46 protein-coding genes (2 of these 46 cut by a window edge) are annotated in these 57,671 nt (G+C 73.1%); 22 read left to right on the plus strand and 24 right to left on the minus strand.

Annotated features, from left to right (window positions below):
• Positions 1-1,461, minus strand: the 5' portion of a protein-coding gene (locus tag ACIP64_RS13395; RefSeq protein WP_401585102.1) for an esterase-like activity of phytase family protein. The gene continues 861 nt to the left of window position 1, outside the view; 1,461 of the gene's 2,322 nt are visible here — the first part of the coding sequence; its start codon is at positions 1,459-1,461; its stop codon lies off the left edge, out of view.
• Positions 1,462-1,755: 294 nt separating this feature from the next.
• Here ACIP64_RS13395 and ACIP64_RS13400 point away from each other — a divergent pair, with 294 nt between their 5' ends.
• From ACIP64_RS13400 to ACIP64_RS13420, 5 genes are all read left to right on the plus strand, one after another.
• On the plus strand, positions 1,756-2,376 hold the full coding sequence (locus ACIP64_RS13400) for an RNA polymerase sigma factor (protein WP_401585104.1): 621 nt from the start codon (positions 1,756-1,758) through the stop codon (positions 2,374-2,376).
• Positions 2,377-2,577: 201 nt separating this feature from the next.
• A complete protein-coding gene (locus ACIP64_RS13405) occupies positions 2,578-3,258 on the plus strand; it encodes a Crp/Fnr family transcriptional regulator (protein ID WP_401585107.1) in 681 nt (226 codons plus the stop codon).
• Positions 3,255-4,277: a hypothetical protein gene (locus ACIP64_RS13410; protein WP_401585110.1), complete on the plus strand. Its 1,023-nt coding sequence runs from the start codon at positions 3,255-3,257 to the stop codon at positions 4,275-4,277. Before ACIP64_RS13405 ends, ACIP64_RS13410 begins: the two co-directional genes overlap by 4 nt.
• Positions 4,278-4,359: 82 nt before the next feature.
• On the plus strand, positions 4,360-6,315 hold the full coding sequence (locus ACIP64_RS13415; RefSeq protein ID WP_401585113.1) for a dynamin family protein: 1,956 nt from the start codon (positions 4,360-4,362) through the stop codon (positions 6,313-6,315).
• Entirely contained in the window at positions 6,312-6,650 is a 339-nt protein-coding gene (locus ACIP64_RS13420) for a hypothetical protein (protein ID WP_401585116.1), read from the plus strand. The genes ACIP64_RS13415 and ACIP64_RS13420 overlap by 4 nt, the downstream gene beginning before the upstream one ends.
• Positions 6,651-6,683: 33 nt before the next feature.
• On the opposite strand, the gene ACIP64_RS13425 is transcribed toward ACIP64_RS13420, so the two are convergent.
• The 7 genes from ACIP64_RS13425 to ACIP64_RS13455 all read right to left on the minus strand — a co-directional run bounded on the left by ACIP64_RS13425 (position 6,684) and on the right by ACIP64_RS13455 (position 16,045).
• Positions 6,684-8,216: a dynamin family protein gene (locus ACIP64_RS13425; RefSeq protein ID WP_401585119.1), complete on the minus strand. Its 1,533-nt coding sequence runs from the start codon at positions 8,214-8,216 to the stop codon at positions 6,684-6,686.
• Positions 8,213-9,127, minus strand: a complete 915-nt coding sequence (locus ACIP64_RS13430; RefSeq protein ID WP_401585123.1) for a hypothetical protein — start codon at positions 9,125-9,127, stop codon at positions 8,213-8,215. The genes ACIP64_RS13425 and ACIP64_RS13430 overlap by 4 nt, the downstream gene beginning before the upstream one ends.
• Complete coding sequence (locus tag ACIP64_RS13435) at positions 9,124-11,082, minus strand: dynamin family protein (RefSeq protein ID WP_401585126.1); 1,959 nt, start codon at positions 11,080-11,082, stop codon at positions 9,124-9,126. Before ACIP64_RS13435 ends, ACIP64_RS13430 begins: the two co-directional genes overlap by 4 nt.
• A complete protein-coding gene (locus tag ACIP64_RS13440; protein ID WP_401585128.1) occupies positions 11,079-12,641 on the minus strand; it encodes a hypothetical protein in 1,563 nt (520 codons plus the stop codon). The genes ACIP64_RS13435 and ACIP64_RS13440 overlap by 4 nt, the downstream gene beginning before the upstream one ends.
• Positions 12,642-12,645: 4 nt before the next feature.
• Complete coding sequence (locus ACIP64_RS13445) at positions 12,646-13,701, minus strand: hypothetical protein (protein WP_401585131.1); 1,056 nt, start codon at positions 13,699-13,701, stop codon at positions 12,646-12,648.
• Positions 13,702-13,765: 64 nt separating this feature from the next.
• Positions 13,766-14,662: a hypothetical protein gene (locus ACIP64_RS13450; RefSeq protein ID WP_401585134.1), complete on the minus strand. Its 897-nt coding sequence runs from the start codon at positions 14,660-14,662 to the stop codon at positions 13,766-13,768.
• Between the two features lie 144 nt (positions 14,663-14,806).
• On the minus strand, positions 14,807-16,045 hold the full coding sequence (locus tag ACIP64_RS13455) for an Hsp70 family protein (protein ID WP_401585137.1): 1,239 nt from the start codon (positions 16,043-16,045) through the stop codon (positions 14,807-14,809).
• A gap of 284 nt (positions 16,046-16,329) precedes the next feature.
• On the opposite strand from ACIP64_RS13455, the gene ACIP64_RS13460 reads away from it, so the two are divergent.
• The 3 genes from ACIP64_RS13460 (at position 16,330) to ACIP64_RS13470 (ending at position 19,207) form a co-directional block, all read left to right on the plus strand.
• Positions 16,330-17,049 carry a Crp/Fnr family transcriptional regulator gene (locus ACIP64_RS13460; RefSeq protein ID WP_401585140.1) on the plus strand — a complete coding sequence of 240 codons (720 nt, stop codon included), beginning with the start codon at positions 16,330-16,332 and terminating at the stop codon, positions 17,047-17,049.
• A 194-nt stretch (positions 17,050-17,243) separates the two neighbouring features.
• The gene (locus tag ACIP64_RS13465; protein ID WP_401585143.1) at positions 17,244-18,389 is read left to right on the plus strand and encodes a hypothetical protein; all 1,146 of its coding nucleotides are present in this window, start codon (positions 17,244-17,246) and stop codon (positions 18,387-18,389) included.
• Positions 18,389-19,207 (plus strand): hypothetical protein, encoded by an 819-nt coding sequence (locus ACIP64_RS13470; protein WP_401585145.1) that lies wholly within the window; start codon positions 18,389-18,391, stop codon positions 19,205-19,207. The genes ACIP64_RS13465 and ACIP64_RS13470 overlap by 1 nt, the downstream gene beginning before the upstream one ends.
• Before the next feature lie 49 nt (positions 19,208-19,256).
• Here the strand turns inward: ACIP64_RS13470 and ACIP64_RS13475 are convergent, their stop codons facing one another.
• The 3 genes from ACIP64_RS13475 to ACIP64_RS13485 all read right to left on the minus strand — a co-directional run bounded on the left by ACIP64_RS13475 (position 19,257) and on the right by ACIP64_RS13485 (position 22,249).
• Positions 19,257-21,107, minus strand: coding sequence for an ABC transporter ATP-binding protein (locus ACIP64_RS13475; protein WP_401585147.1), 1,851 nt, complete (start codon positions 21,105-21,107; stop codon positions 19,257-19,259).
• Positions 21,108-21,272: 165 nt separating this feature from the next.
• Complete coding sequence (locus ACIP64_RS13480) at positions 21,273-21,692, minus strand: DUF2809 domain-containing protein (protein WP_401585626.1); 420 nt, start codon at positions 21,690-21,692, stop codon at positions 21,273-21,275.
• 20 nt (positions 21,693-21,712) lie between these two features.
• Positions 21,713-22,249 (minus strand): GNAT family N-acetyltransferase, encoded by a 537-nt coding sequence (locus tag ACIP64_RS13485; protein WP_401585150.1) that lies wholly within the window; start codon positions 22,247-22,249, stop codon positions 21,713-21,715.
• Positions 22,250-22,442: 193 nt separating this feature from the next.
• On the opposite strand from ACIP64_RS13485, the gene rox reads away from it, so the two are divergent.
• Together rox and ACIP64_RS13495 are read left to right on the plus strand one after the other, a co-directional pair.
• On the plus strand, positions 22,443-23,870 hold the full coding sequence (gene rox, locus ACIP64_RS13490; RefSeq protein ID WP_401585152.1) for a rifampin monooxygenase: 1,428 nt from the start codon (positions 22,443-22,445) through the stop codon (positions 23,868-23,870).
• Positions 23,871-24,073: 203 nt separating this feature from the next.
• Positions 24,074-25,321, plus strand: a complete 1,248-nt coding sequence (locus tag ACIP64_RS13495) for a phosphodiester glycosidase family protein (RefSeq protein WP_401585154.1) — start codon at positions 24,074-24,076, stop codon at positions 25,319-25,321.
• A 46-nt stretch (positions 25,322-25,367) separates the two neighbouring features.
• Here ACIP64_RS13495 and ACIP64_RS13500 read toward each other — a convergent pair whose 3' ends face one another.
• Positions 25,368-26,459: a MerR family transcriptional regulator gene (locus ACIP64_RS13500; RefSeq protein WP_401585157.1), complete on the minus strand. Its 1,092-nt coding sequence runs from the start codon at positions 26,457-26,459 to the stop codon at positions 25,368-25,370.
• Positions 26,460-26,740: 281 nt separating this feature from the next.
• Between ACIP64_RS13500 and ACIP64_RS13505 the strand changes: the two genes are divergently transcribed.
• Positions 26,741-27,520 carry a D-Ala-D-Ala carboxypeptidase family metallohydrolase gene (locus tag ACIP64_RS13505; protein WP_401585159.1) on the plus strand — a complete coding sequence of 260 codons (780 nt, stop codon included), beginning with the start codon at positions 26,741-26,743 and terminating at the stop codon, positions 27,518-27,520.
• A gap of 127 nt (positions 27,521-27,647) precedes the next feature.
• On the opposite strand, the gene ACIP64_RS13510 is transcribed toward ACIP64_RS13505, so the two are convergent.
• The gene (locus ACIP64_RS13510; protein WP_401585162.1) at positions 27,648-28,532 is read right to left on the minus strand and encodes a metallophosphoesterase family protein; all 885 of its coding nucleotides are present in this window, start codon (positions 28,530-28,532) and stop codon (positions 27,648-27,650) included.
• 210 nt (positions 28,533-28,742) lie between these two features.
• On the opposite strand from ACIP64_RS13510, the gene ACIP64_RS13515 reads away from it, so the two are divergent.
• The 3 genes from ACIP64_RS13515 (at position 28,743) to ACIP64_RS13525 (ending at position 31,260) form a co-directional block, all read left to right on the plus strand.
• Positions 28,743-29,165, plus strand: a complete 423-nt coding sequence (locus ACIP64_RS13515) for a MarR family winged helix-turn-helix transcriptional regulator (protein ID WP_401585165.1) — start codon at positions 28,743-28,745, stop codon at positions 29,163-29,165.
• A 148-nt stretch (positions 29,166-29,313) separates the two neighbouring features.
• Positions 29,314-29,760, plus strand: a complete 447-nt coding sequence (locus tag ACIP64_RS13520; RefSeq protein WP_401585629.1) for a VOC family protein — start codon at positions 29,314-29,316, stop codon at positions 29,758-29,760.
• Positions 29,761-29,799: 39 nt separating this feature from the next.
• Complete coding sequence (locus tag ACIP64_RS13525; RefSeq protein ID WP_401585167.1) at positions 29,800-31,260, plus strand: dihydrolipoyl dehydrogenase family protein; 1,461 nt, start codon at positions 29,800-29,802, stop codon at positions 31,258-31,260.
• Between the two features lie 368 nt (positions 31,261-31,628).
• On the opposite strand, the gene ACIP64_RS13530 is transcribed toward ACIP64_RS13525, so the two are convergent.
• Together ACIP64_RS13530 and ACIP64_RS13535 are read right to left on the minus strand one after the other, a co-directional pair.
• Positions 31,629-33,518, minus strand: coding sequence for an ABC transporter ATP-binding protein (locus ACIP64_RS13530; protein ID WP_401585170.1), 1,890 nt, complete (start codon positions 33,516-33,518; stop codon positions 31,629-31,631).
• A gap of 101 nt (positions 33,519-33,619) precedes the next feature.
• A complete protein-coding gene (locus ACIP64_RS13535; protein ID WP_401585173.1) occupies positions 33,620-34,516 on the minus strand; it encodes a helix-turn-helix domain-containing protein in 897 nt (298 codons plus the stop codon).
• Positions 34,517-34,706: 190 nt separating this feature from the next.
• Between ACIP64_RS13535 and ACIP64_RS13540 the strand changes: the two genes are divergently transcribed.
• Positions 34,707-35,750, plus strand: coding sequence for an NAD(P)-dependent alcohol dehydrogenase (locus ACIP64_RS13540; RefSeq protein ID WP_401585175.1), 1,044 nt, complete (start codon positions 34,707-34,709; stop codon positions 35,748-35,750).
• 46 nt (positions 35,751-35,796) lie between these two features.
• On the opposite strand, the gene ACIP64_RS13545 is transcribed toward ACIP64_RS13540, so the two are convergent.
• Positions 35,797-36,870 (minus strand): sensor histidine kinase, encoded by a 1,074-nt coding sequence (locus ACIP64_RS13545; RefSeq protein ID WP_401585178.1) that lies wholly within the window; start codon positions 36,868-36,870, stop codon positions 35,797-35,799.
• 2 nt (positions 36,871-36,872) lie between these two features.
• Complete coding sequence (locus ACIP64_RS13550) at positions 36,873-37,544, minus strand: response regulator (protein WP_401585181.1); 672 nt, start codon at positions 37,542-37,544, stop codon at positions 36,873-36,875.
• A gap of 201 nt (positions 37,545-37,745) precedes the next feature.
• On the opposite strand from ACIP64_RS13550, the gene ACIP64_RS13555 reads away from it, so the two are divergent.
• Positions 37,746-39,359, plus strand: coding sequence for a SpoIIE family protein phosphatase (locus tag ACIP64_RS13555; RefSeq protein ID WP_401585184.1), 1,614 nt, complete (start codon positions 37,746-37,748; stop codon positions 39,357-39,359).
• Between the two features lie 170 nt (positions 39,360-39,529).
• Here the strand turns inward: ACIP64_RS13555 and ACIP64_RS13560 are convergent, their stop codons facing one another.
• Positions 39,530-40,987: an MFS transporter gene (locus tag ACIP64_RS13560; RefSeq protein ID WP_401585187.1), complete on the minus strand. Its 1,458-nt coding sequence runs from the start codon at positions 40,985-40,987 to the stop codon at positions 39,530-39,532.
• 318 nt (positions 40,988-41,305) lie between these two features.
• Between ACIP64_RS13560 and ACIP64_RS13565 the strand changes: the two genes are divergently transcribed.
• From ACIP64_RS13565 to ACIP64_RS13590, 6 genes are all read left to right on the plus strand, one after another.
• A complete protein-coding gene (locus ACIP64_RS13565; protein WP_401585190.1) occupies positions 41,306-41,884 on the plus strand; it encodes a TetR/AcrR family transcriptional regulator in 579 nt (192 codons plus the stop codon).
• Positions 41,881-42,159 (plus strand): type II toxin-antitoxin system VapB family antitoxin, encoded by a 279-nt coding sequence (locus ACIP64_RS13570; RefSeq protein ID WP_401585631.1) that lies wholly within the window; start codon positions 41,881-41,883, stop codon positions 42,157-42,159. Before ACIP64_RS13565 ends, ACIP64_RS13570 begins: the two co-directional genes overlap by 4 nt.
• A gap of 427 nt (positions 42,160-42,586) precedes the next feature.
• Positions 42,587-44,098, plus strand: a complete 1,512-nt coding sequence (locus ACIP64_RS13575) for an NlpC/P60 family protein (protein WP_401585193.1) — start codon at positions 42,587-42,589, stop codon at positions 44,096-44,098.
• Between the two features lie 216 nt (positions 44,099-44,314).
• On the plus strand, positions 44,315-48,136 hold the full coding sequence (locus tag ACIP64_RS13580; RefSeq protein WP_401585196.1) for a helix-turn-helix domain-containing protein: 3,822 nt from the start codon (positions 44,315-44,317) through the stop codon (positions 48,134-48,136).
• A gap of 398 nt (positions 48,137-48,534) precedes the next feature.
• Complete coding sequence (gene fusA, locus ACIP64_RS13585) at positions 48,535-50,550, plus strand: elongation factor G (protein WP_401585199.1); 2,016 nt, start codon at positions 48,535-48,537, stop codon at positions 50,548-50,550.
• A 303-nt stretch (positions 50,551-50,853) separates the two neighbouring features.
• A complete protein-coding gene (locus ACIP64_RS13590) occupies positions 50,854-51,957 on the plus strand; it encodes a mechanosensitive ion channel family protein (protein ID WP_401585202.1) in 1,104 nt (367 codons plus the stop codon).
• Here the strand turns inward: ACIP64_RS13590 and ACIP64_RS13595 are convergent.
• From ACIP64_RS13595 to ACIP64_RS13620, 6 genes are all read right to left on the minus strand, one after another.
• Complete coding sequence (locus ACIP64_RS13595; protein WP_401585204.1) at positions 51,945-52,670, minus strand: TetR/AcrR family transcriptional regulator; 726 nt, start codon at positions 52,668-52,670, stop codon at positions 51,945-51,947. The two genes, ACIP64_RS13590 and ACIP64_RS13595, sit on opposite strands and share 13 nt — an antisense overlap.
• Before the next feature lie 70 nt (positions 52,671-52,740).
• Positions 52,741-54,063: an ABC transporter substrate-binding protein gene (locus ACIP64_RS13600; RefSeq protein ID WP_401585207.1), complete on the minus strand. Its 1,323-nt coding sequence runs from the start codon at positions 54,061-54,063 to the stop codon at positions 52,741-52,743.
• Between the two features lie 74 nt (positions 54,064-54,137).
• Entirely contained in the window at positions 54,138-55,250 is a 1,113-nt protein-coding gene (locus tag ACIP64_RS13605; protein ID WP_401585210.1) for a branched-chain amino acid ABC transporter permease, read from the minus strand.
• Between the two features lie 6 nt (positions 55,251-55,256).
• Positions 55,257-56,102, minus strand: a complete 846-nt coding sequence (locus ACIP64_RS13610) for a branched-chain amino acid ABC transporter permease (RefSeq protein WP_401585213.1) — start codon at positions 56,100-56,102, stop codon at positions 55,257-55,259.
• A 30-nt stretch (positions 56,103-56,132) separates the two neighbouring features.
• Entirely contained in the window at positions 56,133-56,849 is a 717-nt protein-coding gene (locus ACIP64_RS13615) for an ABC transporter ATP-binding protein (RefSeq protein WP_401585216.1), read from the minus strand.
• Positions 56,842-57,671: the 3' portion of an ABC transporter ATP-binding protein gene (locus ACIP64_RS13620; protein ID WP_401585219.1), read on the minus strand. The gene runs 4 nt beyond the window's last position; 830 of the gene's 834 nt are visible here — the last part of the coding sequence; its start codon lies beyond the right edge, outside the window — the gene reads right to left on this strand; it ends in the stop codon at positions 56,842-56,844. The genes ACIP64_RS13615 and ACIP64_RS13620 overlap by 8 nt, the downstream gene beginning before the upstream one ends.

The following is a 57,671-nucleotide window of genomic DNA, read 5'->3' on the forward strand; positions in this document are numbered from 1 at the left end:
GCCGATCGGCGCGCCGGTGGAGTCCGTGGCGGAGACGACGGTCGGGAACGACGGAGTGCCCTTGCCCAGTCGGAACAGGCTCACCGAGGCCCGTACGTTGACCGAGGCGTCGTCCTCCTCGCTGGAGACCGCGAGCAGGTCGCGCGACGGGATCGGCAGCAGCCCCTCGGGGCCGTTGGTCGCCGGCAGCACCTGGCGGAAGACCGGGGCCGTCGGGCGGCTCAGGTCGTAGACGGCGACGAAGTTGCTGCGCTCGGAGCCCACGAACGCGTAGCGCACCCCGTGGAAGGTGGCGACGACCACGCCCTCCGGCTCGGTGCCCTTCTTGCCCGCGCGGTCCTCGGTGTGCAGGCCGTGGCGGACCGCGATCCGCTCGAAGCTGCTGCCCGCGTCCCAGGCGACCTTGCCGGTGCGGCTGTCGAAGACCGACCAGCCGCGGGTGCCGCCCTTCCAGTCGCCCTCGTTGGCGGTGGCCAGGTAGCGGTCGTCGATCCAGTTGATCGCGTCGGGCTCGCGCCGGACGTCGGTGATCGAGCCGGTCTGGTCGATCACGCCGTCCTTGACGGTGTCGATGCCGCGGACGGTGGCCGTGCCGGCGCTGAACGCCTTGGTGATGCGGCCGGTCGGCAGGTCGATCAGGACGATGCCGTTGTTCTCCTGGAGGGTCACCGCCAGCTGGTTGCGGCCGTTGACGGTGACGTACTCCGGCTCCGGGTCGGTGGGTTCCGCGATCCCGGCGCCGGCCAGCGCGGGCAGCGCGCTGCCGTCGGCGCGGGTCAGGGGGACGGCCCGGGTGCTCCAGTGCTGCGGCGCGGAGCCCTGGAGGTCGACGATCTGCACGAATCCGGCCGGGGCCTGGGGCAGGTCGCCCTCGTCGCCGCCGGGTGGCGTGGCCTCCTCGTCGCGCTCGTTCTCGATCGCGATCGCGGCGTAGCGCTTGTCCTTGGTGACGGTGATGGAATCCGGCTGGCCGCCGAGGTCGATGCTCCGGACCCGCTTGCGGTCGCGCAGGGATATGACGTCCAGGCGTCCCGAGGGGCTGGTGTAACTCGCGCTGGTGTTGACCACGACGAGGACGTACGGGCCGACGACGGCCACGGAGGTCGGTTCGTCCTCGGCGTCGCCGAGCCCGGCCAGCGACAGCGTGCCGAGCCCGCGCGGGCTCTCAGGCCTGCTGATGTCCAGGAAGCCGATGCGCTTGGTCAGCGCGTCGGTGTAGACCAGGGTCCGGCCGTCCTCGCTGACCGCCGAGATCTCCGCGACGGTCGCCGTGGCCGGGTCCTCGCCGGCCGGGCGGTTCTGGAACACCGGGTACGTGGCGGTGCGGTGGAAGACCGGCGCCTGGTGGTGCGGTGCCTGGTGGTGCGGCTTCTGGTGTGCGTCCGCCTGACCTGCGGTGGCCAGCGTGCCGGCGGCGACTGCCATGGTCGCGAGCACGGCGTAGGTTCTCTTCGGTGGCATTGTCTCTCCGTAACGCAGCGGGCACAGAGACCAGATGCTCACATCTGTGGGCAATCAACGGGTAAACAAACGGCAAAAACCCGCGGCCCGGATCCAGCCTCCGGGCGGTGCGCCGCCCCGGAGGCGGTGTCACCCCGGGACCCGGATGGCATGCCCACGGACGTCATGTTCCGGCCACCGAGACCTGATCCCTTGATGAGGTCTTATGGGGCCGGACGTCCTTAACCTGACAGCCCGCCGGGCGCCGACCGATTCGGTCCGCCGTGGCGCGGGGGAGTCTGGGGGGATCCGGCCGTGTCTGTCACCACGGAACGTCTTGTCGTCGCGTCGGGAATCACTGAAGCCGAGCCGAGTGACCCGGAGTTGGTCCGCAGCGCCGGCCGGGGCGACGAACGGGCCTTCGGCCTGCTGGAGGCCCGGCACCGGGCGACTCTGGCGCGGTGGTGTGCGGCCCGCACCCGCACAGCCGCTGAAGCCGAGGACCTGCGGCAGGAAGTACTCCTGCGGGCCTGGCGCGGGGCCGCCGGCTTCCTGGGGCACTGCGACGTCCGGACCTGGCTCTACCGGATCGTCGTGAACGCCGCCGCCGACGAGGCCCGGCGCAGGGCCCGCCGGCCCCGGGAGACCGTGCTGCCCGCGACGGACGGTGCCGCCCTCCTGGCGTCGGCGGTGTCCGCCCCGGAACGCACGGTCATCGAATCGGTGGATGTGGCCCGTGCCCTGGCCTGCCTACCGGCCCACCAGCGAGTGGTGGTCACGTTGATCGACCTGATCGGCTGCACCACGGCCGAAGCGGCGTCGGTGTGCGGTGTGGGCGAGCCCACGGTACGCAGCCGGCTCAGCCGCGGCCGGCGGCAGCTGCGCGCGCTGATGACGAACACCTCCCGAGAACACCCGGAGATGCCGGAGGTATGAGAGTCCCGCCCGCTCCGTACCCGGTGAGGGATGCGCACCGGCCGTCAGGAGAGGCGGCATTGTGCGAAGATGCGCGGGATGTGCGCATCTTACTGACCCTCACCATTCCTTTGCGCTATTTTCCCCGTGCAATCACAAACCTCGGGGGAGGGGCGGCGCATGTACGAGGGCGGCGGCCGGTGCTGGCCGAGGGGCAGTCTCATGTCCAATCTGAGCGGACCGGATCGCGACGCGCTGCTCAGGCTCGGCAGTTTCCGCAGATACGCCCCGAGTGAGGCGCTGATGGTCGAGGGCGGGCTGGACTCGACGGTGGCGCTGCTCCTGGACGGCTGTGTCAAGGTCACCGTCGGGGCCGAGGAGGGCAGCACGGTGCTGCTGGCCATACGGGCCCCCGGCGACGTCGTCGGTGAACTGGCCGCCCTGGACGGAAGACCGCGTTCCGCGACCGTGGTCGCCGCCCGGGGAACCTCCGCCCGTGTCATCGGAGGGGCGGCCTTCCGGGCCTTCCTGCGTGAACGTCCCGACGCGGCGGGCGAGATGCAGCGTTCCGTCGTGGCGAAGCTGCGCGACGCGATCCGCTACCGCATCGACACCGTCGGCGGACCGGTGCCCGTCCGGCTGGCCCGGACACTCGACACCCTGGTGCGTGCCTATGGGCGTCCGACGGCGCAAGGACTGCGGATCGACGTACCGCTCAGCAACGCCGACCTGGCGGCCCTGGCGGGGGTCTCCCCGGCGAGCGTGCAGCGTGCCCTGCGGGCGTTGCGCACGTCCGGCGCGGTGACCACCGAGTACCGCAGCGTCGTGGTGCGGGACGTGACGCTGCTGCGCGCCGCGGCCGCGGGGCAGGCCCGCCCCGATACCGCGGAACTCGCCTCGTGACCGGGGACCACGGCCCGCAGCAGCGCCGGCTCTGCCTGGTCGTCGACATCGAGGCGTACAGCGGGCGGCCCTACACGGCTCAGCAGCGGGCGCAGTCGAAGCTGGCGCAGGCACTCGACCACGCCTGTGAGCGGGCGGGACTGAGCCGCCGTTCCTGCGATCTGCAGGACCGCGGCGACGGGCAGTTGCTGCTGCTCCCGCCCGGCACCGACGAAGGTCGCGCCATACCGGGGCTGGTCCTGGGGCTGCGGGACGCGCTGTTCACGCTCAACGCGCGGGGTACCGCCGACGAGACCGTGCGGCTGCGGGCCGCGCTGGCGCAGGGCTCGGTGCAGCGCGCTCCGCTGGGCTTCGTGGCCTATTCCGTGGAACTCGCCTGCCGCCTGCTCGACTCGGCCAGCCTGCGCAGCACTCTGGCGAAGGCGCAGGGGAGCGACATGGCGCTGGTCGTGGCCTCGGACCTGTACACGGACGTCTTCGCGACCGGCGCGGGAGGCGTCCCGACGTCGGCTTTCCGGCGGATCCGGATCGAGATACCGGAGAAGCGGTTCTCGGCCGACGCGTGGGTCAGCGCCATGGCACGGGGCGTTCCCGTCCCGCTCGGCCCCTCGGGAGCACCGCGGGCCGTTCCCCGGTACGGCAGCGGACGGGCCGCGAAGCTGGTCGGCGGCGCCCTTCTGGGAGGCGCGGGACTGGCGCTGCTGCTCGCCGACGGCGACACGGCGGCACACCTCGGCCTCGACGGGCGTCCAAACGATGAGGAACAGCACACGGAGCAGCACGCAGAAGAGCACACGGAACATCTCACGGAGCACCACCTCGCGGAAGAAGGGGACATCCCCATGAGCTACCCCGACGACGACTCCGGGCAGACCTGGGACGACGGCCACCTCACCGGGGACGACGTCATCGAGTCCGCGGACCACACCGGCTACACCTCTGTCTCCGACTTCGTCGCAGGGGAGAACGGTTACGAGCCCGATCCCCACCACACCGGCGATGACGGCAGCGGCTGGTGACCGCCGTGACGGCACCGTCCCGGACGCGGCCGCGTCCCCAAGGGGCACGGAAAAGACACCGGCCGGGTCGAAGGAGCCTCGCATGAACGCCTCCGACCGGCATCCTCAGGCCCCTGCCGTCATCCGGTACGTCCACCGCAGCGCCGATCTCGTCGAGCGGCTCGGCGCGGCCCCTCGGGCCGCGGCGCTCCGGGCGGAAGCCGTCGGCGCGGGGCTGGCTCCGTCCGCCGTTGTGGTGGTGGGGGAGAAGAAGCGCGGCAAGAGCTCGCTGATCAACGCCTTGCTGGAGCGTCCGGATCTGCTGCCCGTCGACGCGGACGTGGCCACCGCGGTGCATCTGTCGGTCCGTCACGAGGCTGCCGACTGCGCCCGGGTGCTCAGCGACGAGCACCCCGGCGGCCTGGAGATCCCTCTGGACCGGCTGGCGGAGTTCGCCGCCGTCGACCCGGAGACCCGGGACAGCCTGCACCCGGAGGTGACGGGCGTCGCGGTCGGGGTCCCCGCCCCCCTGCTGGAGGGCGGCCTCACCCTCATCGACACCCCGGGCGTCGGCGGTCTGGTCTCGGGCCACGCCGCCATCACCATGGCCACCTTGGCGAGAGCCGACGCGCTGCTGTTCGTGGTGGACGGCTCCACCGAACTCACCAAGTCGGAACTGGCTTTCCTGGAGAAGGCCGTCCAGCAGGTCGCCACAGTGGTGTTCGTCCTCACCCAGATCGACACCTACCCGCACTGGAAGTCGGTCCTCGCGCGCAACCACGCCCTGCTCGCCCAGCACGCACCCGCGTTCGTGCGTGCTCCGTGGTACCCGGTGAGCAGCCGCTACCGGCTCGACGCGATCCGGGCCCGGCAGCGCGGGGACGAGCCGTGGGCCGACGAGCTCCACTCGCGCAGCGGTTACCGGCCGCTGGAGGAGGAACTGCGGCAGGACATCGTCCGGCGCGCCGAACGCGACCGGCTCGCCACGGCGCTGGAACTCGCGCGCGCGTCCCTGGGCGAGCGGGACAGCGCACTCGCCCTGCGGGAGAAGGAACTGGGCGCAGGCCCGGCCGGCGACAGCGAACTGCGGGCGCAGCACGAGGCGTTGGAACGCCTCTCCGTGCCGGACGCGCGGTGGCGGCTGCGGCTGTCCACCCGGGTGGAGTCCGCGGACAACCGGCTGCGGGCGAAGGTCGCCCAGGCGCTGCGGGACATCCGGCGCATGGTCGACGTCCAGGTCGCGGAGGGCGGCGCGGAGCTGCCGCACACCGTGGCGCGCACCGTCCGGGACGGTCTGGACGGACTGCGGCTGGAACTGGAGAACGAGGCCTTCCGGGAGTGCGGTCTGCTCGCCGCCCAACTTGCGGAGGACTGCTCGGTCCAGGGACTGGAGGTACTCACTCCCGCGCTGGGAACGGAGGGCTGGCGCGAGGCGCCCCTGGAGGGCCGGGTGGCCGGCACGGAGATCGACCTCCGGCAGGCCGGCGAACGGGCACGGAGGATGGTGGACACGCTCGCCGGATCCGCGGACCGGCTGCCCGTGCCGAGCGCTCCGACGAACTGGCTGGACCGGCTCACCGGCCGGCAGGCCGCACCCCGGAGCCCCGCCGAGTTGGTGTGGCGGGCGGTGGGCGAAGCCACGGCGGCCTACCGTGCCGCGAACCGCGTGACGAAGGTGGCGGTACCGCTGGGGCTGGCCGCCGGAGTGGTGGCCCTCGGGGCGGCGGTGTGGAAAGTCCGTACGGCGCAGCGGACCGACATCGCCCGGCACCAGGCCCGGGGCGAGGCGGCACGGCGCCTGGAGTCCTGCGCCGACGAACTGCCCCCGATGGTGACGGACATGCTGCGCGCCGTCGAAGCGGACCTGGTGCGCCAGGCCGAAGGGGGGATTGCGGAGCGCCGCGACGAGGTCGGCCGGGCCCTGGTGGCGCTGCGGGAGAACCGGGCTCGCCGTGAGGAGGAACTCGCCCCCCGGCGGCAGGAAGTGCGGGCCCTCCGCGAGGAGGTGGGCGGTCTGCTCGCGGAGGGGCGCGAACTTCGCCAGGAACTGGACGCATGAATGCCGAGGTGTCACCGGGGCCCGCCGTCGGCGGCCCGGGGACGGCCGGCCCGCTCTGCGGGGAACTGCTGCAGCTGTGCCGGGGAGCGGGACTGCGGCTCGGCCCCGGGGCCGCCAGGGCGGGTGTGCAGGCCGTGTCGGAACAGCTCGCCGGACGGGGCTGCCGTCACGGGCCCGACGGGGACGACTGCGTGACGCGGGCGGCGCAGCGGTTGGCCGTGGTGCTGGAACTCGGCAGCGACGACGTGGAACGCCGGGTGCTCGCCGGTCTGCGGCAAGGCCTGCGGGCGTTGGAGATCCACGGGTGCCACGGGCCCGGGCCGCAGCCGGGGTGAGCGGTGCGGCCGCCCCACGCGGGGCGGCCGGGCTCAGTGCCGGGCGTCGAAGACAAACGCCTCGCACAGTTCGCGTGCCGTCCGGGCGTGCCGCTGAGCCGGCCGGGACGGCGCGGTGAACTCCAGTCGGCGCCAGTGCGCCGCCTGTTCAGCGGCAGCGGCCGACAGTGCGGCGGGCGTGCTGCCGGGAGCGAGTCCCAGGCAGGCCGGGGCGGTGGCGCCGGTGGCGAGCGTGACCAGGGACGCGACGTCCGGTTCGGACAGTGCCAGACGTTCACCGGCCAAGTCGGCCAGGGCGGTCGCCAGTTCCTGCTGCCGCATCAGCGGATGCCGTCGTACGGCGTCGATCCCGGCTCGCAGTGCGTCCAGCCCCGGCCACGCCGCGGGAGGCGCCTGCCCGGCGGCGGCCCCGGTCTCCAGGACACCGAGGGCCGCCGCCGCCCGCAGGCGGTCCGCGGCGTAGACGAAGCGCCGGCCCATGTGGTCGAGGAGCGGGTCGATACCGGAAGCCCTGCGCAACTCGCCGAGCAGCGCGCGCGTGCCGGGCACGCCGCTCGACACCGCCGCGACGGCCGTGGCGATTCCGTAGCGTCCCAGCAACGTGAAGACGCGCTGCCGCTGGTCGGCGGAGAGCGGGCCGTCGGCCCAGCGGAGGAAGTCGTCGGGGGAGTACAGCGCCCGGTCGAGCGCCACGGAGTCGCTGGCGGCGAGCCGCCGCACCAGCGCCGTATCGCGCTCGGTGAATTCGTCGCCCATCGCGGTCTGCGCCAGCAGCCCGGCGACAGGGACGACCTCAGTGACCATGCCGGTGAGCCGCCGGGTGTACGTGGCTGCCACCCGCCGTGCGCCGGGCCAGGGATCGCCGACTCCGCTGCCGAGCTCGTCCACCCGGCTGAGGACGCCGACGACATTGAGGGCGGTCATCCGGGCGTCGGCCTTCATCCGCAGCGCCTGCAGGGCCTCCGCGTCCCCGGTACCGGGATGCGGCATCACGTACAGCAAGGCGTCGGCCTGCGCGAGAGCGCGCATCGCCACCTCGTCCAGGCCGCTCAAGGTGTCCATGCCCGGGGTGTCGACCAGGGTGTAGTCGTCGGCACCCAGACTGTCGGTCACCTCGACGACGATCTCCTCGATCTCCTCACGAGGCGAGCCAAGCCGTGCGGGATCGCGCGGAATGCCCCCGCCGGGGGCACTCGGCACGTGATAAACGCGGCCGTCGGCGCGGCGCACCTCGACGCGGTTCTGCACGCCACGGCGGAACCAGGCGACCAGCATCGTGCACTCGGTCGCCGCGGTGGCCGCGAGTCGCCGCCCCAGCAGGGCGTTGACCAGGGTGGACTTGCCGGCGTTCATCCGCCCGCCGACCGCGATCCGCAGGGTCCGCTCACCGAGCCGCTGCCGTACGGCGGCGACGGCATCGACGGCCGGCCCCGGAGGCAGCATCGGCTCGGTGGCGTCGCACAACCGCAGGACCCGGGCGCACAGTTCCCCGTTCCCGTTCCCGGGCAGGTGCCCGGGGCTGTTGAGGTTCCCGGTACGAGTGCCGGAGTCGGCACCGGCGTTCACGGCCGTCCTACCGCAACGGGTGGCGCGGTGGATTCCTGAGCATCCTTGAGAGCCTTGATCAGTTCCCGTGCGGGCTGCTCCAGCGGTTCCAGCTCCGCCAGCCGCCGCTGTGCCTCCTGCGCGTGGCGCAACTGCCTGCGGTACTCGCTCTCCACGCCGTCCAGGGTGGAGATGAGACTGTTCCACAAGGTCGCCCTCGTCCCCGCCGCGGCACTCAGGCGGCGACTGGTGTCCACCGCGGAACGCAACTCGGCGACCCGGCCCGACACATGCTGCGACATGCACCAGAGCACCGGGACGTGCACCCCTCGCGGGTTCGCCCCGCAGGAGACCGCCACCGTGGCGCCCGCCACCCGAGGGGACGTGGCCATCGCCGCCTGAAGGGCCGCCATCGGAGCGGTCGCACGGGCCCAGGCGGCAGATCCCGATATCAGGTCCGCCTTGGTGTAGGCGATCACGACCGGCGTGTCCCGGGTGCGTTCGCTGATGGCCTGCTGGAGCAGTACCGTCAGCCGGCGCACCTCGCGGCGGCTGGACTCGGCGCCGGCCAGCCGGGCCGCATCAGCGAAGACCACGAGAGCGTCCGCCTCAGCGAGCTCGGCGAGAACCGCGGCCGTCTCCTCGTTCCCCGCCCTGTCGTTGAGGGCACCGCCGCGGTAGTCGTTCCAGGTGAAATCGGCGATCCGTTGATGCCGGTGGGTCAGGACGAAGGAATGCGCGTCCCGGCGCGAGGAGGGCGGCGGGTAGACGCCGCGGCGGACGGCCCGGGCGACCCTCGTCAGTTCGCCGTCCCGCTTGTCGTCGGTGGCGCGCACCCGGAAGTCCCGGTACCCGGAGCGCATCAGCTCGTACATCATGGCGATGTAGGTGGTCTTGCCGGCGTTGCTGTGCCCCAGCATCACGATCTTCACTGCGGTTCCCGTTCTGCCGAGGAGTCCAGCCGGGCCGACAGGTCGCGGCTCCGGGCAAGGAGGTCGTTGAGGGAGTCGACACGGCGACGGGTCCGCTCGCGCTCCCGGGCGAGCTGCTCGGACGCCGTCGACAGATGCTTCTGGTGCAGGGCCAACTCCTCCTCCAGGGCGACCCGCTGGGCCGCGAGCCGTTCGGTGAGCTGTTCGGCGAGCCGGTCGGTGATCTCCTCCACGGAACTGCTGATCTGTGGAGGGATCTCCGTGGTGAGTTCGGCGATCAGCCGATTGGTGTACCGGATCGCGTCCCCGCGGGCCCGGGCCATCTCCTGGCGCCGCTTGCGGCGGCCGCTCAGCAGGGCCACCATGCCGAAACCCGCGGCCAGCGGGGCCACGACGCTCGCGGTGAAGAGCATCGTGATGCCCGCGGCCAGACCGCCCGCACCCCAGGCAGGCATCACCCGCTCGACGAAGCCGAGCACGCCGCCGTTCATGTCGTCGCTGTGCACCACGGCAGGCAGTGCCTCCAGCCGTCGCGGCCGGGTGAGGGCCAGTTCGGCGCCCGGCTCCCCGTCCGCGGTGCCGCCGCACACCTGCTCCATCGCGGCGGCGAGCTCGGCGGTGCCGCGCCGCGCCGCGGTGTCCAGGTCCAGCCAGATCGCCTCGACGCCGGCCTGGAGGTCCCGCGGCAGTTCGGCGGCCAGGACCGCGGGCGGCGAGGCCGCCATCTTCTCCTCCGCCAGCTGCCGAAGGTCGTTGACGTTGCGCTGGAAGCCGAGGCGCAGCCGGCGCTCCAGGTCCCGGCTGGACCGGGTGAGCGTCCTGCGCCATGCCGCGTCCTCGCCCTGCAGCGCCCGCAGCGCGTCCCGCCGCCTCTGCACCTCCTCCTGGAGGGCGGGGTCCTGCTGCAGTGATCGCAGCCTGCGCTCCTGAGCGGCGGCCAGGGGCGCGACAGCGGAGGTGACGGTGTGGAGGCAGTTCTCCAGCCGCAGTTCGGTCGAACGTGCGGCGATGCGGTCGGTGAGCGCGTCCAGGAGCGGCGGGAATCCGCTGAGACCCAGTCGCTGCGCGGCGACCGGGTCGTCACCGTCGCCGGCAGCGGCGGCGAGGTCGGCGTCCTCCTTCGCCCGGCTGCTGACGGCGAACCAGGGTGCGTGGGTGTAGCGGGCGGCGTGCTCGGCGAGCAGCCGCCGGTTGCGCTCCAGCACCTCCTCCCAGCGGCCGTACTTGTCCGTCTGGGTCAGGACGAAGACCACCTCGGTGATGCGTTCGGTGGCCTGCTCGAGGAAGCGCAGCTCCGAAGCGGTCAGCTCGCTCTGGCCGTTGACGACGAAGACCAGGGCGTCCGCGCGGGTCAGCGTCGCCATGGTGATGCGCGCGTGGCCGGAGACCAGACCGCCCACACCGGGTGTGTCGATCAGGACCAGCCCGGATGCGAGCAGTGACGAGGGAACCCCCACCTCGACGTGACGCACGTCGTGCCGGTAGGGCTCCTGGCTGAGGGGGTCCAGGGCTGCGTACTCGCCGATCGCGGCGACCGGGATCGGATGCCCCGCGGCGTCGTCCTCGAGGAAGGCGACGGCCTGCGTCTCGGCCGCATGGCGGACCACGAGGTGCACTCCGGTGGCGACGTCGACCTCGACCGGCAGTAGTCCGGGACGGCCGACAAGGGCGTTGATGAGGGAACTCTTGCCCCGCTTCTTCTCGCCCACCACGACAAGGACCGCCGCCCCGCCACGTACCCTTGCGGCCTCCGTGCGGACGGCCTCGGCGAGTTCGGGCGGGACGACCGCGTCCTCCGGCGTGTATCCCTCCGGCTCGTCCGGTTCCCGCCCGTCGCCGGTGGAGCGGGCGGCGCGTTCGAGGAGGCCGGCGGCGTCCGCGGCCAGGCGCAGCACCGCGGACTGGAGCGGGTGCCGCGATGTCCCGTCCGGCGGCTGCGGAGCTGCGATGGTCATCCGGAATCTCCTGCCGAGGGGGTGGGGCCGGAATCGGGGCGGGTACCGTCCTCCGAAACGTCGTCGGTGCTCTCGGGAACGGAGGGCGGGTCGGCCGCGTACTCCCGCTGCGGAACGGGCCCTTGGGCCGCGGCAGGTGTCGCCGTCTCGCGCGGAGGCGGGGGATCGTCGTCGAACCCACCGAAGTAGCCGTCGTAGGAGGCGGTCTCGGCCTCGACCTCGCGGGCCCTTCCGAACATCGGTGGCGCCGGCGGGGACGGGGCTCCGCGGGGCGGCTCGGGAGCGTCCTGGCCACGGCCGGCAGCGGGCCCGGCGGGTAACCGGGGGCCGGTGTCCTCGTACCCTCGTGGTGGCCGCTCCCGCTCGCGGGAGCCGGATCCGCCGGACGCCGGCGGATCCGGCGACCAGTGCCCGGGTTCCACGGAGGACCCGTCCGGGCGCTCGTACGGCTGCTCGACGCGGCCGGCACCGGCAGGGTCGTCGTAGGCGCTCTGCCGCCGCAGCCCGCCCCGGGCCGGAGGCCGCTGGGGCGGTTCCCCGGCGCCGAAGCCCTTGCGGAACTCGTCGACGACGTTCTGGACGACATCGTTGAACGGAGCGAAGAACGAGGACCGTCCGGAAGCCGGGGCATCAGGAGCGTTCTGCCGCTCCGGCGCGGCCGACGGACCGGTGTCGGGCCTCTGCTTCCTTCGCAAGGAGCGGTGCGGGCGCTGGTGACGCCCCGGGTCCTGACGGCTGCCGCTGTGTTCCGCGGTGGCGGTGGGCGACGTGGACGGAGGCGGGACGGGCTGCCGCTCCCGCCGGTAGTGCGTGATGTCGTCACTGCACAGGTGGGTCAGCGAGGCGAGGTTGGCGTCTCGTGCCTCACTCCAGCCGGTGACCAGCACCACGCGTTCCAGCGGGCGTTCCAGCGCCGCCGCCCACAGCTGCCCGGCGGCGGCGCCGGGCAGCAGATGAACGGTGTACGACTCCGTCGGCAGCCACGCCGACGCGGTTCCGGCCGGGGACGCCGCGGGCGTCTGCGGCACCGTGCTGTCCGGGCCGCCGTCCTCCCCGCCCGCCTCGCCCGAGGCGGCGGGGACGGCGGAGGGCGAGGGCGCCCAGGGCGCGGGCCGAGGCCGGCTCGTCCGGGTGTCGGCGGCACGAGTGGACCGTGCGAGCCACGTGAGGCCGGTCCACTCGCGGTACACCGGACCGGCCCACGCCGCGAACCCCCGGCGCAGGGCGTCCAGGGAGGGCACGGCTTCGTACCGGTCCGGGGTGTGCCATCCGACGAACCCGTACAACGGGCGGCCGTGCTCGTCCTGGTTCATGTCGTCGGCCACCAGCGACAGCCGGCAGGCCGCGCCCACCAGCAGCCCGTGCGCCCCCCGGCTCAGCACGAACCGGGGTGCCGGCTCCAGCCGCTTGCCTCCGGCCACCGTGGCCCGCACCGCCCGGCCCACCGGGCTGTTCTCGCCGAGGCCATCGGGATGGGCGCGCCACCAGCGGTCCACATGGTAGGTGCGTCCGTACACGACGGCGGACCAGCCACCCGGCTTCGCTTCGCTGTCGTCCATGCCGTCAGCCCTCCTGCAGCTTCCCTGAGCGGTAGATGGGCATGTGGCGTAGCTCCATCGCGAGCAACTCCGCCCGCCTGCGGGCCTCCCGCACTTCTTCCTGCATGTTGTCGAGTTCCCCCTGCCATTCCCGCAAACGGTTGCTGCCCTCTTGGATCTGACTCCGCTTGAAGAGCCCGCCGAATGCTCCGGAGCTCAGTCCCGCCAGTTCCCGGCTCTGATCGTCGATCTGACCGCTGATCTGCCGGATCTGCTGCTCGTGGCGGGTGATGCCCTCGGTGAGGTAGTGCAGCAGCGCGAAGATGACCGGGTTGTGCAGGTTCTTGGGGTTGATGCTCCCGGGGTCGACGGTGGTCTCCCTGGCGCCGTTGAAGGTTCCGAGCTGGACCGGACAGAGCATCGCCGAGACCCCCTCGGACACCGCCACGGGCACGAGGTTGCCGAGGTTCTTCGCGGCGATGGTCAGCGCTTCGCGGGTCGACATGCCGGTGACCTTGCTGAGCAGGTCGGCCTTGGTGACGACGACCACGAGCGAGGGAGCGGGCTCGCCGGCCTCCAGCCGCTCGCCGATGACCCCGTTGATGGCACGGGAGAAGCGGGCGATCTTCATCGGGTCGGCGGCCGGGTTGAGGTTGGGCTGGGCACCGTCGGCGATCCACCGGGCGACATGCTGCCCGTCCAGGATGAGCAGGACCGCGTCCGATGCCGCGATGCGCGACCGCAGCATCGCGACATCCGCGGGCGAGTCCTCACGGTTGCCGCGCTGCGTTCCGGCGCCGCCCCGGAAATCCATGCAGTCGATCTCCAGCAGCGGCAGCACGCCGTGCAGAAAGCGGAAGTCGAAGCCGGTGGGGACCTCGGCCGTGGGCTGGGGCAGCGTGCCGTCCTCGCACAGCTCCTCCCATGCCTCTGCCAGGTCGAGGTCCACATCGGGATCGGAGGCGTACAGGAAGTAGCCCTTGATGCCCGACGACAAGGTGGCGTACATGCCGTGCAGAAAGGTCGTCTTGCCGGAGCCGGTGGCTCCCAGCATGGTCAGGGTGATACGGGGGACACGCATGGGTGTTGTTCCTCTCCTCCGTCGGCGGAACCGGTGACGATCCGCCCGATGCCGGCGCGGGCGGTCAGAAGCAGGCCACGTCCTCCAGGAGCCCCCCGAGGCGTTCGGCAGGCGCCACCAGCGGCTGCAGGCGCGCGAACTCGGCCTGCGCCTCCAGCTGGTGACGGGCGCTGATCGAGGCCCACGACGGTTCGCCCTTCCACCAGCTGCTCAGGCGGTCCCCGATGGTGTCCCGGGCCGCCGCGTCCCGCGCCGCGGCGAGCCGTCCGTCGACCGACTCCTGGAGCTCGATCCCCCGGCCGACGATGCCGAAGTGCAGGCTCCACAGCACGGGCACGGCGACATTCACCGGATCCGGCCCACAGGACAGCGGCACAACCGCGCCGTGGATGTGCTGAGTTGCCGCAATCCCGTCGATCAGCTGCTGAAAGGGGGCGATCAACCGGTCTAGCACACCCTGGTCGTCCAGGTCGACCAGATCGCACTTGGTGAGGGCGAGTACGAGGGGCGTGAGGGCCTCTCCACGGGCTTCGAGGGCCCGCTGGACATGCACCGTCATCCGCCGTACTTCGCCGGCCGCCGCCGAGTGGGTTATCAACCGCTGTGCGTCGACGAAGAGGATGATGCCCTGCGACTGCTTCAGATCCTCGTGCAACTGCCCCGCCTGGGTGCTGCTGCCGGCCCGCTCCTTCAGCGCCCCTCCGCGGTAGTCGCGCCAGCGGAAGGGGAAGATGTCACGCCCGTCGTGCTGCAGCACAAGGTCGAACACGGCCCGCTGGTCGCTGGCCGGTGGGTAGCGGCCCTCGAGCACCGCCTCCGCCGCGCGCATGAGGACGCGATGGGCGTAGGGGTCCTCCGCGCGCAGGCTCAGTCCCTCGACGCCCTCGCGCATGACGGCGTACATCAGCGAGACGTATGTGGTCTTGCCCGCTGCGCTGTGGCCGAGCATCACAATGTCCATACGAGTCCCCCGTGAGGTACGGAAGCCGCGTGCCGAAGACAGCGGCACCCTCGTTGGACGGCGGTGAAGGCCGGATTGTGCCCTACGGGCCGAAATTGTTCGCGGGCGGGGCCGATCGACGGCCGACGGGGGCCCGCGGGTCCCTCAGAGCTCGAAGAACGGGTCGTCAGGGTTGAAGGTGGACGGGCTCTTCGAGCGGGCAGCGGCCCCGGGGACCGGGCCGGCAGGCGTCCTGGTCGCTCCCGGCCCCGCCGCGACGGCCGGCGGCCGCGCCAGTGCGCCGAGCACCACGGTGGCCGAGGGGTCGGGGGCCAGCAGCGGCAGCAGACCGGTGCGCTCCGCGATCAGCTCGGACACCCGGGGCGTGCGGCCCGCCCCACCCGCGACGATCACCGCGTGCAGGTCCCCGGGCGTGTGCCCCGACTTCTGCAGGGTCTCGGCGAGCACATCGAAACTGCGCTCCAGAACCGGTTCCGCGGCGGCCCGGAACTCGTGGCCGCGAACCAGGAACGGTTCCGGGTAGCCCGGTACGGGCACGTCGACGCCGGCGCTGCTGGACAGCGCCTCCCGCGCCGCGACCAGACTGCGGTGCAACTCTGCCCGCTGCTGGGCCGCTTCGGGGGAGACGGCTTCCCACAGGTCCTGCCACAGACCCGGGTCCCGGTCCAGCACACGTTCGGCCAGCAGTTCGCGCAGACAGTCGTCGAGGTCGTCGCCGCCGAGATGGGGATCGCCGCCGGTGCGCACGACGGTGAACCTGGCGCCGTCCCAGGCCAGGACGGCGGTCTTGAGAGTGCTGCCGAGGTCGTACACCGCCAGATGGGCGCCCACGCGCAGGTCCCCCGGACGTGCGGAGTCCGGGAGCCCTGGGCCGGCCGCATGGTGGTGGGCGGCGGCGACGGGCTCCGGCAGGAACTCGGGCTTGGTGATCCCGGCCGCGCCCGCGGCGGCGCCGAGCCGCGCCAGTTGCGTCGGCGTCCAGTGGGCGGGATGGGTGAGCACCGTCCGGCCCGGCGCGGTGCCGCCGTGCCGGACCCGCGCCTGCTCCAGCACCTGGGACAGCAGTGCGGTCACCAGGTCGGCCGTGACGACCGCGGTGCTGCCGAGCAGCACCCGCTCCTGCTCCACCAGGGCTCGTTTCGCGGCCCGTTCGGCGCGCTCCGGCCGGCGTGCGGCGGCCTCGGTCGCGGCCTCACCGAGCAGCATCCGGCCGTTGTCGTCCAGGCAGACGAGCGAGGGCAGGAAGGTGCCGCCCCCTGTTCCGAGTGGGACGACCGCGGGTGTCGGGCGCGCGCCGTCGTCCGCCGTCCCCGCCGAGGCCGCCGCGATGCGGTGCGTGCCCACGTCGATCGCCAGTGACCAGTCCCCCGCGTGCGCAGTCATTCTCGGCACGTCCCTCCGCCGGCAGTCGTTCGCCCGGGCTCGTTCCCGCCCACGGCGTTCAGGCCGAGATCATAGGACCGCTGTGCCCTGCGGAACGAGGGTACTGGTCCCGAAATGCGAACCGCCCGGATCCGGCGGCGGGGCACCGACGGCCTTGCGCGGGGGCTGCGCCGCCGCTTGTGCCGTGTGTTCCGTATCTGGCTCAATGTGTACCAAGAGGTGCCTCTGGGGGGAGGATCAAGGTGAGTCCTGGGCACGTTTCCGCCCGGCGGAGGGGCTCACCAATGGTGCCCGCCGAGTCGTGGGCGGCAGGGACCCTGCTGGCTGAACTGGACCTGCTGGAACCGAACGCCCCGGGGGCGGCCCGCTCTTCCCTGGAGCGGATCGGGACGCCGCGCGTCTACGCGCGCGGTGAGACCATGCTCATGGCCGGCGCCCGGGACACCTTCGTCCTGCTGCTGCTCGACGGTCACGCGAAAGTCACCACCGTGGACGGCTCGGGTACGGACGTCCTGGTGGACATCCGGGCGGCGGGGGACGTGGTCGGGGAGATCGCGGCTTTCGACGACCGGCCCCGTTCCGCCACCGTCGTCGCTGCCCAGCAGATGTACGCGCGGCGGATCTCGCAGGATCAGTGGCTGCGGTGGGTGACCGGGAGCAGGGTCGCCGAACTGGCCGTCAGCCGGAGCCTGGCACACCGCAGCCGCGTCGCGGTCAGACGCCGCACCGAGTTCGTCCGGGGTCCGGTCATTGCGCGCCTGGCCCGCGCGGTCCTGGACCTCACCGAGCAGTACGGGCTTCCGCTGCCCGAGGGGCTCCTGGTCAGACCGGGACTCACCCAGGCGGAGTGGGGCGGGCTCATCGGTGCCAGGGAGCGGCGGGTCCACCAGGCCCTGCACGAGTTGGCGCGGGCGGAAGCCCTTGCCTTCGGGCGGTGCAGGATCGTCGTGCGCTCGGTTCCGGCCCTCCGCCGCTTCGCCGCGCTGGCCGCGGAGGAGTGGTGAGCGCGCTCCGCGTGCTCCGGTTCGCCCTCGCATCATCGGGCGCGGCAAAGCGAGTTGTCGCGAACCCGCACTGAGACCGGTTACGGGACGCGCTGTCGCGCTGTACTGGCCAACGACGGACGGCCGGTGCGGCCGTTGCCGGCTCCCCGGCCGTCCGTCACGACGCAACGGCCACTCCTCTCGTGAGGCAACACATGCGCGCCATTCCCGTCACCGTGCTCGGCCCGCACAAGTCGGGCAAGACCGTCTACCTCGCCAGCCTGTTCCGTCGCCTCGCCCTGCAGCGGGACGACATCGGATTCTTCGTTCAACTGCCCTCCGACCAGGGCCAGAGACTCAACAACGTGTACAACGAGATCGTCAGTCCCGGCGCCTGGCCCGACCCCACCCTGCTGTCCGACGTGTCGGAGTGGGAGTTCACCTGCGCGATCCGCACCCACGCCGACAAGGTCTTCCGGCCCTTCGCCATCACCTACATGGACTTCGCCGGCGAGCACCTGACCAGCGGCAAGAGGACCGAGGCCCACGCGCGTGTCTGGAAGCGGGTCGAGGAGTCGGAGTTCCTGCTCGTCCTGCTGGACGGGGCCAAGGTGCTGCGCTGCTTCGAGGGCGACTATCGCGTGGTCGACGAACTCGTCCAGGTCTTCAACGTGGTGGCGGGCAGCAAGGCCGTGGTGCACTTCGTCGTCACCAAGTGGGACCTGCTGCAGACGGCAGGGCACACCGTCCGCTCAGTGATGGACCAGCTCATGAAGCACCCGGACTTCCACGACTGCGTCGAAACCCGGCTCAGGCAGAGCGACACCAGCGGCCGGCTGCGCGTCATCCCGGTCAGTTCGGTGGGGGCAGGCTTCGCGGTGCCGGACGGTGAGGCCATGGTGAAGCAGGGCGGGTTCCCCCGGCCCCTGAATGTCGAGGTGCCGCTGATGGCGGTCCTGGTCGACCTGTTCGACCGCCACCTGAACGAGATGGCCGCCGAGGGCTCGGTCGCCGAGGGGGCCGCCCAGGAGCAGCGACAGGCCCAGAAACTGAAGTGGATCAGGACGATCCAGGGGCAACTTCCGGTGGTGAAGGCCCTGCTGGGCGCCAGGGCCGTGAAGACGCCCGCGCTGAAGGTGCTCCAGGAGACCATGCTCGGCCCGTTCATGGACTTCGTCGGCCGGCAGGTGGACGAGTACGGTCAGCGCGTCGAGCACGATGTCGCGGCGCTGCGCGCGGAAGCGCTCCAGGCCCGTTCCGAGCAGGAGGCCCTGTCCCGTCTGATCCACCTGTTCGAGGCGGCTCTGGCGGAGTTCGAGATCGGCCACCCGGGTTCACGCCTGCGCAAGGAGGCGGCGTGATGGCCACCGACCGTCACGAACCGGAGCAGGGCTGGCCCTTCGCGATCACCCGCTCGGTCAGGACGGGCTTCCAGATCGTGGTGGCCCCGGACTTCCTCGTCGACTCCGGGCAGCACGACCTGCTGGCCGACGCGGCGGGCGGCGAGGTGTCGGACGATGCCGTCTACCGGCGCGAGTACCGCGATCGGGGCAGCGACCGGCTGTGGCTGCTGTACCGGGTCGTCTACCTGAAGGGCGGCGACGTCGGCCAGGGCGACGACTTCGACCGTCACGACCGGCGGACCCCCCTGATCGAGGGGGTGGTCTGCCGGGCCCGGCCCGGGGTCGCACCCACCGACGAACTCTTCGCTTCACTGCACGAGTTGTGCACAGCGACCCTTCGCCGGTTCTACCTGGAGGATTCCGAGATCTTTCCGGTGCACGGGCGCGGACCGATCGACCTGCCGGAGGCGGGGCGCACCCTGCAGGTGGAGGAGCAGAACCCGTACGAGTCGGAAAGGAATCTTGAAGCGGCCCTCCGGGGCCGCCACCCACAGCCACGTCCCCTTCCCACCGGTGAGGCGTACGAAGGAGCCGGCGACGCCACCGGACTGGCCCGTCCTGGCGGCGCGGCTGGCGGTGGGGCTGGCCCTGTACGTCACGGGGCGGACGCTGGTCATGGTGGTCAAGGCGCTGGCCAAGGCCGGCGAATCGACGCGGAACCCGTCACGGACCACAGCGGCGGCCGACGTCGTGGCGGACCCTCCGCGCTGATCACCGGCCTGGCCGTCGTGGTCGTCGTGCTCCTGATCGTCCTGCTCGTCGTCGGACTCTCCTGAGCGGACGGATTCGGTGGGGACACCGAATCCGTCCAGGAGCCCCTGGGCCTCACACCAGGTTGATGTCGGTCCCGACGCGCTCCCGCGGGGCGTCGTCGAGGAAGCCGCCCGACTGGTGCTGCCACAGCTTCGCGTAGGCGCCCTCCGAGGCGAGCAGGTCCAGGTGGGTGCCCTGCTCGACGATGCGCCCGCGGTCCAGGACGACGAGCCGGTCCATGCCGGCGACCGTGCTCAGGCGGTGCGCCACCACGAGTGCGGTGCGCCCCTCCATGAGCCGCCACAGCGCCTCCTGGACCAGGACCTCGCTCTCGGAGTCCAGGGCACTGGTCGCCTCGTCGAGCAGCAGGATCGGCGCGTCGCGCAGGATCGCCCGGGCGAGGGCGACCCGCTGGCGCTGCCCGCCGGAGAGCTTGACCCCGCGCTCGCCCACCATGGTGTCGAAGCCCTCCGGCAGCGCGTCGGCGAACTCCGTGACGTGCGCCGCCTCGGCCGCCCGCCGGATCTCCGCCTCCGTGGCCTCCGGCCGCGCGAACGCGATGTTCTCCCGCAGCGTGCGGTGGAACATCGCCGGGTCCTGCGGCACATAGGCGATCAGGCTCCGCAGGTCGGCCTGGCGCAGGCTGCTGATGTCCTGGCCCCCGACGAGGATGCGGCCGGACTCGATGTCCTTCATCCGCAGCAGCAGCCGCGTCAGCGTGCTCTTGCCGCCGCCGGACCGGCCGACGAGGCCGATCTTCTCCCCGCTGGACACCGCCAGGTCCATGCCCTGGAAGAGCGGCTCCGCGCCCGCGTGGGCGAAGGTCACCTCCTCGAAGCGGACCTCGGCGGACCGGTGCGAGGGGTGCCGCAGCGGTTCCGGCGACGCCGGGTCGAGCACCGTCGCCGGGGTCATGAGCAGTTCGGTGAACTGCGCCGCCTCCGTCATCGAGCTCTCCAGGCGGCGGTAGATCTGGTTGAACTCGAACATCATGCGGGTGGCGTTGCTGTAGTACGTGAAGGCCACCACGATCGCCTCCACATTGTGCGCGCCGCTGTGCCCGCTGCTGCCGAGCGTGATCGCGAGCAGCAGGCCCAGGCCGTTGGTCAGCACGGACAGCGGCGCGACAAGCGTGTCGATGCGCAGGTTGCCGTAGTCCCACGACCGCAGGGTCAGCCGCCGCGACTCCGCCACACGCGACCGGTGCTCCGCCGCCTCGCGCTCCTCGGCGGCGAACGCCCGGACCGTGTCCATGTTCGTCAGACTGTCCGCGACGTGGCCCGAGACCCGGGCCACCGCCGCCTCGCGCTGGTTGACGAGCGCCTGGCGGCGCCGGATCAGCGGGGTCACGCACAGCGCCGTCAGCGCGATCATCGTCACGAGGCCGACCACGAGCAGCGGTTCGTAGCGCCACAGCACCACCGAGCCGAACAGCAGCGGCACGAGGGTGCCGACGATCTGGAAGGTGACCGTGTCGACGACCTCCTCGAACCGGGAGGCGAAACTCAGGACCCGCTTGGTCAGCGATCCGGCGAAGTTGTCGTGGAAGAACGCCGCGTCCTTGGCGAACAACTCGTCCATGCCGACCACGTACAGATGCTCGATGCCGAGGGCGTCCAGGCGGTTCAGGCAGTGCAGGCCGATCCGCCACAGGGTCTCCGCCAGCAGCAGCGCGCCGGCGAAGGCGAGGACGTACGGCAGGGCCGTCGCGAAGCCGATGGCGGTCCCGTCGGCGACCCGGCCGACGAGCTTGGCGACGACCAGCGGCGCCAGGTAGTTGATGCCGACGTTGCCGAGCGCCGGCAGGAGCATCGCGGGCACCGTCAGGAGCCGGAGCCGGGACAGTTCCCTTCCGTAATAGCGGAGCGCGAGCATGACCGAGCCCCGGCCCGGTGCACTCGCGTGTGCTTCAGACAGTCCCATCACAACCCCGTGTCCCTGGTGTCGTACGGCGGCTCACGGCATGCCGTTCCACGGGCCGTGCCGAGCCTGGTTCCGGTTCGAGCGATCGCCCCGACGGAGGAGGTGCGGGGGAGGGGAGTCTCCCGCGCCGGAATCCCCGGCGTCCAAGGATTTTTCCCGTATGGACTACTTTCGGCCCTCGGTGCGGCGACCGCCGTCGACCGCCGTGAGGACGAGCCAGCCCCCGGCGGCGCCGATCGCGTACCAGTGCAGATCGGGCGCGTTGAAGGTGGTGCCGAGCACCAGGCGGGCCACGGTGCTCCGCGCGGAGAGCTCCGCCGGCACGTCGCTGAGCTGGAGGAACTCAACCGCCCAGCTGAGGGCCAGCGCGCTGCCGGCGGCCATGCGCGCGGAGACCCGCGGCGCCACCAGGACGACGAGCGCGACCAGCAGCAAGGTGTACAGCGCGTCCCCGCCGTACTTGGCCACGTCCCCCGCCGCCACGGCCCGCAGGCCCAGGCCCGCGCCGACGGTCGCCACCGCGGCGGCGGCCGCCCCCGGACGGGTCGAGCGGGCGCGTGTCCTTGGCGGCCGGGCCTCCAACAGCCCTCCGGCTCCCGGGGTGTTCACGCCCGGGGCGTCCACTCGCTCGCGAGCAGGCCGAGGACGGCCTCGTCCGCGTACCCGCCGTACACCCAGGCGGCGCGCCGCAGTGTCCCCTCGCGCACGAAGCCCGCGCGCGTCGCGGCCGCGATCATCGGGGCGTTGTCCGCGAGGGTCTCGACCTGGAGGCGCTGCAGGCCGCGGACGGTGAATCCGTACCCGCACAGCGTGTGCAGCACATCGGTGCTGAACCCGCGGCCGCGGAACGCGGGGCGCAACGAGATGCCGAGGTGGGCCGACCTGTTGTGCAGATCGATTCCCCAGACCAGGGCGGCGCCCGCCAGTTCCCCTGACTCCAACTCCACCACGGAGAACAGGGCCACGCTGTCCGACGGTTCCGCCACCGCGAAGGGCGACTGCCCCGAGCCGGGCGGGACCGGCTGCCAGGGGCGGGAGACGGTGCGCGCGTGGGTGGCCACGTCGTTGTACAACTCGGAATGGAGAACCGCTACGTCGCTTTCCTGCCGGGCGCGCAGCCCGGTCTTCTCACCATGGATCACTTACGTATTGCTATCCGAGGGGAGGCGGCCGATCAAGCGCGCGGCAGCGCACACAGGGCAAAGGCAAAGGCAAGGAGATCACCCGCTCCTTGCCACTTTCACCTTATAGCGCAGCGGGGGCCTTGCGGCAAGGCCCGGGTGGTGCCGCAGAATCCCCGGCCGAGGCCAGGACCTGCCTCATCTGGGGGATTTCGTGATCGACGTGATCGTCGCCGGCGGCGGCCCGACCGGCCTGATGCTGGCCGCGGAACTGCGCCTGCACGGGGTGCGCGTGCTCGTGCTGGAGAAGGACGCGGAGCCGCCCGCGTTCGTCCGCGCGCTCGGCCTGCACGTGCGCAGCATCGAAGTGCTCGACCAGCGCGGTCTGCTGGACCGCTTCCTCCCGCTGGGCAAGCGGCACGCCGTCGGCGGCTTCTTCGCCGCCGTCACCAAACCCTCGCCCGAGGGGCTGGACACCGCCCACCCGTACGTCCTCGGCATCCCGCAGCCCGTCACCGACCGCCTGCTGGCGGAGCGTGCCGCGGAACTCGGCGCCGACATCCGCCGCGGCCGCGAACTGACCGGCCTGAGCCAGGACGATCACGGGGTGACCGTGGAACTGGCCGACGGCACCCGGCTGCGCTCGCGCTGGCTCGTCGGCTGCGACGGCGGCCGCAGCACGGTGCGCGGGCTGCTCGGCGTCGGCTTCCCCGGGGAGCCCACCAGGGTCGAGACGCTGCTGGGCGAGATGGAGGTGACCGCGACGCCGGACGAGGTGGCCGCCGTGGTGGCCGAAGTCCGCACGCAGCAGCTGCGGTGCGGCGTCGGGCCGATCGGGGACGGGCTGTACCGCGTCGTGGTGCCCGCCGACGGACTCGCCGCCGACCGCTCGGTCCCGCCGACCCTCGACGAGGTCAGGCGGCAGCTGCGGGCGGTCGCCGGCACCGACTTCGGCGTGCACGCGCCGCGCCGGCTCTCCCGGTTCGGCGACGCCACCCGGCTCGCCGAGCGCTACCGGACCGGCCGGGTGCTGCTCGCCGGCGACGCGGCCCACATCCATCCGCCGACCGGCGGGCAGGGCCTCAACCTCGGCCTCCAGGACGCGTTCAACCTCGGCTGGAAACTGGCCGCGGAAGTCAACGGCTGGGCACCGCCGGGGCTGCTCGACAGCTACCACACCGAACGGCACCCGGTGGCCGCCGCGGTGCTGGAGAACACCCGCGCGCAGATGGAGTTGCTGTCCCCCGAACCGGGCCCGCGCGCGGTCCGCCGGCTGCTGTCGGAACTGATGGACTTCGACGAGGTGAACCGCTATCTGATCGAGAAGATCACCGCCATCTCCGTCCGCTACGACTTCGGCGAGGGCCATGAACTGCTCGGCCGCAGGCTGCGCGACGTCCCGTTGGGGCAGGGTCGCCTCTACGCACTGACGCACAGCGGCCGCGGACTGCTGCTCGACGGCACCGGCCGGCTCTCGGTCGACGGCTGGGCCGATCGCGTCGACCATGTCGCGGGCGCCAGTGCGGAACTCGACGTGCCCGCGGTGCTCCTGCGGCCGGACGGTCATGTGGCGTGGGTGGGCGAGGACCAGGAGGAACTGCTCCGCGTACTGCCCCGCTGGTTCGGCGCGGCCGCGGGCTGAGCGCACGGAGGGCCGGGAAGGGCACGGACCGTCGCCCTGCCGGAGGCCCGTGGACGGTGACCGGTCTGAACCACTGGTCCCGGGCCCGGTCCGCCAAGATTCGCCGCGCCGTCAGCGAACTGCCACCGGCCATTCCTCCGGGCCCCTTCTCATGGCCCGGACGGACATTCATGCGCCATGCGTGCAGATATGACGGGACATACATGACCAGAATGACAGGGCGGGCCCGTACGGCGGCCGCGTCCCTCGCGGCGACGATCACGATGAGCGTCATGGTCCTGGGCGCCGGGGTCACCCAGGCGGACGCGGTCGAGCGGGTGCGGCTGGCGGAGGACGTGACCGTCGCCCCGGGCATCACGTACCAGGCCTTCTCGGTGGCCGCCTCGCACGGCAAGGTCACCGGTCACGTGATCACCGCCGACCTGAGCGACAGCCGGGTCTCGGTCGGGATGCTGACCCCCGGCAAGGTCGCGGCGCGCGCGAAGCTCTCCCAACTGGTCTCGGCGCAGGGCGCGGTGGCCGGCGTCAACGCCGATTTCTTCAACATCGACGAGACGCAGCACCCCGGCGTCGAGGCGACCGGTTCCGCGGTCGGCCCGGCCATCGACAACGGTGTGGCGCTCAAGTCCGCCGTGCCGAACGGCCAGCGCTTCGGACCGGGCCTGGCGCCCGGCACGTCCACCCGTGATGTCATCGGCGTCGACTACAAGAACCGCGCCCACATCGACTCGCTGACCGTCGACGGCTCCATCAAGGGGCACCGGGACAAGGAGCTCGGCCTCGACGGGTTCAACCAGTACGCGATCCCGGTCGGCGGCATCGGCGCCTTCACCTCCCAGTGGGGCGACGTCTCGCGCAAGCGGGCCACGTGCGGCACCGACACCCTGCGGGCCGGCGCGTGCAGCACGGACGTCTACGAGGTGACCGTGCGCAACAACCGTGTGGTGTCCGGCTCGGACACCATCGGGGCAGGCGCCGTCGACGCCGACTCGGTGGTCCTGGTCGGCCGCGAGGCCGGCGCGGCGGAGCTGCGCTCGCTCGAGATCGGTGAGCACATCCGGGTCGACGAGGACCTGGAGTCCGCCGGCGGCAACCGCCTGAAGTTCGCGGTCGGCGGCGCCCCGGTGCTGCGCGACGGCAAGCCGCTCGCGGGCCTGGACAACAAGGCCGTGGCGACCCGGACCGGTGCGGCCTTCGGCGACGACGGCCGGACGCTGTACCTGCTGGTGCTGGACGGCACCGCGGAGAGCGGCGCCGGTCTGACCATCGCCGAACTCGCGGGCGTTTTCCAGAGCGTGGGCGCCGACAACGGTGTCAACCTGGACGGCGGCGGTTCCTCCACCCTCGTGACCCGTGACGAGGTGACCGGCAAGCCGGTCGTCCGCAACCACCCGACGGGCGGCGCCGAGCGCCCGGTCCCGGAGGGCATCGGGCTCTTCTCCCGCGCCTGACGTGGCGGCCCGGGCGGCGTCGCCGACGCCGCCCGGGCCGGGCCCGTCAGTCCTCCAGCCGGACCGGCATCAGGAGCGAGAGGGTGTCCTCCGCGTCGGGCCTGCGGATCGCCACCGGAGCGGTCGGGGCGCCGAACTCCAGGATCAGCCGGTCCCGGGCTCCCGCGGCCAGCGCGTGCAGCAGGAAGTCCCGGTTGACGGCGACGTCGCCCGTGTCCGTACGGTCCTCGCCGTCCTCTACGACCCGCACCGTGCCGTCGTCCGTCAGCGAGAGCACGACGATGTCGAAGGACACGCCGTCCTGGTCGCGCACCTCGCTCGCGCGGACGGGCCCGGCCTCCACCGCCGCCCGGAAGGCCGCGACGTCGACGAGGGCGCGCCGCCCCGCCGGGACGCGGACGAGTCGGCGGTAGTCGGGGAAGTCGTGGTCGAGGCGCCGGCCTGCCGCCTGGCGGTCCCCGGCCTCCAGGGCCACGCGGTCGCCGTCCACGGTGAGTCCCACGGACCCGCCGTCGTTCAGCAGCGCCCGCATCGCGTCGGCGAGCGGGGACGGCACGACCACCTGCGTGCGCGGTCCGTCGTGCCCGGTGGCGCCGGTCTGCGCGACCGCCATCCGGTACCGGTCCGTGGCCACGACGCGGAGCGTTCCGTCCTCGATGTCGAAGAGGACTCCGCCGAGCATCGGCAACTCGGGGTCGGTACTGACGGCGAAGCGGACCGCGTCCAACGCGGCGGCCAGTTCGGGCGCGGGTACGGCCAGCCGGGCGGCGGCGGGGGCACTGGACGAGGTCATGGGGTTCTCCCTGCGTTCGAGAAGGGCTCGGACCGCGGAGAACTCGACACGCGCGTCGGACAGCGTCCGTTCGAGACGGCGCAGATGCGCCGCGAGCAACTGCCGCACCAGGTCGGTGTCCTGGCCCGACCAGCCGGCCAGCACCAGCCGGATGTCCGCGAGTGGCATCCCTGCCCCGCGCAGCCGCGCCAGCAGCCGGGCCTCGTCCAGCTGTTCCGCGTCGTACCAGCGGTAGCCGCTCACGGGATCCACCCAGGCCGGGACCAGCACGCCGGCGCGGTCGTAGAACCGCAGGGCGCTCACGCCCAGTCCGCTGTCCCGGGCCAGCTCACCGATACTGCGCATCTCGCTCTCCACACCCGGAACCCTGGGCCCTTCACCAAGTCGAGGGTCAAGCGCCGCCCCTCCGGGACCGAACGGGGACGGTCCGCACCGTCCGGGGCGCCCATTCACGGCGAATTCACCGGGTGAGTCTACCCGCGTAGTGGTGAGTGTGTTGTCATGAACGCGATCTAGTCCGAGTGTTTCGGTCGTCCCATGACGCCGACGCGCCCGCCGGCCCCGGCACCTCGCAGGCGCCGGCCGCCCGACGTCCCCATGCTCCCCCGATCGAGGAGAGAAGGCTCATGAACACCGGAGAACACGCACCCCGCGGCCTGGACCGGCGCGCCCTGCTCCGCGGCGCGGCGGGCCTGACGGCCGCGGCCGGCATGGCGGCGGCCGTCAACCTGGCATCGGCGACCCGCGCCTCCGCGTACGGGTGGACGCGCACCCTCCAGCAGGGCGCGGCCGGCGCCGACGTCACCGAGCTCCAGATCCGCGTCGGCGGCTGGGCCGCCGCCGGCGCCAGCCAGACCTTCGTGGCGTGGGACGGCGACTTCGGCCCCGCCACGGCGGCCGCGGTCAGGCGTTTCCAGTCCGCCTACGGCCTCTCGGCGGACGGCATCGCCGGCCCGCAGACCCAGAGCGTGCTCAACAGCCTGGAGAGCGGCGACGGTTCGACCGCGCACTTCGAATGGAGCGAGTTCCAGTCCAACGACGGCACGGGCTTCGGCAGCGGCAAGATCGGCGCCACGCAGGTGAAGGAGAACGTGCGCCGGCTCATGTACAAGCTGGAGGCGCTCCGCAAGAAGGCCGGCAACAGCGCGATCACCGTCAACTCCGGCTTCCGCAGCGTCGCCCACAACGCCTCCGTCGGCGGCGCCTCGAACAGCATGCACGTCTACGGCGTCGCCGCGGACATCGTGGTCGCCGGCCACTCCACCCTCCAGGTCTACCGGATCGCCGAGACCTGCGGCTTCTCCGGCCTGGAGGCCTACACGCACTCCTGGCAGCACGTCGACAGCCGCGTCCAGTACCCCTCCTACGGCTCCGGCTCGTGGTGGTGGGAGAGCGGCACCGTCTGACAAGGGGCCGGGGAAGTGAACGGCAGGTCCTCCACAGGGAGTCGGAGGGCCGTTCACCTCGCGGTCACAGCTCCGCCAGGGGGCCCCACGAAGATCGTGGCCGTTCCCGACCCCGCCCCCAGGGGCGTCAGGCGCCGGGCCGCAGCCGGTCGAGGACCGAGCGGAGCTGGTCGCGGTCGAGCTCGTACACCGTCTCGCCCGCCCGCGGGTCGCGTGCCTGGAGCACGTGGAACAGCGGGGCGTACGGACCACCGAGGTCGACCAGGGTCGCCGAGGCCCCGCGAACGGCCCGCTCGGTTCCCGGTGGGCCCGTCAGGTCGATGCGGCTGAGGACCCCCGGGGTCACCCAGACCGGGACGGACGCGAGGTGGCCGAAGAGCTGGAGGTGGAAGTGGCCGCACAGGACGAGTTGCACGTCCGTGCCGCGCACGGCGTCCGCCAGCTCTTCCGCGTTCTGCAGGCCCACGGCCTGCTGCACCTCGACGTCGAGGGTGACCGGCGGGTGGTGGAGGACCACCACGGACCCGTGGGGCGCGGGCGTGGCCAGCACCTCGCGGAGCCAGTCCAGCTGGCGGGCGCCGACCCGTCCGGGGGCCTTGCCGGGGACGAGTGAGTCGAGGGTGATGAAGCGGTGGCCGTCGATCGTGCTCACGGCCGCCCGCTCGCCCTCCGGGGAATCCACGACGGCCGAGGCGCAGTCGTCCCCGTCGGCGCCGATGTGGCCGCTCCCCAGGATCTTGGCGAAGGCGCCGCGCTCGTCGTGGTTGCCGGTGCAGAAGACCACCGGGGCCCGCTTGCGGGAGGCGAACGCGCACACCATCTCGCGCGCCACGGTGTACGCCTCCGGTGAGCCGTCGTCGGCGATGTCCCCGCTGACGACGACGGCTCCGACGCCGGGCACCGCTTCCAGGTCGGTGAGCATCCTGCGCAGCGACTCCCGGGCGTTGATGCCGCGGGCGTTCGGCGCGTCGTCGGGGCCGATGTGGATGTCGGACAGGTGAAGGATCCGCATTCCGGCCACGCTACAGAGCCCCTGACGTGACGTCACCGGCCCGTAAGCGCGCTTTTGGGTCGTGTCACCGGGGCGCGCGGGAGGGGGTGGCGTCCGTCGCCGGGTTGTCCTCTTGCGCCGTCAAGAAGTTAGGGTAAAGGAGTGTCCCCCGCAGAGCAGTCACCGCCGCCGCAGCCACTTCGCCCCCTCAGCGCGAGCGAGGAAGCCTTCGTGCGCGAGCTGAGCAGGGTGATGCTCGTGCTGCCCCGCGTGGTCGACAACGACCTGGTGCGCGAGGCGGGGCTGCCGCTCTCCGAGTACACGTCGTTGATGCACCTGTCCGAGGCCCCGGACGGCCAGTTGCGGATGAGCGAGCTCGCGGACGCGTGCAACCTCTCCCTCAGCGGCGTGACGCGGGTCGTCATCCGGCTCGAGAAGCAGGGCTGGGTGGAGCGGGTCAAGTGCGCCGAGGACGGCCGCGGCTGGAACGCCGTGCTGACCGACACCGGCCTCGCCCGGCTGGAGCAGGCCTGGCCGACGTTCCTGTCGACCGTGCGGCAGCACCTCGTGGACCACTTCGACGGCCATGACCTGGCCCCCCTCACGGCCGCGCTTCGGAACGTCGCCGTCGAGGGCCCCGAGCGCAACGTCTGATCTCCCGCACGGACTCCCGGTAGGACCGGTCCTCCGCACCCCCTTCCCTTTCATGCGTCACCTCCTTGACAGGTGACATTCGCGTCGGCCATGCTCGTCACCAGTCAGACCGGTGACACACCTCCTCACGGAAAGATGGATGACGACGATGGACCTGAAGCTCGAAGTGCTCGTTCTGCCCGTTGCCGACGTCGACCGCGCCAAGCACTTCTACGAGGAGGCCATGGGCTTCCGGCTCGACGTCGACTACGCCGACGACAAGGGCTTCCGGGTCGTCCACCTCACGCCCCCCGGATCGCAGTGCTCGATCCTCTTCGGCGACGACGTGACCACCGCGGCCCCGGGCTCGGCCCAGGGCCTGCACATCGTCGTCACCGACGTCGAGCAGGCCCGGGCCGAGCTCGTGGAGCGCGGGGTCGAGGTCAGCGAGGTCTTCCACGACGCGGGCGGCGTCTTCCACCACGCCGGCGACAAGGACCGCGTCACCGGACCGCACCCCGAGCGCGCGAGCTACGGCTCGTTCGCGGCGTTCAGCGACCCGGACGGCAACGCATGGGTGCTGCAGGAAGTGACCACCCGCCTCCCCGGCCGCTGAGCGGACCGTCGCGACACCGGAAAGACAACAGGAGACCCGATGACCGAGACCGAGACCGCGACCGGGACGTCCCGCACTTACGACGTCGTCGTCATCGGCGCCGGCCCGGTCGGCGAGAACGTCGCCGACCGGACCCGCGCCGCGGGCCTGAGCACCGTGATCGTGGAGAGCGAACTCCTCGGCGGCGAATGCTCGTTCTGGGCGTGCGAACCCAGCAAGGCGCTCCTGCGGCCCGTGCTGGCGCGCGCCGATGCCCGACGGATACCGGGCCTGCGGCAGGCGGTCGAAGGCCCGCTCGACGTGGCCGCCGTCCTCGCGCACCGCGACGCCATGGCCAACCACTGGCACGACGACGACCAGGCCGACTGGCTGGCCTCCGTCTCCGTCGACCTGGTCCGCGGCCACGGCCGGATCGACGGCCCCCGGCAGGTCGTGGTGCGCACCCCCGACGGCGGGACCGTGCGGTTGCACGCCCGCCACGCGGTAGCGGTGTGCACCGGCACCGGCCCCGCGCTGCCGGACCTCCCGCACCTGGACCAGGCCCGGCCGTGGACCAGCCGGGAGGCGACCAGCGCAGCCCAGGTGCCCGGCCGGCTCGCCGTCGTCGGCGGCGGGGTGGTCGCCGTCGAGATGGCGACCGCCTGGCAGGGCCTCGGCTCGCAGGTCACCCTGCTGGTCCGGGGGAACGAGGGGCTGCTCCCGCGCATGGAGCCGTTCGCGGGCGAGATGGTCGCCGACGCCCTCCGGGAGGCGGGCGTCGACGTACGCCTCGGGGCCTCGGTCACCTCCGTGGCACGGGAGGAGGGCGCCGGCGGGGAGGTGGGCGTCAGCCTCGCCGACGGCGGCACGCTGGCCGCCGACGAGATCCTGTTCGCGACGGGCCGGGCCCCGCGCACCGAGGCGATCGGGCTGGAGACCGTCGGCCTCACCCCCGGGGACTGGCTGACCGTCGACGACACCTTCCAGGTCACCGCCGTCACCGGCGGATGGCTCTACGCCGTCGGCGACGTCAACCACCGCGCCCTGCTGACCCACCAGGGCAAGTACCAGGCCCGGATCGCCGGCGCCGTGATCGCGGCGCGGGCAAAGGGCGAACCGGTGGACGCCCGCCCCTGGGGCCCGCACACCGCGACCGCCGACACCGTGGCCGTGCCGCAGGTGGTCTTCACCGACCCGGAGGTCGCGGCGGTCGGCCTGACCACGCAGGAGGCCCGGCGCACCGGACGCCGGGTGACCGTCGTGGACCACGACTTCTCGGCGGTCGCCGGTGCGCACCAGTACGCAGAGGGATACCGCGGCAAGGCGCGCATGCTGGTCGACACCGAGCGCGGCACCGTGGCCGGGGTCACCTTCGTCGGCCCCGGCGTCGGCGAACTGCTGCACTCGGCCACCGTCGTGGTGACCGGCGAGGTGCCGGTGGACCGGCTCTGGCACGCCGTCCCCCCGTTCCCGACCATCAGCGAGGTCTGGCTCCGCCTCCTGGAGACCTACCGCGGATAACGGCTCCCCTTCCGGGGTCCTCCGGCTGAGGTGGTGCCGCGCACGCGCGGTGCCCGTCGGGTGGGGTGCCGCGCTGTTGCCGCGGGTCGATGCCGGCCCCCGCCCGGGTTCTCCGTGCCGGGCGGGGGCTTCGGGGTTCCCTGACAGTCCGGGGAGGGCTTTGGGGCCCTGCCGTGGCGAGGCGCCCGGCGCCGCTCTGGTTCCGGCTGCTGGGCGGAGGCTTCATGCGGAGTGGGATGCCCGGCCGGGGCCCGGCGGAGCTCCGCGCACGTGGCTTCCCGCCGGGTGGGGCGCCGCCCGCGGGCCGGGCGGGCGCCCGAGGTCTGCCACGGGTGGGCCCCCGCAGGGGAGAGGCGAACGAACCGGGGTCAGGCGATGCCGGCCGGCTCCGCGTCGTCGTCCGTGCTGAACTGCGTGCGGTGGAGTTCCGCGTAGCGGCCCCCCGCCGCCAGCAGTTCGGTGTGCGTGCCGCGTTCGACGATGCGGCCGTCCTCGACCACCAGGATCAGGTCGGCGGCCCGCACGGTCGACAGGCGGTGGGCGATGACGACGGCGGTGCGGTCCTCCAGGGCCTCGTTCAGGGCCTCCTGGACCGCCGCCTCGGAGGTGTTGTCGAGGTGGGCCGTGGCCTCGTCGAGGATGACGACCCGCTGCCCCGCCAGGAGCAGCCGGGCGATGGTCACGCGCTGCCGCTCGCCGCCGGAGAGCCGGTACCCGCGCTCGCCCACCACCGTGTCCAGCCCGTCGGGGAGTTCGGTCACGAGGTCCGCCAGCCGGGCCCGGCGCAGGACCTCCCACAGCTCGTCCTCACCGGCCTCCGGCCTGGCCAGCAGCAGGTTCGCGCGGATCGTGTCGTGGAAGAGGTGGCCGTCCTGGGTGACCATGCCGACCGTGGCGCGGATTGAGGCCGCGGTCAGGTCGCGCACGTCGACACCGCCGACGCGCACCGCGCCCTCGTCCACGTCGTACAGCCGCGGCAGCAGCTGCGCGATGGTCGACTTCCCCGCGCCCGACGAGCCGACCAGCGCCAGCGTGCGGCCCGCCTCGGCGCGGAAGGAGATGCCGCGCAGCACCTCGCCGCCCGCGCGGGTGTCGAGGCTCGCGACCTCCTCCAGGGAGGCGAGCGAGACCTTGTCGGCGGACGGGTAGCCGAAGCGCACGTTCTCGAACTCGACCGCGAGCGGTCCCTCCGGCACCTCGCGGGCGTCCGGCTTGTCGGCGATGAGCGGCTTCAGGTCGAGGATCTCGAAGACCCGCTCGAAGCTGACCAGGGCGCTCATGGTGTCGACCCGCGCGCCCGCCAGGGCCGTCAGCGGGGCGTAGAGGCGGGTGAGGAGCAGGGCGAGCGTGACCACGGAACCGGCTTCGAGGGCGCCGGTGAGCGCGTAGTGGCCGCCGAGTCCGTAGACCAGCGCCAGCGCGAGGGCGGAGACCAGGGTGAGCGCCGTGATGAACGCCGACTGCGCCATGGCGGTGCGCACCCCGATGTCCCGTACGCGGCGCGCCCGTTCGGCGAACTGCGCGGACTCGTCGGCGGGCCGGCCGAAGAGCTTGACGAGCGTCGCGCCGGGGGCGGAGAAGCGTTCGGTCATCTGGGTGCCCATCGCGGCGTTGTGCGCGGCGGCCTCCCGCTGGAGGCGGGCCATGCGGGTGCCCGTACGCCGTGCCGGTACGACGAATACCGGCAGGAGCACCAGGGCGAGCAGGGTGACCTGCCAGGACAGGGCGAGCATGACGCCGAGCGTGAGCAGCAGGGTGACCAGGTTCCCGACGACCCCGGACAGGGTGTTGCTGAACGCCCGCTGGGCGCCGATCACGTCGTTGTTGAGCCGGCTGACGAGCGCGCCGGTGCGGGTGCGGGTGAAGAAGGCGACGGGCATGCGCTGGACGTGGTCGAACACGGCGGTGCGCAGGTCGAGGATCAGGTTCTCGCCGAGGTTCGCGGACAGCCAGCGGTTCAGCAGCCCGAGACCGGCCTCGGCGAGCGCGATGACGGCGATGAGCACCGCCAGGGTGGGGACCCGTCCGGAGCGGTCGCCGGAGACGATCGCGTCCACGACGCGTCCCGCCAGGATCGGCGTCGCGACCGCGAGCAGCGCGGTGACCACGCTGAGCAGGACGAACCACGCGATGTGGCGGCGGTGCGGCCGGGCGAACGCCGCGACGCGCCGCAGTGTGTCGCGGGCTAGGGGGCGACGGTCCGTCGTGGCGTTCATGACGCTGTGCAACTGCATCCAGGCGGTGGTCTCCATGCTCATGTACGGACCGTAGAACCTCGACCGCCGTCGAGGTCAAGGAAACGGCCGGAAGGAGTCCCTCCGTACGGGGGCGCGGGTCCGACGGGCCGAGGGCCCCGGGCTCACGCCGAGGGCACCCGGCGCGTGGCGTCGGCGCCCCAACTGGCCAGCAGGCGCAGTGACTCCGCGGCCGGCGACCCCTGCTCGGCGTGGAACGTCACGAGGGTCATGTACGCGTCGTCCGCGAGCCGGAACTGCTCGAAATTCAGCTGGAGGTCACCGACCAGCGGATGGTGCAGGCGCTTGACGCCGTGGCTCTTCTCCTTGACGTTGTACAGCGCCCACAGGCGGCGGAACTCCTCGCTCCTGACGGAGAGCTCACCGACCAGGGCGGACAGTTTCGCGTCGTCGGGGCAGTGGCCGGCGTCCATGCGCAGCGCGCACACGATGTCGATCGCCTTCTGCTCCCAGTCGACGAACAGGTCGCGGTACTCGGGACGCAGGAACACCAGCCGCGCCCAGTTGCGCTCGGCGGGGGGCAGCTCCGACCAGTCGCCGAAGAGGGCGGCCGCCGCGCGGTTCCAGGCCAGGATGTCGGAGCGCCGTCCCACGATGTACGCCGGGACGCCCTGCATCGAGTCCAGCAGCTGCCACAGCGCCGGCCGGGCCTGCGGCTGCCGCGCCACCGGCTTCTTCTTGTGCGGCTTCGGCTTCACCAGATGCGTCAGGTGCGCGTACTCGGCGTCCGTCAGATGCAGCGCGCGGGCGACGGCGCCCAGCACCTCCGCGGAGACGTTGCGGCCGTTGCCCTGCTCCAGGCGTGTGTAGTACGCGACCGACACCCCCGCGAGCTGGGCCAGCTCCTCGCGGCGCAGACCGGGCACCCTGCGGTGCCGTCCGGCGACGGGCAGCCCGACGTCCTCCGGCTTCAGCCGGGCGCGCCGGGTGCGCAGGAACTCGCTCAGCTCGTCCCGCCGGGTCAGCGGCCGGCCGGCGGTTCCTTCGGGTTGCTGCTCCATACCACCAGTATCCGCGCCGTGAGCTGGTCGTACGCAGGGCAGCCTGACCCCGCCAGTAGTAGGCACGGCAGTCGTACGAAAAAGCGTGTGAACGCTGGTCCGCGCGGCTTGGGGCAGGCTCGGAGGTGCTGGAAGTCGTGCCCGCAAGGCAAGGCACCGGGCACGCAGACCACGAGGAGAAAACCCCCGCATGACGACTGTTGCTGCATACGCCGCGCCCGCACCCAAGGCACCACTGGAGAGGACCACCATCGAGCGGCGCGCGGTCGGCGAACACGACGTCCTGATCGACATCAAGTTCGCCGGTATCTGCCACTCCGACATCCACCAGGCCCACGACGGCTGGCGCCCCGGCATCTTCCCGATGGTCCCCGGCCACGAGATCGCCGGCGTCGTCTCCGAGATCGGCCCCGGCGTGACGGCGTTCGCCGTGGGCGACCGCGTCGGCGTCGGCTGCATGGTGGACTCCTGTGGGGAGTGCGCGAACTGCAAGGACGGAATGGAGCAGTACTGCACCGACGGCGGCCCGGTCTGGACGTACAACGCCACCGGCAAGGACGGCCTGCCCACCCACGGCGGCTACTCCGAGAAGATCGTCGTCCGCCAGGACTTCGTCGTCCGCATCCCGGACGCGCTGCCGCTGGACGTGGCGGCCCCGCTGCTGTGCGCCGGCATCACCACGTACTCGCCGCTGAAGCACTGGAACGCCGGCCCCGGCAAGAAGGTCGCCGTCGTCGGCCTGGGCGGTCTGGGCCACATGGGTGTGAAGATCGCCCACGCGCTCGGCGCCGAGGTCACCGTCCTGTCGCAGTCCCTGCGCAAGAAGGACGACGGTCTGCGCCTGGGCGCCGACCACTACTACGCCACCGCCGACGAGGAGACCTTCGGGAAGCTGGCCGGCACCTTCGACATCGTCCTGAACACCGTGTCGGCGGGTCTGGACTTCTCCGCCTACGTGTCGCTGCTGCGCAGGGACGGCGCGATGGTCAACGTCGGCCTCCCCGAGGAGTCCGTGCACCTCGACCTGAAGGCCCTGAACGGCCGGCGCCGGGTGATGACCAGCTCCAACATCGGCGGCATCGCCGAGACCCAGGAGATGCTCGACTTCTGCGCCGAGCACGGCCTCGGAGCCGAGATCGAGGTGATCCCCGCCGACCGGATCAACGAGGCCTTCGAGCGCGTCGAGGCCGGCGACGTGCGCTTCCGCGTCGTGATCGACACGGCGACCATCTGAGGCACCGGCAGGACCGCCTCCGGGACACCGCGGTACGTTGGCTCGCTCAACCGGCCGCGGCGTCCCGGCCCTCCGCGGAGTCCGGCGGGGCCGGCGGGATCCGCAGCGCGACCGTGGTCCCCTCGCCCGGCGCGCTGCGCAACGTCAGACGGCCGTTGATGAGATCGGCGCGCTCGCGCATCGCGGACAGCCCCATCCCGCGCTGGTACGGCGCCGGCCGGTCGGAGGCGCGCGCGGGGACGGGCCGGCCGCCGGCGGTGCGCCCGGACATGCCGCAGCCGTTGTCGGTCACGGTCAGCCGGGTCGCGCGGCCGTTGCCCTCCACGGTCACCACGATGCGCGTCGGCTCCGCGTGCTTGACGGCATTGGTGATCGCCTCCTGGACGATCCGGTACACCTGCGCCTGCGTCTCGGGCGCCATCCGCCCGCAGAGCGCGTCGCCGTGGGAGGCGACGTGCAGGTCCGTGCGGATCCCGAAGGTCTCGGACGTGTGCCGGCACAGCGCCTGGAGGGCCGGTTCGAGGCCGAGTTCGTCGAGCACCACCGGGCGCAGGTCCACGATCAGGTGCCGCAGGGAGACGATCTGGTTGCCGACCAGGGCCCGCGCCTGCTCGATGGCGCTGCTCATCGCGGCGGGCCCGCCGTCCGCGGCGGCGGAGGACAGCACGACCTGCACCGCGCCCAGCTCCTGGAGGGTGTCGTCGTGCAGTTCGCGCGCCCATCGTCGGCGCTCGCGCTCCTCCCCGTCGTGGCGGGCGCGCACCCGCTCCCGTCTCAGCTGCGTCTCACGGCGCGACGAGGCCCGGCTGGCGATGATCGCGTAGCCCGCCAGGAGCAGCGGGAACACGTGCAGCAGGTTCAGCAGCGGCTCCTGCGCCACCCGGACCATCCCGGCGACCGTGAGCATCAGCGCGACGGCGGTGGCGATCAGCAGCCAGATCCGCTGGCCGGCGGCGCACAGCGGCAGCATCAGCAGGTACGACGCGGCCGCGACGAGCGACAGCACCAGCTCCCAGGACACCGACCGGTCGGTGACCTCCATGACGACCGCGGCCGCGAGCGAGGCGGTGCCGAGCACCTCGAAGCCCAGGCGCAGCGCGGCCCGTCCCGGCCCGGTCACGGTCAGGCCACCAGTCCGCGTTCCCGGGCCACGGCGATCAGTTCGGCGCGGCTGTCCTTGCCGAGTTTGTCGCGGAGCCGGGAGCGGTGCGTCTCCACGGTGCGCACGGAGACGTAGAGGCGCCGGGCGATCTCCTGGTTGGTGTGGCCGAGCGCGAGCAGGGTGAGCACCTCGGTCTCCCGGTCGGTCAGCGGCTCCTCGCCGTGGTTCGGGAAACCGAGGTTCTCGACGGCCAGCCGCGCCCCCAGCGACGGCTGCACGTACGTCGCACCGCCGGCGACCTGGCGCACGGCGGCCAGCAGTTCGTCGGCGGCGGCCTCCTTGAGCAGATAGCCGGCCGCCCCGGTGCGCAGCGCCTCGCGGGCGTAGGCCGGGTCCTCCTGCATCGTCAGGACCAGGATCCTGGTGCCGGGGGAGGCCGACAGCAGGCCCGGGATGGTCGGCAGGCTGGACCGGCCGGACATGGTCAGGTCCAGCACCAGTACGCGGGGGTGGTGCTCGCGCACGGCGTCGAGGGTCTCCGGGACGGTCGCGGTCTCCGCGACGACGTCGAAGGCCGGGTCCGCGGCCATCAGAAGGCGCATTCCTGCCCGGACCACGAGGTGGTCGTCGGCAAGCACCACCGTGGTCGCGGCGGAAGGGTGCCTGCCGTCGGGGCGGCGGGGGACTTCCATAGGTGCAACGGTAGATCCGCGCCGGGGAAGGGGCAGCCCGCGCCGACGGCGTTGCGGGAGACCCGCAGTCAGGACTGCGGGCCGCCACGGATGACGACTGCGGACCCGGCGGGATGCGGTGGGACCGCCGCCTTGGCAGGCTCGTAGACAACGACTGAAAGCCGTCACAGCCGACGTACCCGTCCAACCGAGGCAACCGACATGTACCGCGTCACCGACCAGCCCCCGTTCGTCCCGCCGGACCAGCCCCAGTCGTACGAGGCGGCCCAGCAACTCGCCGACGCCGCCGTGCCCGCGGTGGCCGACTACGCCGCCGTGGAGGTCTCCGACGCCACGGTCAGCGAACGGGCGGCGATGTCCGGGCTTCCCGCGACGGTGCTCGACTTCCGGCGCGGTGCCTTTCGCGCGGTCCGCCCCGACGTGATGCTCCACGCGTACGAGGTCGGGGAGGTCAGCGAACTGCCGCCGCGCACCCCTTATCGCGCGTCGCTGGTCGACCTGCGGCCGCGCATCGTGCTCAATCTGCACTCCAGGACCGCCTGGCTGCTGCGCGACCCGGTGCGCGCCCGGCTGATGCGCGGCAGCCGCACGCACTCGGTCCTCGTGGTGCCCCTCGACGTCGGAGGTGTGCTGCTCGGGCTCGCGGCCTTCTACCGCACGGCGGGGTCGCCGGCCTTCTCCCAGGCCGATCTGCGGGAGGCGGGGCGGCTGGGCCGCCGGGCCGCCCTGCTCCTGGACCACGAGCGGCGCCGCCTCGTCCACGAGGCCGCCGCGCGGATCCTCCAGGAAGCCCTGCACGAGTCGGACGCACCGGCCGTCAGCGCGCTCGACGCGGTGCGCGGGCACGTCCCGGAGTCGTCGGCGCCCGGGTCCTGGATCGACGTCGTCCCGCTCCCCAGCGCCCGGGTCGCCCTGGTCACGGGCACGGCCGGGGGCTCGGGGGTCACCGCCACGGCCGGCATGAGCCAGGTCAGGGCGGCGATCCGGGCCCTGCTGCTGCTGGACATGAACCCCGGGGAGGTCATCGCGCGGCTGGGCCGCCGCGCGGGGGCCGCCCGCACCCCCGTGCACTGCCTGCTGGCGGTGTACGACCCCGTCACCCGCCGCTGCACGACCGCCTCCGGCGGTGACGCGGGCGCCGAACCGGCCTTCCCCGCGGAGATGTCCCCGCCGGACCGGGCAGGGGCGGAGGAGTGCGCGCCGCTGGCCGCGGCTCCGGTGGCGGAGTTCGACGTGCCCTCCGGGAGCATCCTGCTGCTGAGCTGCGGCACGGACGACGGGACGGGCTCGGCGCCCGTGATCCGCATCCTGCCGCCGACGGGCGACGACCCCGAGGACGCCGTGGACACCGCCGTCTCGGTCGGCCTGGCCGCCGGCGCGGGCGGCCGTTCCGAGCCGGTGCTCCTCGCGGCCCTCATCCGCACCCTGGACCCTGCGGACGTCGCGACGTGGGAGGTCCCGAACGACCCCGCCGCCGTCTCCGCCGCCCGGGCCTGGGCCGACGGCCAGCTCACCCACTGGAGCCTGCCGGAGCTGTCGTTCACCACCACGCTGGTGGTCAGCGAACTCGTCACCAACGCGGTCCGCTACTCCAGCGGCCCGATCCGGCTGCGCCTCATCCGCGACCGGGCGCTCATCTGCGAGGTCTCCGACGTCTGCAGCTCCGCCCCCCATCCGCGCCAGTCCACCCCCAGCGACCAGAACGGCCGGGGCCTGTCGATCGTCGCGCACCTCACGGAGGCCCAGGGCACCCGCTACACGGCGACGGGCAAGACGGTGTGGGTGGAGCAGAACATCCTTCCCGAGGCGGCCTGATGGCCCGTCCCGGCCGCCGGCGGCCGCCCGGAGCGGGCGGCAGCCGCCGCCCCCGCCCGCCCAGGGGACCCGGGCGGCCCACGGCGCGCGGCCGGTGCGCCGCGTACGGGTGAGCCGCTGCCGGCCACGGGGTTCCCGTGGCCGGCAGCGGCTCAAAGGTGCGCGCCGGGTCAGCCGCTGGTGACCGGCTCGGCCTCGGCCGTGGTCTGCGCCAGGGCCGGGGCGTCCGAGGCGCGGACGACGCCCGCCGTGGCGTGCCGGCCGTGGAGGGCCGGGACGAGGAGAGCGGCGAGAGACGCACCGAGGAGCAGGACGGCGAGCAGGGCGAAGCCGTGGGTGTAGCCGGAGGCGTAGGGGAGGCCGGAGGGCTGGAGGCGGCTGGTGACCAGGACGCTGGTGACGGCGGCGCCGATGGAGCCGCCGATGGTGCGGATGTTGGCGTTCATGCCGCTGGCGGCGCCGGTCTGCTCCGGCGGGACGCTGCGGACGATGAGGTTGGCCATGGAGGCGAACGCGAGGCCGATGCCCAGGCCGAAGATGCCGGCCGAGGTGGCGACCTGCCACTGCTGCTCGTGCCAGGCGGCGAGGATGCCGCAGGCCACCGCGCCGAGCGCGGCACCGGTGATGAGGAGGCGCTTGGCTCCGACGACCGGCTCGAGGCGGCCGCTGAGCACGCCCGAGAAGAACATCGCGATCAGCATCGGCAGCATCAGCAGGCCCGCCGAGGTGACGCTCGCCCCGAAGCCGTAGCCCGCGGAGCGCGGGGTCTGGACGAAGCCGGGGAGGAAGGACCAGAGCGCGTACATGCCGGCGCCGAAGAGGAGACCGGCGGCGTTGGTCGTCCACACCGCGCGCAGACGCATGATGCGCAGGTCGATCAGCGGGTGGCGGGAGCGGGCCTCGGCGAGCAGCCAGAGGGCGAAGAGCACCACCGCGGCGGCGAACAGCCCGATCACGCGGACCGAGGTCCAGCCCCAGTTGCCGGCCTGGCTCAGCGGCAGCAGCAGGGCCACCAGCCAGCCGGACAGGAGGGCGGCGCCGAGCCAGTTGACGCGTCCCTCGGCGCGGCTGGGCGACTCGGGGACGTAGCGGAAGGCTATGAGCGCGGTGATGGCGACGATGCCGACCGGGATCCAGAACAGCCAGCGGTAGTCGAGGGCGGAGACGATGGGGCCCGCCGCCACGATGCCGACGCCGCCGCCCGCCGCGATGACCGCGGACAGGTTGCTGATGCTGGGGCTGACCCGGCTCGGCGCGAACTCGTCGCGGATGATGCCGAAGGACAGCGGGAAGAGGGCGCCGCCGATGCCCTGGACGACGCGGGCGATGATCAGGACGCCGATGGTCGGGGCGAGCGCGGCGAGCAGGCAGCCGAGCGTCAGCACGACGAGGACGCCGACGAGGGTGCGCTTCTTGCCGACGAGGTCGCCGAGGCGGCCCAGGATCGGCGTGAAGATCGAGGCGGACAGCAGGTACGCCGTCATCACCCACGTCGCGGTGGACTGGGACGTGTGCAGCGCGTGCTGGACGGTCGGCAGGGCCGGGGCGATCAGCGACTGCAGCATGGAGAACACGCCCGCACCGGTCGCGAGGACCGCGAAGGTGAGGCGGGTGGAGCGTCGGGGCATGAAGGAGCCTCTCCGAATCCGGACAGGGCACGGCCGGGTGCGGATGCGTCCGGCAGCGATGTGAGCGGGCTGGTGGTACGGGATGGGCGGGCGGGGTGCGGGCCGCGTCGGGCGCGCCGGCGTCCGCCGGACGTCAGGGGACGGGCTTGCGTCGGTGCAAGGCCCGTAACGGGGCAGATCGATGCATATCGAGGCGCTGCCGGCGCGTGTGGTGACACGTGTCGTCGGAAGTGCGCCCCCTGCTGTTAAAGTGGAGGTACGCCTCCACTGTAGCGGAGGCTCACCTCCACTTCAAATGTTCCGGCCGGGGAGGCAGAAGTGACGGCGCAGCCGTTTCCCGTCAGCGAGATCGTCGCGGCCCAGCGCCCGCACCGCAGGGACGCCGCCCGCAACTACGACGCCCTGCTGGCGGCCGCCCGCGAGGCCTTCGCCGAGAACGGCGCCGAGGCCTCGCTGGAGGACATCGCCCGCCGCGCCGGTGTGGGCATCGCCACGCTCTACCGGAACTTCCCGACCCGCCGGCACCTCTTCGAGTCCGTCTACGCGGACGAGGTCAACGACCTGTGCCGCGTCGCCCAGGACGTCGCCGTCCTGGAGCCCTGGGAGGCGCTGACCTCCTGGCTGCGCCGCTTCGTCGACTACACCGTGACCAAGCGGGCCATCCGCGAGGCCCTCAACAACGAGTCCGACGTCTTCCTGGCCTGCCGCGACTCCATGTACCAGGCCGGCTACCCGCTCCTCGAGCGCGCCCAGAAGGCCGGCGAGGCCCGCACCGACTTCTCCTTCGACGACCTGCTCCGCATGGTCTCGGGCATCAGCTCCACCGCCTTCCCCGACGAGGGCCAGCGCGACCGCGTCCTGGGCGTCGCCCTGGACGGTGTCCGCACCGCGCGCTGAGGTGGGCTCAGAGCAGAACCGTCATCGATCTCGACGGCGACGCCTTGGAAGCCGCGGCCAAGGTGCTGGGCACGTCCACGAAGCGGGACACCGTCAACACCGCCCTGCATGAGACCGTCGCCCGCAACCGCCGGCTGAACGCCCTGCGCGATCTGCGGGATTTCGCGGACGAGGGCGCCCTCGACGTCGACCTCCTGCTGGTCAAACGTACCCGTCGCGCTGGGTACCGCCCGGTGAGTCCGAGGAGCGGGAGCAGCGGACGGGGGCCGGGCTGATCGCTCTGTGCGGCCTCACCGCCAAGGTGAACATCGCCGTGCCTGCCGCGGAGGAGGCGGGACTCGCCATGGTGCACGACGACCGTGACGTCGAAGCCGCGCACCACCGGGCGGCCCGTCCGGACACTCGGCCGCACGTAGCCGGCGGCCCCCGGCCGGCAAGCGGAACGGCGAGATCCGGACAAGTACGGCCGGAGGCGCCGGGGGTGGCCCCCTCCGCCGGGCACGGCGGTCCCCGCGAGGCCCGGCATGCCGTCATCCCCTCTGCCGTGCGGCCCGGTTGACCGCGCTCACCAGGGGTTTTCCGGTCGCGGGATCAAGAGGAAACGGGAAACCCCTGTCCGCGACGGCCCGTTGGAGGCCACCGTGAGGGCCGACGCGAGAGCGAGGCGGCCCGAGGCGCCGCCGCCCGAGGGGGGATCACCACATGAGAGCACGACGCTGGGGAGGCGGGCTGGTCGCCACCGTGCTGACCGCACTGCTCCTCGCGCTCCTGCCGGCCGCCGCCGCCCATGCGGAGGGAACCGGGGAGCAGAACTGGTGCGCGCTGCAGGGCATCGGCTCCGACGAGGCGCACCGTGCGGCGGACGCGGCCTGCCAGGAGTGGCGCAACCGGACGCTGTACACGTGGGGCGGCGGCCACGGTCCCGCGCCGGGCGCGAGCTACGGCACGCTCGACTTCCACGATCTGGCGGAGACCTGGAACGACCCGTTCACCCGCGGCTTCGACTGCTCGGGCTTCGTGCGCTGGGCCTGGTACAAGGCCGTCGGCCGGGACATCCTCGGCGGCGGCACCGCCCAGGACATGTACATCGGCGCGGGGCGGACGTACCAGGCGGTCCACGGCAGCGGCGGCGGCAAGCCGGCCGTCTCCGACCTGGAGCCCGGGGACATCGTGTTCACCGGGGTGGGCGGCACGGTGGGCAGCATCAGCCACGTGATGCTCTACCTCGGGGGCGGCTACGTCGTCGAGGCGTACCAGTCGCAGCACCCGGTCCGGGTCATCGACATCAACGCGCGCATCAGCGACAACCGCCTGGTCGGCGTCGCACGCATGCCGCAGGGCAGCCCGTTCACCGAGCCGCCCGGCTACGACGGGACGCTCCAGGTGACCTGGGGCACCGATGTCGCCGTGCGGCAGCACCCCAACAAGACCGCCGCGCTCGTGACCAGGCTGTCGGGCCCCGACCTGGTGTACGCCACGTGCCAGCAGCACGGGGAGACCGTCACCGCCGAGGGCTACACCAACGACGCCTGGACGTACCTGTCCAACCGCGGCGGCTGGATCAGCAACATCTACCTCAGAGGCCCCGCCTGGCTGCCCGAGGTGCCCACCTGCTCCGGCTCGGCCTACGACCCGCAGACCGGGTCCGGCGGAGGGGGCGACGTCGCCCAAGGCGGCGCGTACAGCACCTGGGGCACGGATGTGGCGATCCGCTCCGAACCGTCCACGACCAGCGGCAGCACGGTGGCGCGGCTGAGCGGCCCGACGAGTGTCGCCGTCAGCTGCCAGACGCACGCCCAGTCCGTGACGTCCGAGGGGTACACCAACGACGCGTGGTCCTACCTCCCGCAGTACGGGGGCTGGGTCACCAACATCTACATGCGGGGTGACGCCTGGCTGTCCGGCGTCCCCGCCTGCGACGGCAAGGGCACCTCGACCCCGGCGGGGGCGAGCCCGTACCGCACCTGGGGCACCGGGGTCGCGATCCACAGCTACCCGGCGGCGGGTTCGGCGGTGGTGGCGCGGCTGGCGGGCCCGACGAACGTCGCGGTGTCCTGCCAGAAGTACGCCGAGTCGGTCACGGCCGAGGGTTACACCAACAGCGCCTGGTCGTACCTGCCGGAGTACCAGGGCTGGATCACCAACATCTACATGCAGGGTGACGCCTGGCTCTCCGGTGTGCCGAGCTGCGGGGCCCCGGGCGGCGCGATCTGAGGTCCCCTCCGACCGGGATGCCGCGCGGTCACCGCCGCGCGGGCGTCCCGACCGCCACGGGCCGGCGTCGTCCCACCGCTCACGGGGGTGGTGGGCCGACGCCGGCCTGTGGCCGGTTCTCGCCCGTGCGCGTCCCCGCCGCGGCGCCCCCGGGAACCGCGCCCCGCCCGCCGTCCCTCCTGATCCTGCGGAAGGGCCCACCGGCGGAGCCGCCTGGTGGCAGGCAACGGCGTGCACCACGCCGTACGCGGCGGGGAGCCGATGGACCGGACACCAGACGAGCCGGCCGTACCCACGGCGCCGAACAGGGCGTTCGGTCCGGCCTTGCGCGAACTGCGGCTGCAGCGCGGCCTGTCACTGGCCGCGCTGGCGCGCCGCACGCACTACAGCAAGGGGTACCTGAGCAAGATCGAGACGGGCGGCAAGCCGGTCAACGCCGATCTCGCCCGGCTCTGCGACGAGGCGCTGGACGGCGGGGGCGGTCTGCTCGCCCTGCTGCCGTCCGTGCCGCCGCCGGGCGACGACGCCGCGGCGCCCTGCCCCTATCCCGGGCTGTCCGCGTACGGCACCGAGGACGCGGTGCGGTTCTTCGGGCGCGAACGGGCCGTCGCCGAACTCCTCGAACGCCTCCGACTGCGCGTCGGCAAGGGGCCGTTGGCCGTGGTCGCGCCTTCCGGGGCGGGGAAGTCCTCGCTGCTGCGGGCCGGTCTGGTGCCCGGTCTGGCCGGGGGACCGTACGGGCACTGGCCGGTGGTGGTGTGCACGCCGACCGCCCGGCCGCTCGACGCCCTGGTCCACGCGCTGCACGGCGTGCCGTCCGGGGGCGGGCTCGACGGCCTGACGGGGCAGGCACCGGCCGCCGCCCGTGCGGCCGCCCTGGTCGCGGCCTTCGGACCCGGCGCCGAGGGCGCCGGCCTGGTCGTCGTGGTGGACCAGTTCGAGGAGACCTTCACCCTCTGCGACGACGAGGCCGAGCGGCGCGCCTTCGTCGCCGCGCTCACCGGTATCGCGGCCTCCGGCGACGTCGCGGTCGTCCTGGGGATCCGCGCCGACGTCACGGGGCGCTGCCTGGAGCATCCCTCCCTCGTGCCGGTCGTCAGCGACGGCCTGTTCGCGCTGGGCGCCATGAGCCCCGGGGAACTGCGCTCGTGCATCGTGCGGCCCGCCGAGGAGGAGGGCACGGAGCTCGAACCCGGCCTGGTCGACGTGCTGTTGCGGGACCTCGGTGCGCAGACGCCGGGCGGTGCCGGGCGCGAGGACGACGCCTTTTCCGGCGGTCCCGCGGGCACGCTCCCGCTGCTCGCCCACGCCCTGATGGCCACGTGGCGGCAGCGTTCGGGCCGCACCATGACCGTCGCGGCCTACCTCGCCGCCGGCGGCATCCACGGGTCCGTCGCGACCGCCGCCGAGGCCCTGTTCACCGCGCTGTCGCCCGCGGAGCAGGAGGCCGCCCGGCGGCTTCTGCTGCGGCTGGTGCGGGTCGGCGAGGACAACGAGCAGTCCCGGCGGCCCCGCGGCACCGCGGACCTCCTCGACGGACTGCCGGACGCCGATGCCGCCCGCGCCGCACTGGACGCCTTCGTCGCGGCACGGCTGCTGACCGTCGGCGCCGACCATGTGGAGATCGTCCACGAGGCGCTGCTGCGCGCCTGGCCGAGGCTGCGGACCTGGGTGAACGCCGCCCGCGCCGACCTGCTGCTGCACCAGCAACTCACCGCGGCCGCCCGCGAGTGGGATCGCGAGGGCCGCGATCCCGGGCTGCTCTACCGCGGCACCCGGCTGGCCGCCACCGCCGAGTGGGCGGCCGGGCCCGGCCCCCGGCCCGGTGAACTCAGCCCGGTCGAGGACGCCTTCCTCACCGCCTCCACCGGCGAGGAGGACCTGCGCCGCCTGCTCGTACGCCGCCGGGCCCGGCACCAGGGGATCGGGGTCGCCGTGCTGGCCGTCCTGCTCGTCCTCGCGGTGCTGGCCGGCGGCGTGGCCGTGGAGCAGCGGCTCGCCGCCGACCAGCAGCGCGCCACCGCGCTCTCGCAGGCCATGGCCGCGCGCTCCGCCGAACTGGCCGTCGGCCGCCCCGAGGCGGCGATGCTGCTGGCCGACGCCGCCTACCGCACCGCGCCCACCACCGAGGCCCGCGGCGCGCTGCTCAGCACGCAGGCCGACGCCTTCGCCGGGCGGCTCACCGGGCACACGGGCGCCGTCAACGCGGTCGTGTTCTCCCCGGACCGGCGGCTGCTGGCCTCCGCCGGCTCCGACCGCACGGTGCGGCTGTGGGACGTCGCCTCCCGGACCGCCGCGGCGGTGCTCACCGGGCACCACGGGCCCGTCCGCTCGGTGGTCTTCTCGCCCGACGGCCTGTTGCTCGCGTCCGCGAGCACCGACGGCACCGTCCGGTTGTGGTCCGTGCCGCGCCGCCGGCTCGTCGCCGTCTTGACGTCCCACCAAGGAGCGGTGCGCGCCGTGGCGTTCGCGCCCGACGGGCGCACGCTGGCATCGGCGGGCGGTGACGGCGGGATCAGTTTGTGGGACGTCGCCACGCGCCGCAGGACCGCCGTGCTCAGCGGCCACACCGACGAGGTCCTCGCGCTGGCCTTCCGCCCCCGGGGCGCGCTGCTCGCCTCGGCGGGAGCCGACCGCACGGTGCGGTTGTGGAACACCCAGGACGCCCGGAACACCCGGACGAGTCGGAGCGTGGCCGTCCTGCGCGGCCACAGCGGCGACGTGCTCGCCCTGGCGTTCAGCCCCGACGGACGCACCCTCGCCAGCGGCGGCGCCGACCGCACCGTGCAACTGCGGGACGTCGCCACCCTGCGCCGCACGGCGACGCTCACCGGCCACGACGACGACGTGAACGGCCTCGCCTTCGGGCCCGGCGGCCGCACCGTCCTGTCGGCCGGCGGCGACGGCACCGTCATCCGCTGGGACACCCGCACCCACCTGCCGGTCGGCACCCTCACCGGCCACACCGACTACGTGCTCTCCGTCGCCGTGGCCGCCGGCGGCGACCTGGTCGCCAGCGCCGGCTTCGACCGGACCGTCGTCCTGTGGGACCTGCGCCGCAGCACCCTGGCCGCCTCGCCCGTCACCGAGGTGTGGAAGGCCGTCTTCAGCCCGGACGGGCATTCCCTGGCCTCGGCGGGCGGCGACGGCAGCGTACGGGTCTGGGACATGGCCCGCCACGTGCTCGCGTACACCCTGACCGGTCACATCGGCCCGGTCTACGACGTCGCGTTCAGCCCCGACGGACGGTGGCTGGCCTCGGCGGGCGGGGACCGCACGGTGCGGCTGTGGGACACCCGGACGCGGCGGAGCGCGGCGGTCCTGAGCGGCCACCTGGGTGCCGTGTTCGCCCTGGCGTTCAGCCCCGACGGGCGGACCCTGGCGACCGGTTCCGCCGATCGCACGGTCCGCCTCTGGGACATTGCCGCACGACGCCAGGCGGCCGTCCTCACCGGGCACACCGACTTCGTGAACTGCGTCGCCTTCAGCCCGGACGGCCGCCTGCTGGCCACCGGCAGCGACGACCTGACGCTGCGTGTGTGGGACACCGGCACCCGGCGCGCCGCGGCGGTCCTCACCGGGCACACCGGCTCCGTGCGGGGTGTCGCCTTCGCGCCGGACGGGCGGACGCTCGCCAGCAGCGGCAACGACGGCAGCGTGCGGCTGTGGGACGTGCGGCACTCCCGCCCGGCGGGCGTCCTGACCAGCCACACCGGCTCCGTGCGGGGTGTCGCCTTCGCGCCGGACGGGCGGACGCTCGCCAGCAGCGGCAACGACCGCACCGTCCGGCTGTGGGACCCGGCGGCACGACGGCTCACCGCCACGCTGACCGGGCACACCCGGGCGGTGTGGAGCGTCGCCTTCAGCCCGGACGGCGCGACCGTGGCCAGCGCGGGCAACGACGGCACGATCCGGCTCTGGGACCCCGACGTCCGCCATCGCACCGCCCTCCTGTGCCGCCTCGCGGGCCCCTCGGACCGGCAGCGCTGGCAGCACCTGCTGCCCGGCTACGCCTGGCCGGGCGCCTGCGGGAGCTGACGGGGCGAAGGCTGCGGCGGGACGGCGGCGGGACGGCGGCGGCAGAAAACCCGGTGACCCGGTCGCCCGCCGCCCGCTACGCTCGCCCTCGATCACGCGCCGCCCCGACACCGCGGCGCGTTCCGTGCCGAACGAGGGGAGCCGGGCCGTGCGTTGCCGCACCGCAGCCGTCGTTCCCCCGTCGGGCCACGAGGTGATCCTGGTGTCCTCCGCGGCCCGGTGCCCGCTGCGCGGCCGGCACCGGACGCCCGCGACGACTTTCTGATCCCCCCGGCAGGACCGCGGCCTTCGCCGCGCTTGTCACCGCGGGGCCACCCGCGCCCCGCTGCCGGGGCGCGCCGTCCGGGAATCGCGCCGCCCACCACCCGATCATCTGATCGTCCGAAAGGCAACGGGCCATGCGCACCGTCCGACCCCTGACCGCCGTCCGCGCCGTCCGCAATCTGGGCATCCTCGCCCACGTCGACGCGGGCAAGACCACCGTCACCGAGCGGATCCTGTACCTCACCGGCGCCACCCACAAGCGCGGCGAGGTCCACGACGGCACCACCGTCACCGACTTCGACCCGCAGGAGCGGGACCGGGGCATCACCATCTTCGCCGCGGCGGTGAGCTGCGACTGGGACGGCCACCGGCTCAACCTCATCGACACACCGGGCCACGTGGACTTCTCCGACGAGGTGGAACGCTCGCTGCGCGTGCTCGACGGTGCCGTCGCGGTCTTCGACGCCGTCGCCGGTGTCGAGCCGCAGAGCGAGTCGGTGTGGCGGCAGGCCGACCGGCACGGCGTGCCGCGGATCGCGTTCGTCAACAAGCTGGACCGGGCCGGGGCCGACCTGGACACGGCGGTCGCGTCGATCGCCGAACGCCTGGGCGTCGTCCCGCTGGTGGTGCAGCTGCCGGTCGGGCGCGAGGACGGCTTCACCGGGGTGGTGGACCTGCTGCGCATGCGCGCGCTGACCTGGCCGGCCGGCGCAGGGGCGTACGAGGACGGCGAGGTGCCCGAGGCGCTGCGCGAGGAGGCGCGGCGCCGGCGGCGGCTGCTGGAGGAGACGGTGGCCGGGCTGCACCCCGCCGCGCTGGAGGAGTTCTGCGCGGACGGCGCGGTGGCGGAGGCGACCCTGCGCGCGGCGCTGCGCGACCTGACCCGTACCGGGGAGGGCGTGGTCGTGCTGTGCGGATCGGCTTACCGCGACCGCGGCGTCGAGCCGCTGCTGGACGCCGCGGTCGCGTACCTGCCGTCGCCGCTGGACGTCCCGCCGGTGCGCACGGCGGCCGACCCGCGGCAGCCCTTCGCCGGGCTGGTGTTCAAGGTCGCCGCGACCGCGACGGGACGGCTGACGTATCTGCGCGTGTACGAGGGCACGATCCGGAAGGGGGACACAGTGCTGGACGCACGGGCCGGGCGCACCGAGCGCATCGGCCGCATCCTGCGGGTCCAGGCGGACCGGCACGTCGACGTCGACCGCGCGGTGGCCGGCGACATCGTCGCGGTCGTCGGCGTGAAGGCCGCCGGCGCCGGTGCGACGCTCTGCGACCCGGCGGCGCCCCTGGTCCTCGAACCGCCAGGGACGGCCGAGCCGGTCGTCACCGTCGCGGTCGAGGCGCGCCGGAGCGGCGACACCGACCGGCTGGCGACGGCGCTGGCCAGGCTGGTGGAGGAGGATCCGTCGCTGACGGTCCGCACCGACGCCGAGACCGGCCAGACCGTGCTGTCCGGCATGGGCGAACTGCACCTGGAAGTGGCGGTGGAGAAGGTCCGCCGCGCCCACGGGCTGGAGGCCGCGGTCGGCCGCCCGCGGGTCGCCCACCGGGAGACCGTCGTGCGCGGTGTGACGGGGTGGGTGCACCGGCACGTCAAACAGGACGGCGGCGCCGGCCAGTTCGCCCACGTGGTGATCGACGTCGAGCCCCACGAGGACGACTTCGTGTTCGCCTCGGCGGTCACCGGCGGCCGGGTGCCGAAGGAGTACGTGCGCGCGGTCGAGGCCGGCTGCCGGGACGCCCTCGCCGAGGGGCCGCTCGGCGGTCACCGGGTCACCGGCCTGCGGGTCGTGCTCACCGACGGGGCCACGCATGTGAAGGACTCCTCGGAGGCGGCCTTCCGCGCGGCGGGCCGGTTCGCGCTCCGCGAGGCGCTGCGGGCGGGCGGGACGGCCCTGCTGGAGCCGGTGGCCGAGGTCACCGTCACGGTGCCCGGCGAGGCCGTCGGCGGGGTGCTCGGTGACCTGGCCGCCCGCCGCGGCCGCGTCACCGGCCAGTCCGTCCGGGCGGGCACGGCCGTGCTGACCGCGACCGTGCCGCTGGCCGAGCTGTTCGGCTACGCGACCCGGCTGCGCAGCCGTACCCAGGGCCGCGGCACCTTCACGGCCCGGTCCGGCGGCTGGGCCCGGGTGCCGGACGGCGTGCGGTAGCCGGCGCGAAGCCGTCGCGGCCGGTCCCGCTCCCGCTCCCGCACGTCGCGGGAGCGGGACCGGCCGCCGGGTGCGCCGTCCCGGTGCGCGGGGAGCCGCCCAACCCGTGGCGCGATGCTTCCCGTTGGCCGGTCGGCGACATGCGCGCACGGTGACGACTGCGGCAGGATGGTGAAGATCGCACACGGACGAGTGATGTCCGGTGCGGTCCTTCGACGTCCCCAGAACGATAAGGCGACCAGTGACGACACAGCACGCACCCCGTCCCGCGGGTGGATCCGTACGCACGGCGGGAGCGGGCCGGTGAACCGCGCGCTGACGATGCACGACCTGATGGTCGCCGGCGCCTGGGTCGCCGCGGGCGCGGTGGCGGCGCTCGCGCTGCGGGTGGCGCTGCGCTGGATCGGGGAACGGGCCACCCGCACGCGGTGGGACGGGGACGACATCGTCGTCACCGCGCTGCGCACGGCCGTCCCGTGGGCCGTGCTGGCCGCCGGCGCCTGGGCGGCGGCGGCCGCGCTCCCGCTCCAGCACGCGGTGGACCGCACGGTCAACCAGGTCCTGGTCGCCCTGCTGATCCTGGCCGCCTCGGTCGCCGCCGCCCGCATGGTGGCCGAGACGGTGCGGTCCGTCGCGCAGTCGAGGTCCGGTGTGGCGGCCTCGGCGACGATCTTCGTCAACATCACCCGCGTCGCGGTGCTGGCCATGGGCGGCCTGGTCCTGCTCCAGACGCTCGGCATCTCCGTGGCGCCGCTGATAACGGCCCTGGGTGTCGGCGGTCTCGCGGTCGCCCTGGCGCTCCAGGACACCCTCGCCAACCTCTTCGCCGGCGTGCACATCCTCGCCTCCAAGACCGTGCAGCCCGGCGACTACATCCGGCTGAGCAGCGGCGAGGAGGGCTATGTCGTCGACATCAACTGGCGCAACACCGTGGTGCGGCAGCTCTCCGACAACCTGGTGATCATCCCCAACGCCAAACTGGCCGGGGCCATCGCCACCAACTACCACCAGCCCGAGCAGCAGATGTCGCTCATCGTGCCGGCGGGTGTCGGCTACGGCAACGATCTGGAGCACGTGGAGCGGGTGACCGTCGAGGTCGCCGGCGAGGTGATGGCCGGCGTCGAGGGCGGTGTGCCCGCGCACGAGCCCGCGGTGCGCTTCCACACCTTCGGCGAGTCCCGCATCGACTTCAACGTGATCCTGCGGACCTCGGAGTACGGCGAGCAGTACCGGATCAAGCACGAGTTCCTCAAGCGCCTGCACCGCCGCTACCAGGAGGAGGGCATCGAGATCTCCTACCCCACCCGCACGGTGATGCTCCGTCAGGAGGAGAGCGGCAAGGGGGCGGCGGAGGTCGCCCTGCCGAGGCAGCGCGACACCACGCAGGCGCCGGGTCAGCGCATCTGAGGCTGCCGGGCCGGGTGGCGCGCCCCTCCCGGGGCGAAGTCGCAGAGCCCGTCGATCAGTTCGATGGCGCTGTCGGTGAGGGCGGCCGCCTCGCAGGCGTCGTCGCAAGCCACCAGTTCGCGGCCGATCTCCGCGATGGTCGTGGTCAGCGCGATGAGCAGCGTGCGGTCGCCCGGCTCTTCCCTGCTGGTGCCGAGCAGGGTCGCGTTGTGGTGGATCCAGGTCCGCAGGTTCCGGCGGCCCATCACATCGAAGCCCGGCGGGGTGTCGCCGGTGTAGAAGAGCTTGGCCATCTCGCGCCGGGCCCAGGTGTGTTCGAGGTAGGCGCGGGTGCCGGTGAGGAAGAGCGCGCGGGGGTGGCTCTCACCGGACGCGCGGCGCCGGGAGACGGCCTGCGCGGCGGCATGCGCCTGGGCGGCGCGGAAGTCCTCCCAGAGCGCGAGGAAGAGGTCGGCCTTGCCGTCGAAGTGGTGGTAGAGGCCGCCCACGCTGGCGTCGGCGCGGCGGACCACCTCGGCGATGCCGGCGGCCGTGTAGCCGGCCTCGCCGAAGACCTCCCGCGCGGCCTTGAGCAGGGCCTGGCGGGTGGTCTCGGCGCGGCTGGGCGTCCGGGCCGGCGCGGTCGCGGGTGCGGCCGCCGGCCCGGACCCCCGGTCCGCGGGGGCGTCAGGGGAATCGCCGGTCGGCGGCTCGTCGCCCTGTGTGTCGCCCATCCCTGGACCTCTCGTCCGTCACTGCCTGGTGGGGCAGAACACTACCCTTCGGTCCGATCGGTCCCTTCGGTCAGGATGCCGGTATCCCGTCCGCGGGCGCCTCGGGCTGAGCGGTGGTGTACTCCGTGATCGGGCCGGTCCCGCTGTCGGTGACCAGCGGTGTGCCCTCCAGGCCGATCTCCGACCCCTTCAGCGTGCCGATCTGCACCCCGGTGTAGCCGGCGTGGGAGTCGGCGCTGTAGCGGAACGGGACCAGGCCGGGGCCGGTGAAGCCGCCCTTCTCCACGGCCTTGACCAGCGACTCGCGCGTCGGGTCCTTCCCGGCGCCCTTCAGGGCCTGCACGAAGGTGTAGGCCATGGACATCCCGAACTCCACGTTGCCCTCGAAGGGCGTCTTCGGGATGTACTTGTCGTGGATCGAACGGAACAGCTTGATCCAGCTGTTGGAGGTGTCCGTGGTCGGCGGCATGTAGGTGTCGGTGATGATGCCGTCCATCAGCGCGGCGACGTCGGCGGTGCCGCCGGCCTTCTTCACGTACGCGTCGAGCAGGCCGCCCAGCGTGGTCGGGTCGGAGCCGACGTTGGTCACCACCAGCTGCGGGTTGTAGCGGAGCTTGACCGAGGTCAGCTTGAACAGCGCCGTGTAGCTGGGGATCGTGAACAGCACGACGACGTCGGCCTTCGAGCCCGCGATCGCCGCGACCTGCGGGCTGATGTCGGTGCCGCCGGGCTGGTAGCTCTGCCGGCTGACGACCTGGTCGGCCGCGATGAACTGGTCGAGCCCGGCGACGCCGTCCTTGCCGAAGTCGTCGCCCTGGTAGAAGTACGCGACCTTCTTGCCCGCGAAGTGCTCCTTGATGTACTGGCCGAGGATCTTGCCCTCGACGACGTAGTCGGGCTGCCAGCCGAAGGTCTGCGGGTGCTTCTTCGGTTCGTCCCAGCAGCGGCAGCCGGAGGAGACGAACAGGTCGGGCACGCGCTGGGCGTTGAGGAAGTCCACGACCTTGGTGTGCGTCGGGGTGCCGAGGCCGCCGAGCATCGCGAAGATCTTGTCCTGCAGGACGAGTTCCTTGGTGATCTTCACCGTCTCGGTCGGGTTGTACGCGTCGTCGCGGTACCGGAAGTCGATCTTGCGGCCGTTGACCCCGCCGTGGTCGTTGACGTAGTCGAAGTACGCCTTCGCGCCCTGCGAGACGTTGCTGTAGCCCGGCGCCGCGGGGCCGGTGAGCGGCTGGTGGCTGCCGATGACGATGCTGTCCTTGGTGACGCCGGGCGTCGAACCGCCGCCGGAGTCGCCACCGCACGCGGTGAGGGCGAGTGCGAGGACGGCGAATGCCGCCGTGGCGCGCAGGTGCAGGCGTGCGCGGAGTGCGGTGCGGAGACTTCTTCTCATGGTCCCTCCTGGAACCGAACCGGATTCGGTGGGTGATGGACGGATGTGCGGGGTCGTGCCGTGAGGGGGAGCGGTCAGGACGGCGCGCGGCGCGCCGCCCGCAGCCGCCGGGCCAGCCGGACCAGGGCGCCCTGGATGCCCTGCGGGAAGACGAGCATCGACAGGACGAGGACGAGACCGAACAGGGCGAGCGGCAGGTTCGCGTAGAAGCCCCGCGACAGGTGCAGCGCGTCCGCCACGTCCCCGGTCCAGGTGGGGAGCAGGACGAGCACGATCGAGCCGTAGACGGCGCCCGCGAGGCTGCCCAGCCCGCCGAGCACCGCCCCGGTCAGCAGCGACAGCGACAGCGCCAGTGGGAACGCCCCCGGTGCCGCGAGCGAGCTGACGACCGCGAGCAGGCCGCCGCCCAGGCCCGCGCAGGCCGCGCTCACGACGAAGGCGAGCACCCGCAGCCGGGCCACGGGGATGCCGGCGAGCGCCGCCGCGTCCTCGTCGTCCCGGATCGCGCGCCACGACCGGCCGATCCGGCTGCGGCCGAGGTCCGCGAGGAGCACCAGGACCACCACCGCGCACAGCAGGCAGATCCACGCCTGCCAGCGCTCCAGCGGGAAGTACGGGCCGAGCGCCGCGGGCGGCGGGGGAGTGGCGACCACCAGGCCGTTCTCGCCGCCCAGCAGGTCCGACAGGTGGCGGTAGTTGGCCAGCGAGGGCAGGCCGACCGCGAGCGTCAGCGTCGCGCCCGCCAGGTACGGGCCCTGGAGGCGGGCCGCCGCCGTGCCGACGAGGGCACCGACCGCGGCGGTGAGCGCCGTTCCGGCCACCAGGGCCACGAGCAGCGGCCAGCCGAGGTTGGTGAGGAACAGCCCGGTGCCGTACGCGCCGACCGCCATCAGGGCGCCGTGGCCCAGCGAGATCTGGCCGTTGAGCCCGGTCAGCACCGTCAGGCCGGCGACCGCGCACACATAGGTGGCCACACTGGCGATCTGGAGGTTCTGGAACGGCGGCAGGGCGGCGGCGACGGCGCAGAGCACGAGCAGGGCCACCGCGCCGGTCACCAGGTGCCGTACCAGGGTCCGGTCGAGTGCCGGGCGCAGCCAGGCCGGGCCGCTCAAGGGGGACTTCGCGGCGGAGGGCTCCGCCGTGCCGGTCGTGTCAGCCGTGTCAGTTGTGTCAGTGGTGTCTGCCATCGTCCCTCAAACCCGTCGCACGGAGGTACGGGAGAACAGCCCGTTCGGCCGCACCATGAGCACCGCCATCAGCACCACCAGGGCGCCCAGCAGGGCCACTTCGGAGCCCAGGTAGCCCGAGACGTAACTCAGCGTCAGCCCGACCACCAGCCCGCCGACCACCGCGCCCGGCGGGCTGTCCAGCCCGCCCACGACGGCCGCGGCGAAGCCGAAGACCAGCACCGCGTCGAACTGGTTGGGCCCCACGAAGGTGGTCGGCGCGATCAGCACGCCGGCGAGCGCGCCGACCGCGCCGGCCAGCGCCCAGCCCAGCGTCAGCACCCGCCCGACCCGCACACCGAACATCCGCGCCACCTCCGGCGCGAAGGCCGCCGCACGCATTCGCAGCCCCACCGGCGTGGCACGGAACAGGACCACCAGCAGCCCCATGACGACCAGCACGGCGCCGATGGTGAACAGGTCCGACGGCGACAGCAGCAGCCGCGCGCCGCCGACGCCGAACCCCTGGATGCCCAGCAGCGGCGGGTAGGAGCGCGGCGAGCCGCCCCACACCATCCCGGCGACCGCCTGGAGGAACAGCAGCAGGCCGAGGGTGACGATGACCGCGTTCATCGGCGGGGCGTTCTCCACCGGCCGCACCAGCAGCCGTTCCACCACCGCGCCCAGCAGGAAGCCCGCGGCCAGCGCCGCCAGCAGCCCGGCCCAGTAGGAGCCCGTCGCGTGGATGACGCCGAGCGCCACGAAGGTCGTGATCATCAGCATGCCGCCCTGCGCGAAGTTGACGATCCGCGTCGCCCGCCAGATCAGCACCAGGGAGAGCGCGACCGCCGCGTAGACGATGCCGCTGCTCACCCCGCCGAGTGTCAGATTGATGAAATACATTCAGAACCCCAGGTAGGCGTGGCGGAGGTCGTCCGCGGTGGCGAGACGGGCGGCCGCGTCGGCGGCGACGACCCGTCCCAGGTTCAGCACGACACCGTGGTCCGCGACGGACAGCGCGCTGCGCGCGTTCTGCTCCACGAGCAGCACGGTCAGTCCCTGCCGGTCCCGCAACTCCCGCAGGACGGCGAGGATCTGGGCGGTGACGCGGGGCGCGAGGCCGAGCGACGGCTCGTCGAGCAGCAGCAGCCGCGGCCGGGTCATCAGGGCGCGCCCGATGGCGAGCATCTGCCGTTCGCCGCCGGAGAGCGTCTCGGCGGGCCGGGCCCGGCGCTCGGCCAGCGCGGGGAAGAGGCCGTAGACCTCGTCGAGCCCCTCGCCGAGCCGGGCCCGGCGCTCGGCGCGGCCGCGCCAGAGGCCGCCCAGGCGCAGGTTGTCGTGGACGCTCAGCTCGGTGATCAGCCCGCGGCCCTCGGGCACATGGGCCAGTCCGCGGCGTACGGCGTCCTCCACGGGGAGGCGGGTGATGTCCTCGCCGTCCAGCACGATGCGGCCGGCGCGCGGGCGGACCAGCCCGTGGACGGCGCGCAGCAGGGTGGTCTTCCCGGCGCCGTTGGCACCGAGGACGGCGGTGATCGAGCCCTGGTCCACCGTCAGCGAGACCTCGTCCAAGGCCCGGACCACGCCGTAGCGGACGGCCAGACCGTCGATCTCAAGCACGGGAGGACTCCTCTCGGGTGCCGGGCGCGGCGGGCGCGCCCGCTGCGGCGTCCCCGGCCGGCTCCGTGACCTCGTCGCCGAGGTAGGCCTCGGTGACCAGGGGGTCTTCCCGCACCTCGTCGGGTGTGCCCTGGGCGATGGCCCGGCCGAAGTCCAGCACCAGGACCCGGTCGCAGACGCTCATCACCAGGTCCATGTGGTGCTCCACGATGACGACCGCCATCCGCTCGCGCAGGCCGCCGATGATCTCGCCGAGCCGGCGCATCTCGGCCTCGGAGAGCCCGGACGCGGGTTCGTCGAGCAGCAGCAGGCGCGGCTCCCCGGCCAGCGCGCGGGCCAGCGCCACCTGTTTCTGCACGCCGTAGGGGAGTTCGCCCGGCAGCCGGGCCGCGACGTCCTCCGCCCCGAGTTCGCGCAGCACCGCCAGGGAGCGGTGCCGCAGCAGGCGTTCGTCGCGGTCGGAGCGGGGCAGCCCGAGCAGCGCCGAGGCGAAGCCCGCACGGGCGTGCCGGGTGGCGCCCACCATCACGTTCTCCAGCACGGTGAGCCGGGGGAACAGCCCCAGCCCCTGGAGCGTGCGGGCGATGCCGAGCCGGGCCAGCTGGTGCGGGCGCGGCCAGGACACCGGGCGGTCCTGCCAGTGCAGGGTGCCGGTGGCCGGGCGCACGAAACCGCAGACGGCGTTGAACAGGGTCGTCTTTCCGGCGCCGTTGGGCCCGATGACGCCGAGCACTTCACCGGGCCGGACCGACAGGGACACCGCGTCGAGCGCGGACAGACCACCGAAGGAGACTCCGAGGTCGTCGATCCGCAGGAGGCTTT

The sequence above is a fragment of the Streptomyces sp. NPDC088733 genome (assembly GCF_044751185.1).
Taxonomy (GTDB): Bacteria; Actinomycetota; Actinomycetes; order Streptomycetales; family Streptomycetaceae; genus Actinacidiphila.

Coding starts and splice junctions, on each gene's coding strand:
- fusA (WP_401585199.1), top strand. CDS start 48,535: ATGCGCACCGTCCGACCCCTGACCGCCGTCCGCGCCGTCCGCAATCTG.
- ACIP64_RS13460 (WP_401585140.1), top strand. CDS start 16,330: ATGGTGCCCGCCGAGTCGTGGGCGGCAGGGACCCTGCTGGCTGAACTG.
- ACIP64_RS13540 (WP_401585175.1), top strand. CDS start 34,707: ATGACGACTGTTGCTGCATACGCCGCGCCCGCACCCAAGGCACCACTG.
- ACIP64_RS13520 (WP_401585629.1), top strand. CDS start 29,314: ATGGACCTGAAGCTCGAAGTGCTCGTTCTGCCCGTTGCCGACGTCGAC.
- ACIP64_RS13535 (WP_401585173.1), bottom strand. CDS start 34,516: ATGGAGCAGCAACCCGAAGGAACCGCCGGCCGGCCGCTGACCCGGCGG.
- ACIP64_RS13415 (WP_401585113.1), top strand. CDS start 4,360: ATGAACGCCTCCGACCGGCATCCTCAGGCCCCTGCCGTCATCCGGTAC.
- ACIP64_RS13475 (WP_401585147.1), bottom strand. CDS start 21,107: ATGGGACTGTCTGAAGCACACGCGAGTGCACCGGGCCGGGGCTCGGTC.
- ACIP64_RS13405 (WP_401585107.1), top strand. CDS start 2,578: ATGTCCAATCTGAGCGGACCGGATCGCGACGCGCTGCTCAGGCTCGGC.
- ACIP64_RS13510 (WP_401585162.1), bottom strand. CDS start 28,532: ATGCGGATCCTTCACCTGTCCGACATCCACATCGGCCCCGACGACGCG.
- ACIP64_RS13435 (WP_401585126.1), bottom strand. CDS start 11,082: ATGACCATCGCAGCTCCGCAGCCGCCGGACGGGACATCGCGGCACCCG.
- ACIP64_RS13420 (WP_401585116.1), top strand. CDS start 6,312: ATGAATGCCGAGGTGTCACCGGGGCCCGCCGTCGGCGGCCCGGGGACG.
- ACIP64_RS13560 (WP_401585187.1), bottom strand. CDS start 40,987: ATGCCCCGACGCTCCACCCGCCTCACCTTCGCGGTCCTCGCGACCGGT.
- ACIP64_RS13605 (WP_401585210.1), bottom strand. CDS start 55,250: ATGGCAGACACCACTGACACAACTGACACGGCTGACACGACCGGCACG.
- ACIP64_RS13450 (WP_401585134.1), bottom strand. CDS start 14,662: ATGGACATTGTGATGCTCGGCCACAGCGCAGCGGGCAAGACCACATAC.
- ACIP64_RS13505 (WP_401585159.1), top strand. CDS start 26,741: ATGAACACCGGAGAACACGCACCCCGCGGCCTGGACCGGCGCGCCCTG.
- ACIP64_RS13525 (WP_401585167.1), top strand. CDS start 29,800: ATGACCGAGACCGAGACCGCGACCGGGACGTCCCGCACTTACGACGTC.
- ACIP64_RS13600 (WP_401585207.1), bottom strand. CDS start 54,063: ATGAGAAGAAGTCTCCGCACCGCACTCCGCGCACGCCTGCACCTGCGC.
- ACIP64_RS13495 (WP_401585154.1), top strand. CDS start 24,074: ATGACCAGAATGACAGGGCGGGCCCGTACGGCGGCCGCGTCCCTCGCG.
- ACIP64_RS13500 (WP_401585157.1), bottom strand. CDS start 26,459: ATGCGCAGTATCGGTGAGCTGGCCCGGGACAGCGGACTGGGCGTGAGC.
- ACIP64_RS13595 (WP_401585204.1), bottom strand. CDS start 52,670: ATGGGCGACACACAGGGCGACGAGCCGCCGACCGGCGATTCCCCTGAC.
- ACIP64_RS13440 (WP_401585128.1), bottom strand. CDS start 12,641: ATGGACGACAGCGAAGCGAAGCCGGGTGGCTGGTCCGCCGTCGTGTAC.
- ACIP64_RS13555 (WP_401585184.1), top strand. CDS start 37,746: ATGTACCGCGTCACCGACCAGCCCCCGTTCGTCCCGCCGGACCAGCCC.
- ACIP64_RS13530 (WP_401585170.1), bottom strand. CDS start 33,518: ATGAGCATGGAGACCACCGCCTGGATGCAGTTGCACAGCGTCATGAAC.
- ACIP64_RS13575 (WP_401585193.1), top strand. CDS start 42,587: ATGAGAGCACGACGCTGGGGAGGCGGGCTGGTCGCCACCGTGCTGACC.
- ACIP64_RS13465 (WP_401585143.1), top strand. CDS start 17,244: ATGCGCGCCATTCCCGTCACCGTGCTCGGCCCGCACAAGTCGGGCAAG.
- ACIP64_RS13550 (WP_401585181.1), bottom strand. CDS start 37,544: ATGGAAGTCCCCCGCCGCCCCGACGGCAGGCACCCTTCCGCCGCGACC.
- ACIP64_RS13455 (WP_401585137.1), bottom strand. CDS start 16,045: ATGACTGCGCACGCGGGGGACTGGTCACTGGCGATCGACGTGGGCACG.
- ACIP64_RS13445 (WP_401585131.1), bottom strand. CDS start 13,701: ATGCGTGTCCCCCGTATCACCCTGACCATGCTGGGAGCCACCGGCTCC.
- ACIP64_RS13470 (WP_401585145.1), top strand. CDS start 18,389: ATGGCCACCGACCGTCACGAACCGGAGCAGGGCTGGCCCTTCGCGATC.